The 57671-nt window shown below is 45.5% G+C and carries 57 protein-coding genes, 1 tRNA gene and 1 pseudogene (1 of these 59 running past the window's edge); 36 read left to right on the forward strand and 23 right to left on the reverse strand.

Annotated elements, in window-relative coordinates:
- The first annotated feature begins 454 nt into the window (after positions 1-454).
- On the forward strand, positions 455-820 hold the full coding sequence (locus tag QZ331_RS07425; protein ID WP_294629299.1) for a helix-turn-helix domain-containing protein: 366 nt from the start codon (positions 455-457) through the stop codon (positions 818-820).
- Between the two features lie 56 nt (positions 821-876).
- Here the strand turns inward: QZ331_RS07425 and QZ331_RS07430 are convergent.
- Positions 877-949: transfer RNA gene (locus QZ331_RS07430), tRNA-Thr, on the reverse strand.
- 146 nt (positions 950-1095) lie between these two features.
- On the opposite strand from QZ331_RS07430, the gene QZ331_RS07435 reads away from it, so the two are divergent.
- From QZ331_RS07435 to QZ331_RS07460, 6 genes are all read left to right on the forward strand, one after another.
- The gene (locus tag QZ331_RS07435) at positions 1096-1710 is read left to right on the forward strand and encodes an epoxyqueuosine reductase QueH (RefSeq protein ID WP_294629300.1); all 615 of its coding nucleotides are present in this window, start codon (positions 1096-1098) and stop codon (positions 1708-1710) included.
- Positions 1707-2573 carry a DNA/RNA non-specific endonuclease gene (locus QZ331_RS07440; protein ID WP_294629301.1) on the forward strand — a complete coding sequence of 289 codons (867 nt, stop codon included), beginning with the start codon at positions 1707-1709 and terminating at the stop codon, positions 2571-2573. The genes QZ331_RS07435 and QZ331_RS07440 overlap by 4 nt, the downstream gene beginning before the upstream one ends.
- Before the next feature lie 114 nt (positions 2574-2687).
- A complete protein-coding gene (gene mltG, locus QZ331_RS07445; protein ID WP_294629302.1) occupies positions 2688-3725 on the forward strand; it encodes an endolytic transglycosylase MltG in 1038 nt (345 codons plus the stop codon).
- Positions 3726-3809: 84 nt separating this feature from the next.
- Entirely contained in the window at positions 3810-5399 is a 1590-nt protein-coding gene (locus QZ331_RS07450; protein ID WP_294629303.1) for a thiamine pyrophosphate-dependent enzyme, read from the forward strand.
- A 7-nt stretch (positions 5400-5406) separates the two neighbouring features.
- Positions 5407-5991, forward strand: coding sequence for an indolepyruvate oxidoreductase subunit beta (locus QZ331_RS07455; protein WP_294629304.1), 585 nt, complete (start codon positions 5407-5409; stop codon positions 5989-5991).
- Positions 5992-6004: 13 nt separating this feature from the next.
- Positions 6005-7312, forward strand: coding sequence for a phenylacetate--CoA ligase (locus QZ331_RS07460; protein ID WP_294629305.1), 1308 nt, complete (start codon positions 6005-6007; stop codon positions 7310-7312).
- 82 nt (positions 7313-7394) lie between these two features.
- Here QZ331_RS07460 and QZ331_RS07465 read toward each other — a convergent pair.
- The 18 genes and pseudogenes from QZ331_RS07465 to QZ331_RS07550 form a co-directional block, all read right to left on the reverse strand.
- Positions 7395-8174, reverse strand: a pseudogene (locus tag QZ331_RS07465) (EFR1 family ferrodoxin).
- A 357-nt stretch (positions 8175-8531) separates the two neighbouring features.
- Positions 8532-8882: a 50S ribosomal protein L20 gene (rplT, locus tag QZ331_RS07470; protein WP_294533600.1), complete on the reverse strand. Its 351-nt coding sequence runs from the start codon at positions 8880-8882 to the stop codon at positions 8532-8534.
- Between the two features lie 97 nt (positions 8883-8979).
- The gene (gene rpmI / locus QZ331_RS07475) at positions 8980-9177 is read right to left on the reverse strand and encodes a 50S ribosomal protein L35 (RefSeq protein ID WP_005786574.1); all 198 of its coding nucleotides are present in this window, start codon (positions 9175-9177) and stop codon (positions 8980-8982) included.
- 67 nt (positions 9178-9244) lie between these two features.
- Complete coding sequence (infC, locus tag QZ331_RS07480) at positions 9245-9844, reverse strand: translation initiation factor IF-3 (protein WP_294629306.1); 600 nt, start codon at positions 9842-9844, stop codon at positions 9245-9247.
- 71 nt (positions 9845-9915) lie between these two features.
- Complete coding sequence (gene thrS / locus QZ331_RS07485) at positions 9916-11856, reverse strand: threonine--tRNA ligase (protein ID WP_294629307.1); 1941 nt, start codon at positions 11854-11856, stop codon at positions 9916-9918.
- Positions 11857-11937: 81 nt separating this feature from the next.
- Positions 11938-13962, reverse strand: a complete 2025-nt coding sequence (locus tag QZ331_RS07490) for a tetratricopeptide repeat protein (RefSeq protein WP_294629308.1) — start codon at positions 13960-13962, stop codon at positions 11938-11940.
- Between the two features lie 76 nt (positions 13963-14038).
- The gene (def, locus tag QZ331_RS07495) at positions 14039-14593 is read right to left on the reverse strand and encodes a peptide deformylase (protein ID WP_294629309.1); all 555 of its coding nucleotides are present in this window, start codon (positions 14591-14593) and stop codon (positions 14039-14041) included.
- A 40-nt stretch (positions 14594-14633) separates the two neighbouring features.
- Entirely contained in the window at positions 14634-15050 is a 417-nt protein-coding gene (gene ruvX, locus QZ331_RS07500; protein ID WP_294629310.1) for a Holliday junction resolvase RuvX, read from the reverse strand.
- 74 nt (positions 15051-15124) lie between these two features.
- Entirely contained in the window at positions 15125-16267 is a 1143-nt protein-coding gene (locus QZ331_RS07505) for an OmpA family protein (protein ID WP_294629311.1), read from the reverse strand.
- A 224-nt stretch (positions 16268-16491) separates the two neighbouring features.
- Complete coding sequence (locus QZ331_RS07510; RefSeq protein WP_294629312.1) at positions 16492-17460, reverse strand: PCMD domain-containing protein; 969 nt, start codon at positions 17458-17460, stop codon at positions 16492-16494.
- Positions 17461-17475: 15 nt separating this feature from the next.
- On the reverse strand, positions 17476-18582 hold the full coding sequence (locus QZ331_RS07515; RefSeq protein WP_294629313.1) for a sulfotransferase: 1107 nt from the start codon (positions 18580-18582) through the stop codon (positions 17476-17478).
- A 6-nt stretch (positions 18583-18588) separates the two neighbouring features.
- Positions 18589-20049 (reverse strand): sulfate adenylyltransferase subunit CysN, encoded by a 1461-nt coding sequence (gene cysN / locus QZ331_RS07520; RefSeq protein WP_294629314.1) that lies wholly within the window; start codon positions 20047-20049, stop codon positions 18589-18591.
- Between the two features lie 12 nt (positions 20050-20061).
- Positions 20062-20970, reverse strand: a complete 909-nt coding sequence (gene cysD / locus QZ331_RS07525) for a sulfate adenylyltransferase subunit CysD (RefSeq protein WP_294629315.1) — start codon at positions 20968-20970, stop codon at positions 20062-20064.
- A gap of 24 nt (positions 20971-20994) precedes the next feature.
- Positions 20995-21606 carry an adenylyl-sulfate kinase gene (gene cysC / locus QZ331_RS07530; RefSeq protein ID WP_294629316.1) on the reverse strand — a complete coding sequence of 204 codons (612 nt, stop codon included), beginning with the start codon at positions 21604-21606 and terminating at the stop codon, positions 20995-20997.
- Positions 21607-21622: 16 nt separating this feature from the next.
- Positions 21623-23176: an SLC13 family permease gene (locus tag QZ331_RS07535; protein ID WP_294629317.1), complete on the reverse strand. Its 1554-nt coding sequence runs from the start codon at positions 23174-23176 to the stop codon at positions 21623-21625.
- A gap of 11 nt (positions 23177-23187) precedes the next feature.
- Positions 23188-24015, reverse strand: coding sequence for a 3'(2'),5'-bisphosphate nucleotidase CysQ (gene cysQ / locus QZ331_RS07540; protein ID WP_294629318.1), 828 nt, complete (start codon positions 24013-24015; stop codon positions 23188-23190).
- Between the two features lie 262 nt (positions 24016-24277).
- Positions 24278-24772, reverse strand: a complete 495-nt coding sequence (locus QZ331_RS07545; protein WP_294629319.1) for an SPOR domain-containing protein — start codon at positions 24770-24772, stop codon at positions 24278-24280.
- Between the two features lie 121 nt (positions 24773-24893).
- Positions 24894-25664: an SDR family oxidoreductase gene (locus QZ331_RS07550; protein WP_294629320.1), complete on the reverse strand. Its 771-nt coding sequence runs from the start codon at positions 25662-25664 to the stop codon at positions 24894-24896.
- Positions 25665-25864: 200 nt separating this feature from the next.
- Between QZ331_RS07550 and QZ331_RS07555 the strand changes: the two genes are divergently transcribed.
- The 3 genes from QZ331_RS07555 to QZ331_RS07565 are packed head-to-tail and all read left to right on the forward strand — an operon-like array spanning position 25865 to position 26729.
- Positions 25865-26074, forward strand: a complete 210-nt coding sequence (locus QZ331_RS07555) for a YtxH domain-containing protein (RefSeq protein ID WP_294629321.1) — start codon at positions 25865-25867, stop codon at positions 26072-26074.
- Positions 26075-26105: 31 nt separating this feature from the next.
- Positions 26106-26468 carry a phage holin family protein gene (locus QZ331_RS07560; RefSeq protein WP_294629322.1) on the forward strand — a complete coding sequence of 121 codons (363 nt, stop codon included), beginning with the start codon at positions 26106-26108 and terminating at the stop codon, positions 26466-26468.
- 3 nt (positions 26469-26471) lie between these two features.
- A complete protein-coding gene (locus QZ331_RS07565; RefSeq protein ID WP_294629323.1) occupies positions 26472-26729 on the forward strand; it encodes a hypothetical protein in 258 nt (85 codons plus the stop codon).
- A 246-nt stretch (positions 26730-26975) separates the two neighbouring features.
- On the opposite strand, the gene QZ331_RS07570 is transcribed toward QZ331_RS07565, so the two are convergent.
- A complete protein-coding gene (locus QZ331_RS07570) occupies positions 26976-27947 on the reverse strand; it encodes a type I phosphomannose isomerase catalytic subunit (RefSeq protein WP_294629324.1) in 972 nt (323 codons plus the stop codon).
- Between the two features lie 173 nt (positions 27948-28120).
- Here QZ331_RS07570 and QZ331_RS07575 point away from each other — a divergent pair, with 173 nt between their 5' ends.
- From QZ331_RS07575 to galK, 3 genes are read left to right on the forward strand one after another with little or no spacing between them, the layout of a single operon-like run.
- Positions 28121-29218 (forward strand): aldose epimerase family protein, encoded by a 1098-nt coding sequence (locus tag QZ331_RS07575; protein WP_294629325.1) that lies wholly within the window; start codon positions 28121-28123, stop codon positions 29216-29218.
- A gap of 51 nt (positions 29219-29269) precedes the next feature.
- Positions 29270-30547: an MFS transporter gene (locus QZ331_RS07580; RefSeq protein WP_294629326.1), complete on the forward strand. Its 1278-nt coding sequence runs from the start codon at positions 29270-29272 to the stop codon at positions 30545-30547.
- A 47-nt stretch (positions 30548-30594) separates the two neighbouring features.
- Positions 30595-31749: a galactokinase gene (gene galK / locus QZ331_RS07585; protein WP_294629327.1), complete on the forward strand. Its 1155-nt coding sequence runs from the start codon at positions 30595-30597 to the stop codon at positions 31747-31749.
- Positions 31750-31827: 78 nt separating this feature from the next.
- On the opposite strand, the gene QZ331_RS07590 is transcribed toward galK, so the two are convergent.
- Positions 31828-33822 (reverse strand): alpha-L-arabinofuranosidase C-terminal domain-containing protein, encoded by a 1995-nt coding sequence (locus QZ331_RS07590; RefSeq protein WP_294629328.1) that lies wholly within the window; start codon positions 33820-33822, stop codon positions 31828-31830.
- 344 nt (positions 33823-34166) lie between these two features.
- Between QZ331_RS07590 and QZ331_RS07595 the strand changes: the two genes are divergently transcribed.
- The 9 genes from QZ331_RS07595 to rpiB all read left to right on the forward strand — a co-directional run bounded on the left by QZ331_RS07595 (position 34167) and on the right by rpiB (position 46090).
- Positions 34167-35306, forward strand: coding sequence for an aldose epimerase family protein (locus QZ331_RS07595; protein ID WP_294629329.1), 1140 nt, complete (start codon positions 34167-34169; stop codon positions 35304-35306).
- Between the two features lie 25 nt (positions 35307-35331).
- Positions 35332-37026, forward strand: a complete 1695-nt coding sequence (locus QZ331_RS07600; protein WP_294629330.1) for a sodium:solute symporter — start codon at positions 35332-35334, stop codon at positions 37024-37026.
- A gap of 23 nt (positions 37027-37049) precedes the next feature.
- The gene (locus tag QZ331_RS07605) at positions 37050-37727 is read left to right on the forward strand and encodes an NUDIX domain-containing protein (RefSeq protein ID WP_294629331.1); all 678 of its coding nucleotides are present in this window, start codon (positions 37050-37052) and stop codon (positions 37725-37727) included.
- A gap of 5 nt (positions 37728-37732) precedes the next feature.
- Positions 37733-38416: an L-ribulose-5-phosphate 4-epimerase gene (locus QZ331_RS07610; protein ID WP_294629332.1), complete on the forward strand. Its 684-nt coding sequence runs from the start codon at positions 37733-37735 to the stop codon at positions 38414-38416.
- A gap of 248 nt (positions 38417-38664) precedes the next feature.
- A complete protein-coding gene (araA, locus tag QZ331_RS07615) occupies positions 38665-40191 on the forward strand; it encodes an L-arabinose isomerase (protein WP_294629333.1) in 1527 nt (508 codons plus the stop codon).
- 20 nt (positions 40192-40211) lie between these two features.
- Positions 40212-41810, forward strand: coding sequence for an FGGY-family carbohydrate kinase (locus QZ331_RS07620; RefSeq protein ID WP_294629334.1), 1599 nt, complete (start codon positions 40212-40214; stop codon positions 41808-41810).
- A gap of 147 nt (positions 41811-41957) precedes the next feature.
- Positions 41958-43502, forward strand: a complete 1545-nt coding sequence (locus QZ331_RS07625; RefSeq protein ID WP_294629335.1) for an alpha-L-arabinofuranosidase C-terminal domain-containing protein — start codon at positions 41958-41960, stop codon at positions 43500-43502.
- Positions 43503-43646: 144 nt separating this feature from the next.
- Positions 43647-45656 carry a transketolase gene (locus QZ331_RS07630; RefSeq protein ID WP_294629336.1) on the forward strand — a complete coding sequence of 670 codons (2010 nt, stop codon included), beginning with the start codon at positions 43647-43649 and terminating at the stop codon, positions 45654-45656.
- Complete coding sequence (gene rpiB, locus QZ331_RS07635; RefSeq protein ID WP_294629337.1) at positions 45656-46090, forward strand: ribose 5-phosphate isomerase B; 435 nt, start codon at positions 45656-45658, stop codon at positions 46088-46090. Before QZ331_RS07630 ends, rpiB begins: the two co-directional genes overlap by 1 nt.
- 62 nt (positions 46091-46152) lie before the next feature.
- On the opposite strand, the gene QZ331_RS07640 is transcribed toward rpiB, so the two are convergent.
- Positions 46153-46638 (reverse strand): DUF456 domain-containing protein, encoded by a 486-nt coding sequence (locus QZ331_RS07640; protein WP_294629338.1) that lies wholly within the window; start codon positions 46636-46638, stop codon positions 46153-46155.
- Positions 46639-47267: 629 nt separating this feature from the next.
- On the opposite strand from QZ331_RS07640, the gene QZ331_RS07645 reads away from it, so the two are divergent.
- The 14 genes from QZ331_RS07645 to QZ331_RS07710 all read left to right on the forward strand — a co-directional run bounded on the left by QZ331_RS07645 (position 47268) and on the right by QZ331_RS07710 (position 57537).
- A complete protein-coding gene (locus tag QZ331_RS07645; protein ID WP_294629339.1) occupies positions 47268-47549 on the forward strand; it encodes a tetratricopeptide repeat protein in 282 nt (93 codons plus the stop codon).
- Positions 47550-47584: 35 nt separating this feature from the next.
- The gene (locus tag QZ331_RS07650) at positions 47585-47812 is read left to right on the forward strand and encodes a ferredoxin family protein (RefSeq protein ID WP_004297419.1); all 228 of its coding nucleotides are present in this window, start codon (positions 47585-47587) and stop codon (positions 47810-47812) included.
- Between the two features lie 14 nt (positions 47813-47826).
- On the forward strand, positions 47827-48909 hold the full coding sequence (locus QZ331_RS07655; protein ID WP_294629340.1) for a 3-methyl-2-oxobutanoate dehydrogenase subunit VorB: 1083 nt from the start codon (positions 47827-47829) through the stop codon (positions 48907-48909).
- A gap of 8 nt (positions 48910-48917) precedes the next feature.
- Positions 48918-49094, forward strand: coding sequence for a hypothetical protein (locus QZ331_RS07660; protein WP_294629341.1), 177 nt, complete (start codon positions 48918-48920; stop codon positions 49092-49094).
- Between the two features lie 12 nt (positions 49095-49106).
- Complete coding sequence (locus tag QZ331_RS07665) at positions 49107-49871, forward strand: thiamine pyrophosphate-dependent enzyme (RefSeq protein WP_294629342.1); 765 nt, start codon at positions 49107-49109, stop codon at positions 49869-49871.
- A gap of 20 nt (positions 49872-49891) precedes the next feature.
- Entirely contained in the window at positions 49892-50434 is a 543-nt protein-coding gene (locus QZ331_RS07670) for a 2-oxoacid:acceptor oxidoreductase family protein (protein ID WP_294629343.1), read from the forward strand.
- Between the two features lie 120 nt (positions 50435-50554).
- Entirely contained in the window at positions 50555-52606 is a 2052-nt protein-coding gene (locus tag QZ331_RS07675; RefSeq protein WP_294629344.1) for a putative porin, read from the forward strand.
- 17 nt (positions 52607-52623) lie between these two features.
- The gene (locus QZ331_RS07680) at positions 52624-53460 is read left to right on the forward strand and encodes a transporter substrate-binding domain-containing protein (RefSeq protein ID WP_294629345.1); all 837 of its coding nucleotides are present in this window, start codon (positions 52624-52626) and stop codon (positions 53458-53460) included.
- A 72-nt stretch (positions 53461-53532) separates the two neighbouring features.
- The gene (locus QZ331_RS07685) at positions 53533-54519 is read left to right on the forward strand and encodes a Gfo/Idh/MocA family oxidoreductase (protein ID WP_294629346.1); all 987 of its coding nucleotides are present in this window, start codon (positions 53533-53535) and stop codon (positions 54517-54519) included.
- Between the two features lie 152 nt (positions 54520-54671).
- The gene (locus QZ331_RS07690) at positions 54672-55193 is read left to right on the forward strand and encodes a sigma-70 family RNA polymerase sigma factor (protein ID WP_294629347.1); all 522 of its coding nucleotides are present in this window, start codon (positions 54672-54674) and stop codon (positions 55191-55193) included.
- Complete coding sequence (locus QZ331_RS07695) at positions 55190-55576, forward strand: hypothetical protein (RefSeq protein WP_294629348.1); 387 nt, start codon at positions 55190-55192, stop codon at positions 55574-55576. Before QZ331_RS07690 ends, QZ331_RS07695 begins: the two co-directional genes overlap by 4 nt.
- Before the next feature lie 24 nt (positions 55577-55600).
- On the forward strand, positions 55601-56050 hold the full coding sequence (locus tag QZ331_RS07700) for a DUF6108 family protein (RefSeq protein ID WP_294629355.1): 450 nt from the start codon (positions 55601-55603) through the stop codon (positions 56048-56050).
- 21 nt (positions 56051-56071) lie between these two features.
- A complete protein-coding gene (locus QZ331_RS07705) occupies positions 56072-56974 on the forward strand; it encodes a hypothetical protein (protein WP_294629349.1) in 903 nt (300 codons plus the stop codon).
- A gap of 92 nt (positions 56975-57066) precedes the next feature.
- Positions 57067-57537 carry a nucleoside deaminase gene (locus QZ331_RS07710; RefSeq protein WP_294629350.1) on the forward strand — a complete coding sequence of 157 codons (471 nt, stop codon included), beginning with the start codon at positions 57067-57069 and terminating at the stop codon, positions 57535-57537.
- 127 nt (positions 57538-57664) lie between these two features.
- Here QZ331_RS07710 and QZ331_RS07715 read toward each other — a convergent pair whose 3' ends face one another.
- Positions 57665-57671 carry the final stretch of a TonB-dependent receptor gene (locus QZ331_RS07715; RefSeq protein WP_294629351.1) on the reverse strand. 1643 nt of this gene lie beyond the right edge of the window, so only the last 7 of its 1650 coding nucleotides appear in the window; the start codon falls outside the window, past its right edge; the stop codon is at positions 57665-57667.

The raw sequence follows: 57671 nt of genomic DNA on the forward strand, positions 1-57671 counted from the left end.
GGCGGTCTTGCACGGCTTTCCGCTTCCGGCTCAAATGGACAGCGAAAAAGAAAAATCGTCAGAAATCCGTAAAAGCACCTCTCTGGCATAAGCGCAAAAGAAATGGGCCTTGCATCATCAGTCTAAACTTCTGTTTAGGCGTGAGGCAAAGCCCTTTTCTCCGCTTATGCGGTAGTCGGCATACGTTCGTCCAAAATCTCTTTGGGCGATGGTGTGCCGACGGACAAAACCGCTTTTACGGAAGATATGAATACGAGTATATCAAAAAATCCACCGAAAAAAAGTAAATCATTGGGGAGTTTGGATAAAAAAGTGTACCTTTGCAATAGAGTTGTTAGATGTAGCAAAGCACAGCATACCAGTGAATTTGCATTGTCGCTAAATCGTTACCATAAAATTGAAACTCTCTTATTCTATTCTGACACACAATTAGATACAGTTTTTTTGACTATCCATGGCAAAGATAAAAACAGAAAAACAGTACAAGGCAGCTTGCTCAAGAATTGAAGAACTGCTTAAAGTGGTTAGCAATGATACCCCGACCGATGATAAAAACTTCCTCGAACTGGACTTGATTTCCGATTTGGTTGCAGACTACGAAGAGGAACATTTCCCTATAGAAACTCCTTCTTTGGTGGATGTTATCAAACTTCGTATGTATGAAATGGGGCTAACTCAGACCAAACTGTCAGAGTTGCTCAATGTAAGTCCCTCCCGCGTCAGTGAATATCTCTCCGGAAAGTGTGAACCTACGTTGAAGGTCGCCCGTGAAATAAGCAGGAAGCTGAATATTGATGCCAATATCGTGCTGGGAGTTTAAGTAAAAGAATAAAAAAACGCTGATTATCATCCGGATAATCAGCGTTTTATTCTGAGAGCCGCTAGCCAGACTTGAACTGGCGACCTACGCGTTACGAATGCGTTGCTCTACCAACTGAGCTATAGCGGCGTTTGTCTCTCGTTTACGGCGTGCAAAATTACAGCTTTATTTGAGAAAACAAAAAGAATCTGATGTTTTTTTTGAAATTAATTTTCCCACAGCGGTTTATTGCCCAAATCAAATCCTGAATGACAAATATATACTAACTTTACAGCATGAAAAAGAAATTCCGACTTGAAGTTCCCAATGGAGCCGGTAAGATTTTACTTCATACCTGTTGCGCTCCCTGTTCGTCAGCCATCATCGAATGCCTGATGCAGCATCACATAACGCCTGTCATCTATTATTGTAATCCCAACATCTATCCATTGGAGGAATATAACATAAGAAAGGACGAATGCACGCGATATGCACAATCTTTAGGGCTGGAAATCATCGATGCCGATTACAACCATGAAGCCTGGCGAGGCCAAATCGCCGGTATGGAACAGGAGCCCGAAAGAGGCGGACGCTGCCTGCGTTGCTTCAAGATACGCCTGCTGGAGACTGCCCGTTACGCACACGAGCATGGAATTTCCGTCATCACGACTACGCTTGCTTCCAGCCGGTGGAAAAGCCTTGAGCAGATAAATGAAGCCGGAAGATATGCCACGGAAAACTATCCGGATGTCACATACTGGGAACAGAATTGGCGGAAAGGCGGACTGAGCGAACGTCGTATCGCCATCATCAAAACCTATAATTTCTACAACCAACGATATTGCGGTTGTGAATTCAGCATGAGAAAAGACGAAGAAACCAGTACACCATTATCATCCGCAGAACAATGAACCGAAGAAAGAAAGGCAAAACCCGAAAAAAAACAGGCTCTAATTATAAGTTAGGGTACATCCTCCTCATCATCGCACTTATACCCATCATGTATGGCCTCCATCTGTATTGCCGGCAAATGGAGCGTCCTCAAAACAGCAGCCCGCAAACGGGTGTGCCAACTCAAGCGTTGTCGGTCAAGGAGTTGCAAATCCCGACATTGCTAACTCCCCGGCAGGAGCAGATAATCCGCCACACCGGATACACCGTTTCCTACAACAAAGAACTGAAACTCCCCAACTGGGTCTCTTACGAACTGACGCGGGAGGAAACAAAAGGCAAAGAAAAAAGAGACAACCGCTTTATCGCCGACCCGCAAGTAAAAGGCCCGATTGCAACGAACGCCGACTATGCACGTTCGGGATACGACAAGGGACATATGGCACCGGCTGCGGATATGAAATGGAGTGCGCAAGCCATGAAAGAATCCTTCTACTTCAGCAATATGTGCCCGCAACACCCGCAACTGAACAGAAGAAGTTGGAAGAACCTGGAAGAGAAAGTACGAGACTGGGCCATAGCAGACAGCGCCATCATCATTATCTGCGGCCCTATCCTGCCCAAACAGCCCAAGACCATCGGGAAAAACAAGGTCGCAGTGCCCCAACGGTATTTCAAAGTGATTCTCTCTCCTTTCGTTACCCCCATACGCGCCATCGGATTCTTGTTCAACAACGAACAAGCCGTCGAACCCCTATCTACCTACACAGTAACCGTAGACAGCATCGAACGGCTCACCGGCATGGATTTCTTCGCAGCGCTGCCCGACGAGACAGAGCATAAAATCGAAGCGGAAGAGAACTACTTCCAATGGCCTCATTAGCCCCTGTCCGATTCGGCTGAAATTTGTTTGCCAGATACGAATGTTTCTTTGAAAGAACACGTCGCTATTCAAATTCTTCCTATCTTTGAGGCACTTTACAAAAAAGCCGAAAAGATGAACAAAAAAAAGAGAAACATTTTATTATCCATTCTAATTGGTGCCTTCCTTCTTTGTGCCATTACCGGAGGAGTCGTTTATTATTTCTTGTTTGCTCCTCAGTTCCGTCCATCCAAAACCGTCTATATCTATGTAGACCGAGACGACACAGCCGATTCGATATATGACAAAATAAAGAGGTCGGGCCGTGTAAAACATTTCGCCGGATTTCACTGGATGGCCAAATATAAAAAATTCAGCCAGAACATTCATACCGGACGCTACGCCATCCGTCCGAACGACAATGTCTACCATGTGTACAGCCGCTTGTCGAGAGGATACCAGGAACCTGTCAACCTCACTATCGGAAGCGTCCGGACGTTGGACCGGCTGGCACGGAATGTCGGCAAGCAACTCATGATAGACTCCGCCGAAATCGCCCGCCGGCTGTTCGACCCCTCTTTTCAAAATGAAATGGAATATACGGAAGCAACCCTGCCCAGCCTTTTCATACCGGAAACTTACCAAGTGTATTGGGATATAAGTGTAGAAGATTTCTTCAGACGTATGCAGAAGGAACACGAACGTTTCTGGAACAAGGAGCGTCTTGCACAAGCCACTGCCATCGGGATGACGCCGGCAGAGGTGAGCACCCTCGCTTCCATCGTCGAAGAGGAGACCAACAACAACGAAGAAAAACCGATGGTAGCCGGACTGTATATCAACCGTCTGCACAAGGATATGCCTTTGCAGGCAGACCCTACCGTCAAATTCGCCTTGCAGGATTTCGGTCTGCGCCGCATCACCAATGAGCATCTCAAAGTCAATTCGCCCTACAATACTTACACAAATACCGGACTACCGCCCGGCCCCATCCGCATCCCCTCCAAAAAGGGGATAAACAGCGTACTGAATCATGCCAAGCACAACTATATCTATATGTGTGCCAAAGAGGATTTCTCAGGTACGCACAACTTCGCTTCCAATTACGCCGACCATATGGCAAATGCAAGAAAATACTGGAATGCACTGAATGAAAGAAAGATTTTTAGGTAAATTCGTGATAAAACGAGCTAAAAACTTCTATCTTTGCCCGACAGATTAACAAACTGTGATTAACACTAAATATAAGAAATAGATATGAGCAAGCAACTCTTACTTGGCGACGAAGCCATTGCACAAGCTGCGCTGGATGCCGGACTTTCAGGCGTTTATGCCTACCCCGGTACTCCTTCAACCGAGATTACGGAATATATCCAGATGGCCCCTATAACCTCCGAACAGCATATACACAGCCGCTGGTGTGCCAATGAGAAAACAGCAATGGAAGCTGCATTAGGTATGTCTTTCGTAGGCAAACGCGCCCTGGTTTGCATGAAGCACGTAGGTATGAACGTAGCTGCCGACTGTTTTGTCAATTCTGCCATCACCGGCGTGAAAGGCGGATTGATTGTGATAGCGGCAGATGACCCCAGTATGCACTCGTCGCAAAATGAACAGGACAGCCGCTTCTACGGAGATTTCTCACTGATACCGATGTACGAACCCAGCAACCAGCAAGAAGCGTACGACATGGTATACAACGGTTTTGAATTCTCTGAAAAGATGGAGGAGCCTGTTTTAATGCGTATGGTAACCCGCCTTGCACACTCCCGTTCCGGAGTGGAACGCAAAGAGCAGAAACCGCAAAACGGCCTGTCTTTCAGTGAAGACCCACGCCAATTCATTCTGCTGCCGGGCAACGCGCGCAAACGCTACAAAGCACTGCTTGCCCGACAAGATGAGTTTGTCAAAGCCTCTGAGGAGTCGCCTTACAATAAATATACGGATGGGCCTAACAAAAAATTAGGAATCATCGCCTGCGGCATCGGTTACAATTACCTGATGGAGAACTATCCCGAAGGTTGTGAATATCCGGTACTCAAAATCGGCCAGTATCCGTTGCCTAAGAAACAACTGAACCAACTGATTGAATCTTGCGACGAGATTCTCGTTCTGGAAGACGGACAGCCATTTGTGGAGAAACAACTGAAAGGTTATTTGGGTATCGGGATAAAGGTAAAAGGACGTTTGGACGGTACGCTCTCGCAAGACGGAGAGTTAAACCCCGACTCTGTAGCCCGTGCGGTAGGCAAAGAGAACAAATCGGAATTCGGCATTCCGCTGGTAGTGGAGATGCGTCCTCCCGCACTTTGCGAAGGTTGCGGACACCGCGATATGTACACCACGCTGACCGAAGTGCTTAAAGAAGAATATCCTTCCCACAAGGTATTCAGCGATATCGGCTGCTATACGCTTGGCGCAAACGCCCCTTTCAACGCCATCAACTCTTGTGTGGACATGGGTGCCTCCATCACTATGGCAAAAGGAGCAGCCGACGGCGGCCTCTATCCGGCTGTAGCCGTAATCGGCGACTCTACCTTCACCCATTCGGGAATGACCGGATTGCTCGACTGTGTAAATGAAAACGCCAACGTAACCGTCGTCATCTCCGACAACGAGACCACTGCCATGACAGGCGGACAGGATTCTGCCGGAACCGGACGCATCGAAGCCATCTGCGCAGGTCTTGGAGTGGAGCCCTCCCATATCCGCGTGGTCGTACCGTTGAAGAAGAACTACGAAGAGATGAAACAAATCATACGCGAAGAAATCGAATACTGTGGGGTATCCGTCATCATTCCCCGCAGAGAGTGTATCCAAACATTAGCACGCAAAAAAAAGAAATAAGTAAGCCATGAAAAAAGATATCATATTATCAGGAGTAGGCGGACAGGGAATTCTGTCTATCGCTACCGTAATAGGCAAAGCTGCCTTGAAAGAAGGACTTTACATGAAACAGGCAGAAGTGCACGGAATGAGCCAGCGTGGCGGCGACGTTCAATCCAATCTCCGTATCAGCGACCGGCCGATTGCTTCGGATCTGATTCCTTCCGGCAAGTGTGACCTGATTATCTCTCTTGAACCTATGGAGGGACTGCGCTATCTCCCCTACCTCAGCCCCGACGGCTGGCTGGTGACCAACGAAACACCGTTTGTCAATATTCCCAACTATCCGGAATCCGACAAAATAATGGCGGAAATCAATAAATTGCCGCACAAGATTGTATTAAACGTGGATAAAGTAGCAAAGGAAGCCGGTTCGGCACGCGTTGCCAATATCGTCTTATTAGGAGCTACCGTCCCGTTTCTCGGCCTCGATTACGAAAAAGTGCAGGACAGCATTCGTGAAATTTTCCAGCGCAAGGGAGAAACTATCGTAGAAATGAATCTTAAAGCATTGGCTGCCGGTAAAGAAATCGCGGAGAAACTGATGCAATAAAACAGGCCTTACCATGAATACACAATACTGGGAAGAAGAAATAGAAACCATGAGCCGTGAGAAGTTGCAGCAACTGCAACTTCAACGGCTTAAAAAAACAATCGCCACAGCAGCAAACGCTCCTTTTTACAAAGAGGTCTTCGGCAAATATGGGCTTACCGCAGATAGCATACAGTCACTGGATGACATACGCAAAATACCTTTCACGACCAAATCCGATATGCGCGCCCACTACCCGTTCGGATTAGTGGCAGGCGATATGAGTAACGATGGCGTGCGCATCCACTCTTCCAGTGGCACTACCGGCAATCCGACTGTAATTGTCCATTCACAACATGACCTTGATTCTTGGGCTAACCTGGTAGCTCGCTGCTTGTATGCCGTAGGTATCCGCAAAACAGATGTTTTCCAAAACAGTTCGGGATACGGTATGTTCACAGGCGGACTAGGTTTCCAATATGGAGCCGAACGGCTCGGCTGCCTGACTGTTCCTGCTGCTGCCGGAAACAGCAAGCGACAGATTAAATTTATCAACGACTTCCAAACAACTGCCCTGCACGCCATTCCCAGCTACGCCATCCGCCTTGCCGAAGTTTTCCAGGAGGAAGGAATCGACCCCGCCCAAACAACCCTAAAGACACTGGTAATCGGTGCCGAACCTCATACGGACGAACAACGCCGTAAAATAGAACGGATGTTAGGCGTAAAAGCGTACAACAGTTTCGGTATGACAGAGATGAATGGCCCCGGTGTTGCTTTCGAATGTCAGGAACAGAACGGAATGCATTTTTGGGAGGATTGTTACCTGGTGGAAATCATTGATCCTGAAACCGGCGAACCGATGCCCGAAGGAGAAATCGGGGAACTAGTACTCACCACTCTCGACCGTGAGATGATGCCCTTAATCCGTTATCGCACGCGCGATTTAACCCGCATCTTACCCGGAAAATGTCCGTGCGGACGCACGCATCTACGCATCGACCGTATCAAAGGACGTAGTGATGATATGTTTATCATCAAAGGAGTCAATATTTTCCCGATGCAGGTCGAGAAAATCCTCGTACAATTTCCGGCATTAGGCAGCAACTATCTGATTACTTTGGAAACGATTAACAATCAGGATGAAATGATTGTCGAAGTGGAACTGAGCGACCTCTCTACCGACAATTACATTGAACTGGAAAAAATCCGCAGAGATATCACCCACCGACTGAAAGATGAAATCCTGGTCACTCCGAAAGTGAAGCTGGTCAAGAAAGGTTCTCTCCCGCAAAGCGAAGGAAAAGCCGTCCGCGTAAAAGACTTACGAGACAACAGATAAGTTTTTTTCAGATTGTCTACATTATATGTGCCGATAGACCATCCGTATCTTTCTCCACACGAGATGGTCTACCAGCACATTATCAATCAGAGAAGGATTTGGAGTATGGATTGAAATATTGCCCCTTTCCTTTTGTTCTTTTTCCATATTGTACGGCTTGCCGGGGACAGACATGATAACATGACAGACAGGAAGTGCAATCCTTTCCCCACACCGGCCTTCCTTTCACAACGACGATATTCTGCATCGGGCAACTCTTCTCACAACGTTTGCACCCGACACAAGCGTCCGAAGCAAAGAAATTCTCAGGAGACATCTGAAAACGGTTAAACAACGGATTGATTATCCGTGTTTTAATGAAGGGCATACTTCCTTCATAACAAGAGAAAATCTCTTCCCTCCTATTTATCAAAGTATTTATTCTTTTGAGACTCGGCACACTCTCCGCTAACTTTTTCCTTTCCAGCTCTTTATTATCTACATCAAAACCCGGAAGCAATACGTAATTGTTAGGCATAACCACAGAAAAACCGGCATGACACTTCCACCCCTTCTGTTCTAATGCTTTTGTCAAGACCTACCTGGCAAGCCCCGTGTCATCCCCGCATGAACAGACAAAAAACAAGTACTGCCCTTGATAACCTCTGAAAGAAATCTTCTGAATAAATTGTAAAACAATAGCAGGTGGTGCCCACGAATAAATTGGAAATACAAATCCCACCTTTTCATCTTCCCGCAGACAAAACTCTAATACTCCATTCCTTAACACATCGGGAATAAACACCAAGTCTTCCTTCTGTTCCTTAGACAACTGATTAGCTATCCACTTAGAATTGCCTGTACCTGAAAAATAAAATATCATAGAAAAGTATATAAGAAAGCCGTACCGACGATGTGATGAAACTCTGATAGAACAAGATTTGAGCGCTCGTCCTCTTTGTAATCCACCGGCATTACGCTGTCCCGAAGGATGTGGCCCGCCATTGAAGAACGAAGCTTTCTCGGTGCATCAGATTAATTTGAAGAGTTTCCCGATCAAGTCGATACGGCTAATATTTTTGTACTACAAATGTAGAAAGATTCTCTGAGATTAACAAGAAAAAAAAGATTTTTGTTTGCCTACTGCTCTTTTTTTCATTCCCTTTCAGCAGCCGGATAAAAGAAAAGTGTCAATTGCTAAGTAGCAACTGACACTTTGTAATTCGTAAACTATTGAAACTTAAGCAGCTTTTGCTTTTGCAACGATAGCTTTGAAAGCCTCCGGATGATTCATTGCTAAATCAGCCAAAACCTTGCGGTTTATTTCGATACCGGCTTTGTGCAAACCGCCCATCAATTTAGAATAAGACATTCCTTCAAGACGTGCAGCAGCATTGATACGTTGTATCCAAAGAGCGCGGAAGTTTCTTTTCTTATTTCTACGGTCACGGAACGCGTAAGTCAAACCCTTTTCCCAAGTGTTTTTAGCTACGGTCCATACATTTTTTCTTGCACCAAAGTAACCTCTGGTCAATTTCAAAATTTTCTTTCTTCTTGCTTTTGAAGCAACATGATTTACTGATCTTGGCATAGTTTTACTTTTTTTGAATGTTAGCGCCGCTACTTCACGCAGCGAACTTCAAGCTAATGCATTCGGTTAATACTTTAAAATACTTTTACGCTTTTGATTACTTCATTGCTAAGAGTTCCTTAACCTGGCTTACATTTGTTGTATCAACAGTTGTAGAGTAGCACAGGTTTCTTTTTCTCTTTTTGGATTTCTTAGTCAAAATGTGACTGTGAAAAGCGTGCTTTCTTTTGATTTTACCTGTTCCGGTAAGGGCAAACCTTTTTTTAGAACCGGAGTTAGTCTTCATCTTTGGCATCTTACTTGTTTTTAAATTATTAATATATAATGGCAACGCACTATACCTGCGCGTTACGCATCTCTTTTCATTCTTTATTCGCTTCTGGCTTTTCTGCTTTCGGTGCAGGAGCAGGTTTCGGAACTGCCGGTTTCTTAGAAGCCTCTTTCTTTTTCGGAGAAAGTTGGATAGTCATACGCTTTCCTTCAAGCACTGGCATCTGGTCTACCTTCGCGTAGTCTTCAAGGTCGTTTGCAAAACGAAGCAACAGTACCTCACCTTGTTCCTTGAAAAGAATGGAACGACCTTTGAAGAATACATAAGCCTTCACTTTATCACCGTCTTCGAGGAATCCCTTCGCGTGTTTCAACTTGAAGTTGTAATCATGGTCGTCGGTCTGAGGTCCGAAGCGAATCTCTTTCACATTCACCTTCACCTGCTTCGCTTTTTGTTCCTTCTGACGTTTCTTTAACTGATAAAGAAATTTAGAATAATCAATAATACGACAAACAGGAGGTTGAGCGTTAGGAGAAATTTCCACTAAATCCAATTCTCTTTCTTCAGCCATTTTCAAAGCCTGAAAGATCGGATATACTTTCGGCTCAATATCGTCGCTTACGATGCGAACTTCCTTGGCACGAATCTGTTCATTGATTCTATATTGCCCTTTTAAAGTGTCATTCTTCATTAAAAACGTTTACTTCCTGGTTTGTTCTTTTATTCTTAGACTAAATATTTTATTCTTAAACGGCTGCAAAGTTACCATTTATTTATCATATTCTGAACTTCTTCGTTCAAAATTTTAGCAAATTCTTCAAATTTCATGGTTCCTTTATCACCTTCACCCTGTTTACGAACAGAAACTTCTCCGTTTTCCGCTTCTTTTTCACCGACAATCAGCATATAAGGAATACGCTTCATTTCGTTATCGCGAATCTTACGACCGATTTTTTCGTTACGGTCATCCACAATCGCACGAATTTCGTGAACCTTGAGATACATCTTCACCTGTTCTGCGTATTCGTTGAATTTCTCGCTGATAGGCAAAATAACCACCTGTTCAGGTGTCAGCCACAACGGGAATTTACCGGCAGTGTGCTCAATCAATACGGCGACGAAACGTTCCATTGAACCGAACGGTGCACGGTGAATCATTACCGGACGATGCTTCTGATTGTCAGAACCCATATATTCGAGGTCGAAACGCTCCGGCAGGTTATAGTCAACCTGGATGGTACCCAACTGCCAACGGCGACCGATAGCATCTTTCACCATAAAGTCGAGTTTAGGACCATAAAAAGCCGCTTCTCCATATTCAATCTTGGCAGGCAAGCCTTTTTCCGCACAAGCCTCGATAATAGCCTGTTCTGCTTTTTCCCAGTTATCATCGCTACCGATATATTTCTCGCGGTTTACTTTATCACGCAAGGATATCTGAGCTTCAAAATTCTGGAAATTCATCGAACGGAACACGATAGATATAATATCCATTACACGAAGGAACTCATCCTTCACCTGTTCCGGACGGCAGAAGATATGTGCATCGTCTTGTGTAAAACTGCGCACACGGGTCAAGCCGTGCAACTCACCACTTTGTTCATAACGACAAACCGTTCCAAATTCAGCAATACGCAACGGCAGGTCTTTATAGGAACGCGGGAAATTCTTGTAAATCTCACAATGGTGAGGACAGTTCATAGGTTTCAAGAAGTACTCCTCACCTTCTTCCGGCGTATGGATAGGCTGGAATGCATCCTTACCATATTTTGCATAGTGACCGGAAGTCACATACAGCAACTTATTACCAATCGGCGGAGTAATCACTTCCTGATAATCGTAACGGGTTTGGATACGACGTAAGAATTCCTGTAGGCGCAAACGCAGCGCAGTACCTTTCGGTAACCACATCGGAAGTCCCTTACCTACAGTTTCAGAGAACATGAACAATTGCATTTCCTTACCAATCTTGCGGTGGTCGCGTTTCTTCGCTTCTTCCATCAAAGTAAGGTATTCATCCAGCATTTTCTTTTTCGGGAATGTAATACCATAGATACGGGTCAGCATCTTACGGTCTTCTTGACCACGCCAATAAGCACCGGCAACGCTTGTCAGTTTAATAGCCTTTATCGGAGCAGTCGTCATCAAGTGAGGACCACGGCAAAGGTCGGTAAATGCACCTTGTGTATAAGTAGTAATGTGTCCGTCTTCCAATTCGGAAATCAGTTCACACTTATAAGTTTCTCCACGCTCACCAAACATCTTCAAAGCATCCGCTTTGGCAATGCTTTCTCTGACTACCGCTTCTTTCTTGCCGGCCAGCTCCAACATCTTAGCTTCAATGGCAGGCAGGTCACTTTCTTTAATCACAACTTCTCCCGGATCTACGTCATAGTAGAATCCGTTTTCAATAGCCGGACCGATACCAAACTGAATACCCGGATAAAGTTCCTGCAGGGCTTCAGCCAACAAGTGAGCACTTGTATGCCAAAAAGCGTGTTTTCCTTCTTCGTCATCCCATTTATAAAGCACGAAATCCGCATCTTCATTGATAAGACGTCCCAAATCATAAGTCTCACCATTCACGCCGCAAGCCAATACATCCTGCGCCAAGCGCGAACTAATACTTTCTGCAATCTGTAAACCGTTCACCCCTTCGTTATACTCACGAACAGAGCCATCGGGAAATGTTATCTTTATCATAATGATTATGTTATATTTTTCACAATTTGAACGCAAAAATAACTAAATCTTTTGAGTTTTCCATTTTTTATCAAAAAAATGTTATTCCTTTTGATCTGTAAAACGCTTAATTACATTATAGGCGGAAACAATACCCAATTCGCCTGCTTTACTTAAATCGGAAATTCCCAACTTATTATTACCTAAGAAAATATGAGTAAGCCCTCTGTTAAAATAAGCATCCGCAAAATCCGGGTTCAATTCAATAGCCTTGTCATAGTCTGCCAAAGCAGCACGATAATCTTTCAACATAGCAGAAACATTCGCACGATTATAATACGAATATACAAAATCGGGCGCCAAATTGATTACTTTATCCAAATCTTTTCTTACTACTTCATAATCTACCACAGTAATCTCTTTGCGTTTATCACTCAAAGTTTCTGCTTCGGCAGCCTGCTCCGCCTTCTGATATTCCAATTGCTTGCAACGGATAAGAGCACGCATAAAGTAAGCAGGGAAAAAATCGCCATCCAACAGAATTGTCTGTGTCAAGTCGGCAACCGCACTTGAGAAATCTTGCACCAGATAAAAATCAATCGCACGTGCAAAACGTTTTGAAGCACTTTTTTCGTCTGCTACAATAGCCGACGTATGTGTATCAATCAATGCAAAATGGAATGTCACCTGTTCTTCCGTCAACGGAGCTTCCATATTCGTAATACGAATACGTTTCGGAAGTATAGCCGAACGGTTCAAATCTTCAATAAATTTATGGAAATTCACAGAACGCTTCACATCACTCATCTTCTCATAGTAAGTCAGTGCAAACATGGGTTCCAAAGTAATATTCACATTCTTATCCTGCACACGTCCACGATAATCACTCGTATAACGTTGTTCGGCTTCCGAGTCGTCCGCAATAACAATCTTACGATAGTTATTCATATTCTTATCCGACTTCTTACGGGTTTTCTCACCCTCTTCACCTTCTTTTTCTTTATTCTGATTTTGAGCTACATTCTTATTTGTTACGCCATTCTGCTTGTCAATCTGAGCCTTCATGACTTTAAACTCATCCTGCTCCGCCCCTTTCTTGTCGCCGATCTTCCGACGGGCTTCCGAACGCTGATAATATCCAGCCAAAAAATTAGGGTACTGGTCAATAACAGTTGTATAATCCTTTATCGCTCCCCGGTAATCTCCCGTTTGCGCACGAAGCAAACCACGGTTAAACACAGCCATCATATTGTCCGGCTCCATTTGGATTACAAAATCAAAATCTTCAATTGCACGATTGTCATCTCCTACCTGGGCACGAAGCAAACCACGGTTATAATGCCCGATAAAATTATTAGGGTCAATATCCAATGCCAAATCATAATCACTCATAGCCCCCCTCAGATTATTCTGATGGAATCGCGCCAATGCACGATTAATATAATTACCAGCATTCTTGGCACTCAAATGAATGGCACGATCGAAATCGGACTCAGCTTCCACATATTTGGATTGCTGCAATTTCACAATCGCTCTTGCTGCCCATGCATCCGGATCATACTTATCCAACTCAAGTGCTTTATTAAAGTCATTCAAAGCAGCAACCGTATCTTTCTGCTGTAATGATACATCTCCTCTCATAAGATAGGCACGGGTATAACGCGGAGAAACTTTAAGCAGGCTTTTCAAATCCTCTTTGGCAGAATCATAATCCTTTTTCTGAATATGAGACAATGTCAGATTATGCCACAAAGTTATATTCTCTGGATCATAATGCAAAGCCTTCTGATAGTCTCCGATAGCTCCGTCAAACTTATTCTGCCGGATTCTTGCCAAACCACGAACCTGATAAGCACCTACCACAAACGGATTCCGGTGGATAGCTGCGTCACAATCCGCTTCTGCACCTTGAAAGTCTTCCAGATTCAACTTGGCAAGCGCCCTGAAAAAATAAGGTTCATACAGATAAGGTTTCGCATTAATAACTTGATTAAAATACTGAATAGAAAGCACGTAATCCTCAAAATAAAGAGCGTTTCGGGCGATAGTCATCACCCGATCCGTATTTATCTGAGCACATAGCAGCGTAGGGAACAGTAATAATACTGTTAATATTCTTTTTATCATTGATATTTTATACTTGTAAACGAAGCAAAAATAATGCTTTTCGTTTACTTAACAGGGATATAAACGTTTTTTATCTTTATTTCACCTGTTTCATTTTATAAGAGCTACGCGCTTTTCCTTTCAGCATCGTATTCAGCTTACCTCTAATCATCTGCTTACGAAGTGGAGAAAGATGATCTATAAACATTTTACCGTCCAAATGATCGAATTCATGCTGCATGACACGCGCCAAATAACCTTCTACCACTTCTTCATGCTCTACAAAATTCTCATCCATATATTTCACACGGATTCTATCTCCTCTCTTCACTGTTTCATGAATACCGGGCAAACTCAAACAGCCTTCTTCCATACCGACTTCCTCACCTCCTACTTCCAGAATATGAGGATTTATATAAGCCTTATTGAAATCCTTAAATTCCGGAAAATCTTCCGAAAGCGGGTCCAGCGTAATTGTAACGACACGAATAGGCAATCCAATCTGCGGAGCAGCCAAACCTACACCGTCAGCGTGCACCATTGTTTCAAACATATTCGCAATCAACTCTTTCAAATTCGGATAATCCGGGGTTATGTCCTCTGCCACCTTTCTCAAAACAGGCTGTCCATATACATAAATAGGTAAAATCATATCTTTATATTCTACTGATAAATAAGTTATTTCATTTCTGCTAAAAGCGTTTACTTTCCAAATATGTCTGCAGAATAATCGTAGCGCTTATCTCATCGACCAACGCCTTATTTTGACGGTCTTTCTTTTTCAGTCCCGCTTCCAACATCGTACGATGCGCCAAAACCGAAGTAAACCGTTCGTCCACATATTCCACTGGAATCTCGGGCAAGCACTTCTTCAACGAACGAACAAAAGGTTCTATATTTTTCATATTCTCCGAAACCTCATTATTCATCTGCTTAGGCAATCCGATAATAATCTTCTCTACCGGTTCCCTTGCCACATAATCACTGATAAAGTTCAGAAGTTCATGCGTAGGTACGGTTGTCAATCCGTTTGCAATCAACTGCATCGTGTCGCTGACAGCTATTCCGGTACGCTTCCTTCCATAATCTATTGCTATAATTCTGCTCATGGGGCACAAAAATACAAAAAAGACGTTTCCCATGAAAGGAAACGTCTTTTTTATTGTAATATTTAAATTATATATTATTCTTCAACAATAGCTACGCGGCTCAATTTAGCGCTATCGTAGAACATATTGCTTACACCACCTTTGTAATCAACCTTCAATTGAGAAGCAGGCACACCAAATTCGTTAACCATCAAGTCACGAACAGCTTCAGCTCTTTTCTTGCTCAACTTCAAGTTGTAGTCAGCAGAACCTGTACCCTTGTCAGCATATCCAGTTACAGTATATACTTTACCTGAATTTTCTTTGATAGCTTTAGCTACAGTCTCAATATTCATGTATTCTTTCTTAGCGATGCTACTTTTACCGATATTGAATACGACAACATAACGCGGAACAGCATTTACAATTTCTTTCTTAACAACAACTTCCGGTTTCTTATTGCGAGCTTCAACCAAGTCACGTTTCAGAGCTTCGTTTTCACCCTTCAAAGAGTTAACTCTGTCTCTCATATCGTTCAACTGGCTTTCCGGAACCATAGGAACTGTAGGAACAGCATTCCAATCGCGTTTCTTAAACTTGTAAGTTACGCCTACTGTTACGCCACCCAAACCTTCTTTTCTAGTACCGCCGAAAGCATTTTTCATCAGAAGACCACGCAATTCCAAGTTAATATCCAATGCAGAAGAAACACGGAAACGGTTGATCAAACCAGCATTTACGCCTAAGTTTTTCTGATGAGGTTCTGTCAATGAAACAGCTATACCAGCTCCTACGTAAGGAATAAATGAATAAACACGTTTTTCGTTATATCCACAGAACATATTTGAAAGATCAAACAAAACATCACCGTGGAAGTTTGCAAGATTCCATTTCTGTTTGTAGAATCCGTTTGAATAAACTCCGTCTACATAAAGGTCGTTAGCTCTCGGAGAAGCCCCTTTAGCCTGAAGACCGTTATAAGCAAGACGCAACCCTAATCCCGGAGTAAACCATTTACCTACAGCGATATCAAGCGCCGGACTAAGACGTTTTCCGAAAGCGGCTTCACCGTCATTATCACCGAAATACATTTGCGCACCAACGCCACCGCTGATGAACCAATTAGAGCCAAAGCGATTTGTTTCTACTCTATAGCTCTTTGCTGCTTTTTCTTTCTCTTGTGCAGACACACACACTGATGCTGCTGCCAATAAAATAAATAATAAACCCTTTTTCATCTCAATTTATTTTAGTAAATAATAAGTTTTAAATATCATACAGGACAGGAAGAAAATTCATACATCCACACCTGATAAAGAGTCAACATTTTATCCTCTTTTTAAAATTTAGTGCAAATATAGATATTTAATACAATACAAACAAAAAATCACGTAATTTTTCATTCATACGTACATTTTTTAATGCCATCGGCTGTTTCTCATACATTATTCTGTTCCTATTTTCAATATATCAACTTTACATTATCAACCCATAGTGTATTTCCCGGCGAACCAATGTAAGCACCACCATGACTGGATGTAAACTGAAGGTACATATGAGTCGGCACATCGTCCTGATTTCCCCAGGCCACTTCATGAATAGGCACACTTTCACCCTTACTGTTCACCGTATAATTTTCGGTAACCTGCAGACGCATCATATGCGCTTTGTATTCAGAACGCCCCGTAATATCACCATACATTATCTCATAAGAGACATTATTTTTCCAGTCTGTCGAGTGATAATAGTAAGTCACCATTGTACCTATACGTTTAGCATATACATTTCCCTCCGCATCTTCCCAACGTTTCTGCAAAAACAGAATAGCTGCCGGATAGTCTTTACCGGAAACATCGGTTATCTTACTGAACCCTGTAGCACGGATGCGGTTCTTCCGATCGGACATCTTCACCTTATAATCAAACTGAAGAGCTACCGGCTTTTTAGTAAACGGAATACCGGTCTGTAACATTTTCTGCGGATTCTTAGTTCCTTTAATCGGTTCATGCACCGAACCGGTAAAAATAGAACCGGCCGCCAACACCGTAATATTGACAAGCCCAAGCACCTTTACACTTTCCATACGCGTATCGAGCCGTGCACAGTATCCATCTCCTCTCTTTTCCGGGAAAACCGAGGTATTCGTCTTCGTAATACCAGCTACCTTTGCCATTACATTTGAAGTTGCCCACGGCGAACCACCCATATTCTTATAAGCCTGATCTCCCTTGATAACAGATGTCGGTCCTATCTCATATACATTTTTAGTGTTTCCGCCGATAATGGAGGACTCTTTTATCTGACGGTCTATCCATTGGTTCATGTCTCCAAAAGGAACCATTTCCACTCTATGTTGCGCCATCAAAGACAAGGAAGAAAAAAAAGCTACGAAACCTGCCACCAGCAGGCGACAAACAATTTTCTGAATCATTGCTATCCTCTCCTTTTACAATTTATAATCCCATTGTTTCAAAGCAAAATCCCAGTTATCTTCTACCAATCGGATTGTACGTTCATCATATTTATATTTATTCTTCTTATATCCCTTCTTGCCACCTACATATTTCTCTATATTTTCGCGTGCCTCCGTAAATCCAGGAATAGAGAGTGAATTATAAATATTTTCCGTCATCCCCATCGCATCCGCTTCGAAATCTTCAAATTTCACTTCCACCAAATTACCTTCGGGGATGAACTGCTTATCCGATTCATACTTATGATAAAGTTTTGCATAGATGGAAAGAATGTTTTCCTCCAATTGTTCATTGCTTATATCCTGCAACTTCAAGGGCTGAATCGTATTCGTAAAGAAACTCCGTGTCGATTCGAATACAGTATAAGGATTACGCATCAAGTAGATGAACTTGGCATTTGGGAACATCTTCACCAATTCCTTCACCCTGCCCGTATGCGGTGGATTCTTACTAAGGAACTGGGTTCCATGCGTGTTCCACAAAGAAATCTTAATCAGTTTCGTAAACACTTCTTCAAATACTTTCAGTTCCACATCCGTTATATCATCAAACAACAGATATTTATCGGCATACCCCTGCTGATGTTTCGGCAAGAACCAAAAGTTATAATAAGTATAAGGCATCATGTTAGACAGTGCGAATTCCTCTTCCTGAGGAAGATCCACTGCCAGTTCCATATTATCGGTCGGACGCTTGTCCGGCATCAGCCAACTCATATTCTTCTTGAAAAAAGGTTGCCCCCACATCATCAGATGCGGAAATACGGTCTGATATGTCGTATTATATCCAAAATGCTTATCGCAGGAAAACACATTATGTACAAAAGTCGTTCCGCTTCGCCAATGTCCCAAGATAAATACAGGGTCATGCTCTAACGGCTGGTTTGCCAACATCTTCTCATAGCGGCTGTCCTGCAAAGCAGCCAATGGAGAAAGCAAACGGCACACTGCCTTCGTCAACCGATATTTACCTTTATAAGATGCGTCAATCTCACGACCGGCAGTAATCGCTTTAAATGTTTTCCAGTCGGCACCTACCAGTGTATTAATAGGAAGTTTATTAAATTCGAGTAATCCCATATTTTCTTACTTTATAATTTTCACAGCAAATCCCTGGCGTTCCAACTCTTTCACAGCCTTCTCTACAGCCTCATAATGTTCCGGGGCAATTCCCAATTTAGACAAATCCAACACAGGAACATCATCCGTATGGTTCATATCCTTCATCTCTACCCGGTCAATAATCATACCTACTGCTGAAGTATTATTTGTAATCGGGTCAATTAAGATGAACGAACCGCAGGATTTATTCTTTTTATAAGAATCGAAGAACAATTCCTTAGCAGTGGTCAACACGACACGGGCAATCTGATTCAACTGCAAAGGTAAAGTCTCTTGCGTCAACTGTCCGTTATCCAAAGACAAGTGTTCCATTGTGTTCACATCTACCTTATATTTAATAGCATCGATGCGTGTACGGCTCACATTGGTAGTCTGTTTGATAAAGAACGATTTGTTCACATCCATCGGTTCCTCATCCATCCACACCATCATCGCTTCAAAATTACGGTCGACAATCGGTCTGTTATCGGGATGCACAAGCATTTCACCACGGGATACATCAATCTCGTCTTCCAATGTCAGCGTTACCGACTGTGGCGGAAAAGCATAATCCAATTCGCCGTCATAAGTCACAATACTCTTCACTTTCGATGTTTTACCCGAAGGAAGTGCCATTACCGTATCTCCTTTACGAACGATACCTGACGCAATTTTCCCACAGAAACCTCTAAAGTCCAAATTTGGGCGAAGCACATATTGAACCGGGAAACGGAAATCTGTCAGATTATGGTCATTATTAATATGGACAGTCTCAAGGAAATCCAACAAAGAAATCCCTTGATACCACGGAGTACGCTCCGATTTTTCCACAACATTGTCTCCATCTAATGCAGAAAGAGGGATACAGTTCACATCGGGAATACCTAACGGAGTAACGAATTTCTTATATTCCGAAACGATTTCGTTAAAACGTTCTTCCGAAAAATCCACCAAGTCCATCTTGTTGACAGCCAACACAACGTGCTTGATACCCAGCAAAGACACCAAGAAAGTATGGCGGCGTGTCTGAGTAATCACTCCCGTACGGGCATCCACCAAGATAATCGCCAGATTGGCAGTAGAGCCGCCGGTAATCATATTACGTGTATATTGCTCGTGCCCCGGAGTATCTGCAATGATAAACTTCCGACCGTTGGTAGAAAAATAACGGTAAGCTACGTCAATCGTAATTCCCTGTTCGCGTTCGGCTTTCAAGCCGTCGAGCAAGAGTGCATAGTCAATATGCTCACCAGCATTACCCACACGTTTGCTATCACGCTCCAATGCATCCAACTGGTCTTCATACAATTTCTTACTGTCAAACAACAAGCGTCCGATTAGTGTCGATTTTCCGTCATCCACCGAACCGGCCGTCAACAGCCTCAGCAAGTCTTTCTGTTCATCCTTGTCCAGAAAAGCCTTTATATCTAATTTATTATCTGCCATTTATAGTTACAATTAAAAGTATCCTTCACGTTTCTTCTGTTCCATACTACCTTCTTGGTCAAAGTCAATCACGCGCGTAGTACGTTCACTTTTAGTAGTAGTCATCATCTCTTCGACAATTTCCTCAATGGTGGCAGCTCCACTTTCCACTGCACCGGTAAGCGGCCAACAACCTAATGTACGGAAACGAACCATCTTCATTTCAATCTGGTCGCGATATTTTTCGGGCAAACGCTCGTCGTCCGCCATGATGATATTTCCATCAAGATTGATCACCGGACGTTCTTTTGCATAATAAAGCGGAACAATCGGAATATTCTCCAGGCGGATATACTGCCAGATATCCAGTTCCGTCCAATTACTAATCGGGAACACACGGATGCTTTCTCCCTTATGTACACGGGCATTGTAAATATCCCACAACTCAGGACGCTGATTTTTGGGTTCCCATTGATGGAACTTATCCCGAAACGAAAAAATGCGTTCCTTCGCACGCGACTTTTCTTCATCACGACGCGCACCTCCGAAAGCTGCGTCAAATTTATATTTATCCAATGCATGAAGCAACGCCTGTGTCTTCATCAAGTCCGTATGCACCTTACTGCCATGCGTAAAAGGTCCTACTCCTGCTTCAAAAGCTTCCGTGTTGCTTTCCACAATCAGATTCCATCCGTATTTCTTTGCATATTCGTCACGAAACTGCACCATCTCCTTAAATTTCCATTTTGAATCGATATGCATCAGTGGAAATGGCACTTTACCCGGATAAAAGGCTTTTTCAGCCAAGCGCACCATCACCGAAGAATCCTTTCCAATGCTGTAAAGCATCACCGGATTCTCAAACTCCGCCGCCACCTCGCGGATAATATGGATAGACTCTGCTTCGAGTTCCTTCAAGTGGCTTAATTTATATTCTTCCATTACTTAAATAATGATTTTATTCTTCTACAAAACATTTTTCTTCACTTTAGGCAGAATGAGTTCCAACAAACGGTTCACCGATTCTTCCAGACTCAACTTAGAGGTATCCAGTGACAAAGCCGGATGTGCCGGTACTTCAAAAGGTGCGGAAATTCCCGTAAAATTCCGGATTTCGCCTCTCCTTGCTTTCGCATACAAGCCTTTCACATCACGTTTTTCACACTCCTCCAGCGGTGTGCTCACGAAAATCTCCATAAAATCATCCTTTCCGATAATATTCGCGGCCATTTCGCGAATATCATTATTAGGACTGATAAATGCTGCAATCGTGATAATCCCACTATCCAAAAACAATTTTGACACCTCGGCTATACGACGTATATTTTCTATCCGGTCGGCTTCCGAAAAGCCCAAATTGTTATTGATTCCGCTACGGATGTTATCACCATCCAAAATGCGGCAAAGCAATCCACGCTTATGAAGTTCACGTTCCAGCGCAATAGCAATTGTACTTTTCCCCGACCCGCTCAGTCCGGTAAACCAAATCATCACACTACGTTGTTCCAAAAGTTCTTCTTTATCCCGCCGTGTCATCATGCGGTCAAAAATAGGATATATATGATTCTTTTCTTCCATTTATAAATGAGTTTTATTAAAAGTTCCAAATCATCGGAATCAAGATAACAGAAATCAAGAAAGTCATGATATTAAGCGGCAAACCGATACGGACGAAATCCATAAACTTATAATTGCCGATACCCTGTACAATCAGATTAGTCTGATAACCGATAGGCGTAGAGAAACTGGCAGATGCAGCCATGCAAATCACTACAAAGAAAGGTGTCGGACTTACCCCCAACTGGGCAGCAATCGACAACGCCAACGGAAAGGCCAAAGCCGCAGCCGCATTGTTCGTAACCAGTTCCGTAAAGAGATTCGTGATAACAAACAACATTGCAAGCAACACGTGCGGCCCGTAGTCGTCACTTAGCCCAATGATGAATTTCGCCACACAGTCAGCCACACCCGAGTTGACCATCGCCTTACTGATAGCAAACGCACAGGCAATGGTAATCAAGATATCCCATGAGATATATTTCGTATATTTACGCGCAGGGAAGAGATTCGTCCACGCCATGATAATGGTAGTAATAGAGACAAAGAAAAACATATCCAGTTTAATATCCGGAAACATCTCTTTCATTATCGGAAGTTCGCCTACAGTGGCCCCGACAATCATCAGTACCAACAACAGCAAAGCAAACCAGCGTTTTTTCTTTCCCGTAGTGTCCGGTTCATTTCCATTGGTCAGCAAAACGAATACCGAAGACTCACCCCACGTCGGGATAAACGTATCATCCGCCATCACTACCAATGTATCTCCTTCGTGAAGCACCACTTCATCCAGATTCTCTACAAACCTCTGTCCGCTACGAGTCTTGATTTCCTTTACCTCCGCACCGTAATGACGCTGGAAATTGAAATCCTTCATCTTTTTATTAATACCGGGAAAACGAGCACCCAAAACCGCTTCTACCCGATGCTGTTTCTCTCCTTCTTCCACATCTTCATCGAGCACAGTCGCATCCGGACGCGCATCAGGCAACAGACGTTTCGAAAAAACGAAAAGATAAATGATTCCCGCTATTGCAATAAAGATACCAACCTTACCAAGTTCAAACATCGAAAAGCCCTCAAATCCAGCTTCCAGTATCATGCCATGTACTACCAAATTGGTAGAAGTACCAATCAGCGTACAAATACCTCCCAAGATAGTCACATACGAAAGCGGAATCAAAAACTTGGTGGCAGGAAGTTTCACCGCCCTCGCCCAATGCTTGATAATCGGTGCAAAAATAACTACGACAGGAGTATTGTTCAGGAAAGCGGAGATAAACGCGACCGAAGGCAGAATGCGCAACTGCGCCTTGAACACTGTAGTCTTGCCCTGAGGTAGCAACTTCTTAATCACCTGTCCCAATGTGCCCGACTGACGAATTCCTTCACTTACCAGAAACAGCAAAGCAACAGTAATCATACCTTTGTTGCTAAACCCTTCAAGCATCTCTTTAGGAGTCAGAATGCCGACACACAAAAACAATACCACTACCGAAAACAGTATCATACCCGGCCGCATCTTATCCGCAACCAAAGCAGCTACCATTCCTAATAAGGACAATAGTACAAATGCAATTTCAAATGTCATACAAGCATTAATTAGTGTTCTCTTTTGGGTTCAACGATAAACCACGGATTCAGTAAATCTTCTTTGTTATATCGCAAAGGTTCCTCTTTTCCTGCCTGATACACTTCCATTCCGGCAGCACGGGCTATCGCATGACCGGCAGCCGTGTCCCACTCCATTGTCGGGGCAAAACGCGGATATACATCAGCCTTTCCTTCCGCAACCAGACAGATTTTGATGGAACTTCCACTGGATATCAGTTCGACGCTGCCGTGTTTCTTTTTCAAATCCGCAATATACTCTTCCGTTTCCGGCGAGAGATGCGAACGGGAAGCCACTACTATGAAACGCTCGTGTCCTCCCTCCGACGGCATACGTTCCAAGGCTTTCATCATCTGTTCCAACGACAGCACTCCGCTCTCCTCCAGACTGAAAATGTCTGAACATTTGTAAGCTCCCGCACCTTCAACAGCAAAATAAAGTTCTTTTCTTACCGGCACATAAATAACGCCCATCACAGGCACGGAATTCTGCACCAAAGCGATATTAACGGTAAATTCACCGTTCCGTTTGATAAACTCTTTTGTCCCGTCCAACGGGTCTACAATCCATAAAGTCTCCCACGAACGACGCACTTCATAATCCAAATGTTTCCCCTCTTCACTCAGAATAGGGTAAGGAGTCTCCTTCAAGACAGCGACAATCGTCTCATGCGCCTTTCTGTCTGCTATTGTCAACGGAGAGTTATCGGCCTTTCGTTCTATCCCAAAATCCGATGTCGGGTCTTCATAAATAGAAAGTATATCTCTACCGGCTTTCAATGCTGCGTCGATAGCAGCCATTATGTATTTCTGTTCCATTCAATTCCTTCATTAAACACCTTGCCTGCATCAAGGCTGTAAATTCTCCAACTTAAACAGTCTCTAAGAATTGACAAAAGTAAAAACTTTCTTTGCTATAAAAGTTTCCTTGCTGTTATTTATAACTTCTTTTAGTAGAAAGATAAAAATATCTAAACGTATTTTCTTCCTTCCCAATAAAAAAGCAGTAACTTCCCAGTTACCGCCTTCTTATTCGGAAAAGAACTTCTATCCTTCCCAATTATGTATTACCAAAAAGAAATCAATATACACGGTACAGCAACCAAGCTCCCTGGAAATCCGAACGGTTCGGATATTTAGCTTTGAATGCGTCGCGAGCCTCGGCAGCAGCAGCTTTATCGGCAAATGAGCTTACAATGACACGATACATAGCCTTTTCTGCATTAAACGCGATAGTAGACCGATAGCCTTGCGCGTCCAACCAATCCTTCAATCCTTCGGCATTTGCTTTTACACCGAAGCTACCTGCCACGATGCTGTAATCCTTCAATCCTTCATTGCCCGAAACCACTGTCACCTTTTCCTGGCGAACGCCAGATGTATCTGCCACTTTAGGCGTTGTCACAGGAGCTGCAACCACGGGAGTCACCTCTACTGGAACTTCCACTTGCGGTTCTGCCAATTCCTGCTGTTTTGCTTTCTCATAGGCTTTCTTATAGGCACTTTCGCTGGATTTACAAGATGTAAAGGCCAGTATCAAGCATACTCCCATTCCTAATACAATCAATTTTTTCATAATCCTATTACTTTGTTTAATTAATAATTCAACGTTCCGGTTCATCTGTCTTTAATTTCGGGCAACAAAATAATAGAATTTTTATCACCCGACAAAGAAATCCCAACGAAAAAACCGTCTATCACACCTTTTTCTTATACGAAATCGTCCCCGTTGCCTGATTGGTAGGCATCAAAAGCACTTCTGCAATCTGAATATGCTCCGGGACCGACGCTGCAAAATAAACCGTTTCGGCAACATCCTCTCCCGTCAACGGGCGTATTCCTTTGTAGAAGTTATCAGCTGCCTCCTTATCGCCCCGATAACGCACCACCAAGAAATTGGTCTCCACCATACCCGGCTTGATATTGGTAACCCTCAAGGGAGTATCTACCAAGTCAATACGCAAACCGTCCGACAGAGCCTTCACGGCTGCTTTTGTAGCGCAATACACGCTTCCGCCCGGATAAGCGGCATCACCGGCAATAGAACCGATGTTGACAATATGTCCCCGGCCGCGTTCTATCATACCAGGAACTACGAGACGTGTCATAGCCAACAGGCCTTTTATATTCGTATCAATCATGATATCCCATTCGTCCAAACTGCCTTCGAATTCCTTATCCACTCCGATTACCAGTCCGGCGTTGTTTATCAACAAATCGATTTCAGTCCATTCCGACGGCAAGCCTTCCAGTGCGGCTTTTATCTGTTCACGGTTGCGCACGTCGCAAAGAAACGGACAGATTTTCAGTGTGGGATATTCCATCTCCAGCTCTTCTATCAACTTCTCCAATTTTGAAGCATTGCGAGCGTTCAAAATCAAGTTCCATCCTTCTTTTGCAAATTTACGGGCACAAGCCTCACCAATTCCACTGGTGGCTCCCGTAATTAAAACAACTTTATTATCCATTATGTTTCGGTTTATAGAATTTTGGTAGCAAAAGTAGCCTTAAGTCCTGTTGGTTACCCTGCGAAGCCCGTTAAATAAGATTAAGAGCCACAAAAGAAAAAAAGAATTAAAAAGCAAGGTGTTTTTTCCGGCTTGCATGAACAACCTTTTGAGAAAAATGTTATATTTGTTGTATCGTAATCAATAAAAAAATTACAATTATGAAAGGATTAAATGTATTAGCAGCTTTTTTAGGTGGTGCAGCCGTAGGCGCAGCCCTGGGTATTTTATTTGCTCCCGATAAAGGAGAAGACACTCGTCACAAAATCGCAGAGATTCTTCGCAAGAAAGGAATCAAGCTCAACCGCAACGAAATGGAAAGTCTCGTAGAGGAGATTGCAGCCGAGATGAAAGGAGAAATAGCAGAATAAAGTAGAATTAAGGATTTAAAACAGAGCAGCTATGTTTGGAGACGATAAAAGTATTGAGAATTTTCAGCAGTTATTTTTCGAGTTCAAGAAATACCTGGAACTGCAAAAGGAGTATGCCAAATTGGAGTTAACGGAAAAGCTAACCATACTTTTCTCTACGTTAATCATGGTTTTGATACTTATTATTCTTGGCATGGTAGCTCTGTTTTATCTGCTTTTCACACTGGCTTATATCTTGGAGCCATTTGTCGGAGGGCTTATGGCAAGTTTTGCTATCATAGCCGGTATTAATCTTGCTATCATAGCCCTTATTGTGATTTTCCGGAAGCGGCTTATCATCTCACCCCTGGTCAACTTCCTCGCTAATTTATTTCTAACCGATTCAAATAAATAAGTTATGAGTTCGCAGACAATACATAAATATACTTTAGAAGAAATCACCGAGCGCAAGAAACAACTACAAAGTGAGATTCAAGACCGGAAAAAGGCAATGACAGACACCGCCCGCGAAATATTCGCTCCGGTAGCGCCGGCAGCCAATAAGGCGGACTCCATCATGCGTTCGTTCAATACAGGTATGGCGATTTTTGACGGAGCAATGATGGGAATAAAAATAATGCGGAAAGTACGGAGGTATTTCAGAAGTTTTAAATAAAGACGTTATCTTACTTTTAAATCGTAGGACATATTGGTCAAATCATGCGGTAAATGTGACTAATTCATACGGTAGATATGCCCAACTCATGCGGTAGATTTGTCCAACTTATACGGTAGATATAACCAAGTCATACAGTAGACTTATCCAAGTCATGCGGTTAATCATCATAAAAAAAGCCATCCGACTTTGCCACTACAATAACGGGACAAAGTCGGATGACTTCAACTGTATGCAAGTAAAAACTTACACGTATGTTTCAAGCAACTTCACATTTCCTCCTTCGGGAGTAATAGTGACATCCTGCGTAGTAGCGGGAAGCAGAATAGATTCGCCCGCACTGACCGTCAGTTCGTTGCCCTCATTGTCCTTCACCTTACACGCACCTTCCATACAGATAAAAATCACAAATGAGTCCAGTTCCGAATAGTCGCAACTGATTTCTTCCGTCATATCATACAAAGAAGTCGTGAAATAAGGACAGGCAACCAATTCCACCGGTTCGTCCTTCACTGCATCGTATTTGGTACGGTAGTCGTCCAGCACTTCGTAGTTGATGGCTTCGCGTGCCAAATCAGTATGCAGTTCGCGCGTTTTTCCATTTGCATCCTTACGGTTAAAGTCGTAGATGCGATATGTTATATTGGAAGTCTGCTGAATCTCGGCAATGAATGAACCGGCTCCGATGCTGTGCACACGTCCGGCAGGAAGAAAGAACACATCCCCCGGATGAACCTCATACTCTTGCAGTGCATCGGTGATTGTGTTGTTCAACACACGCTCCTTATATTCTTTTGAAGTAATCTGTTCGGAAAATCCCGAACGCAATTTAGCTCCTTTATCCGCATCTACCACATACCACATTTCGGTTTTTCCCATCGAGTTATGACGTTTTTTTGCCAAATCGTCTGCCGGATGCACCTGGATTGACAAATCTTCGCGCGCGTCAATGAACTTTATGAGCAACGGAAATTTATTGCCGAAGCGTGCATAATTCGCTTCGCCCACCAGTTCCTCGCGATACCTTCTTACCATATCGGTCAAGGTTAAACCTTTATCCGGGCCATTAGCCACTACGGATTCATTATCTTCAACGCCGGAAATCTCCCAGCTTTCGCCTACCCCTTTCAAGTCAGCGTTCAAACGCTTGAACGGAATAATCTTGTCGCCCCCCCAAAGCGTCTGCTTCAGAATAGGTTCGAATTTTAATGGATACATTTTTGTTTTTCTTGTTATAAACTTAGATTAAATTCGCACGGATTGTAACAATCCCCGATGCAAACATACGAAAAATAGTTTAGTTTTTGAAGTACTTCTTATATTTAATCGGAATAATTTGTGAGTAAGAAAGAATTTCCTTTTATTTGCAGTAAATTTTAATCATATCAGACATGAATAACACATTCCCAACAGAAGGGAATCTTTCAGGGCTCAGCCGCGAAGATTTCCAAAAGGAGATAAACAATAAGAAAACAGACTTATTTATCCTCAAAAACGCAAAGGGAATGGAAGTAGCTGTAACCAATTACGGATGCGCCATTCTCTCCATTATGGTTCCGGATAAAAACGGCAAGTATGCCAATGTGATTCTTGGTCACGACAGCATCGACCACGTAGTCAACAGCCCGGAACCTTTCTTAAACACTACTATCGGACGCTACGGCAACCGCATCGCCAAAGGAAAATTCACCTTGTTCGGCGAAGAACACGAACTTACAATCAACAACGGTCCTAATTCCCTTCATGGTGGACCTACCGGTTTCCACGCCCGTGTTTGGGATGCTGTCCAGATTGACGAAAGCACCGTACAGTTCACTTATGTTTCTGCCGACGGCGAAGAGGGTTTCCCCGGCAATCTCGAAGTAGAAATGACCTATCGGCTGGACAACGAAGTAAACGCACTGAATATCGAATACCGTGCCACTACCGACAAGGCCACAGTGGTAAACCTGACCAACCACGGTTTCTTTAATCTTGCCGGCATCGCCAACCCCACTCCTACTGTCAACAACCACATTGTCACCATCAACGCAGATTTCTATACCCCCATCGACGAAGTTTCCATCCCGACAGGAGAAATTGCCACAGTAGAGGGAACTCCGATGGACTTCCGTACTCCGCATACCGTAGGCGAGCGTATTGACGACAAATTCCAACAATTAATATTCGGTGCAGGATATGATCACTGCTATGTACTGAACAAAATAGAAAGCGGCTCGCTCGATTTGGCTGCCACCTGCAAAGACCCCGAAAGCGGTCGTATTATGGAAGTGTACACCACCGAAGCCGGCGTACAACTTTATACCGGCAACTGGCTCAACGGCTTTGAAGGAGCACACGGTGCGACATTCCCTGCAAGAAGTGCCATCTGCTTTGAAGCACAATGCTTCCCGGATACTCCGAACAAACCCCATTTCCCGTCGGCAACCTTACTCCCGGGTGATGAGTACCAGCAAATCACGATTTACAAATTCTCCGTAGAAGAATAACAACAGAAAAACAACTAACCTAATTTTATAAACTAACATTTTTTTTAAATCATGACACAAGAAAAAAAGAGTGGTAATCTCATCGCTATTATCACCATGTGCTTTATTTTTGCGATGATTTCGTTTGTTACCAATATGGCGGCTCCGTTCGGCAACATCTGGGGATTCCAATATAGCTGGGCAGCCATGATGGGAAATATGATGAACTTTGCAGCTTACCTGTTCATGGGTATCCCCGCAGGTAAAATGCTCGTTAAATACGGTTACAAGAAAACAGCCTTGAGTGCATTGGCAGTAGGTGCTATCGGATTGATAGTACAATATCTCTCCAGCATTTTCGGAGCAGATATCGAAACTTTCACTTACGACGGTCAGATTGTTGCCCTCAACCTTATCATCTATCTGTTAGGCGCATTCATCTGCGGTTTCTGTGTATGTATGCTGAATACTGTAGTAAACCCGATGCTGAACCTCTTAGGCGGCGGCGGTAACAAAGGAAACCAGTTGATTCAAATCGGTGGTACATTGAACTCACTGACCGGAACACTGACCCCGCTGTTGGTAGGTGTATTAATCGGACAAGTAACTGCCGAAACAAGCATGAGCAATGTAGCTCCTCTCTTATTCATCGGTATCGGTATTTTCATTTTGTCATTCTTCATCATTTCATTCGTTGCCATTCCCGAACCGCAAGCCAATACAGGCAATACTAAGTTCGAACACAGCCCGTTGGCTTTCCGCCACTGTCTGTTGGGCGTTATCGCCATCTTCTTCTATGTAGGTGTAGAAATCGGTATACCGGCACAGTTGAACTTCTACATCACTAACTTGGGATTCGAGGGCTCTGCCGCTATCGGTGGTACATTGGCTGCCAGCTATTGGTTCCTGATGCTTATCGGCCGTGCTTCCAGCAGTATCATCAGCGGTAAAATCTCTACTACAGCGCAGATGACTGCCGTTTCTCTGTTCGCCATTATCATGTTGCTGATTGCTATTCTGATGCCCGAAACAATCACAGTAGAATTCAAAGGAAATGAAATCCCGATGAAATGTTTCCTCATTGCTATATGCGGACTTTCCACTTCTGTAATGTGGGGCGGTATCTTCAACCTCGCTGTAGAAGGATTGGGCAAATACACGGCTGCTGCATCCGGTTTGTTCATGATGATGGTAGTCGGTGGCGGTATCATGCCGTTGATTCAGGACTTCATCGCCAAAGCAACCAATCCGATTACAAGCTACTGGCTGATTATCGCTATGTTAGTGTACATCCTGTACTATAGCAAGATTGGCTGCAAAAACGTAAATAAAGATATTCCGGTAGAATAAAATCTACCACTGAACATAATTTATTCACCTTATAAACTTAAATTATCATGGATATAGAACACGTAAGAAGTCGCTTCATTAAACATTTTGATGGCACTACAGGATTTATATATGCTTCGCCGGGACGTATCAACCTGATTGGCGAACACACCGACTACAACGGCGGATTCGTATTTCCGGGCGCAGTAGACAAAGGTATGATTGCCGAAATCAAGCCGAACGGCACCGACAAAGTAAGAGCGTACTCCATTGACTTGAAAGACTACGTAGAATTTGGCTTGAACGAAGAAGACGCTCCGCGTGCAAGTTGGGCAAGATACATTTTCGGTGTTTGCCGTGAAATGATCAAACGTGGCGTTGACGTAAAAGGATTCAATACTGCTTTTGCAGGCGATGTACCTCTGGGTGCAGGTATGTCTTCTTCCGCAGCTTTGGAAAGTACTTATGCTTTCGCATTGAATGAACTGTTCGGTGAAAACAAAATAGACAAATTTGAATTGGCAAAGGTAGGTCAGGCTACAGAGCACAATTATTGTGGCGTGAACTGCGGTATCATGGACCAGTTCGCTTCCGTATTCGGTAAAGCAGGTAGTCTGATTCGTTTGGATTGCCGTTCATTGGAATATCAGTATTTCCCGTTCCATCCGGAAGGTTACCGTTTGGTTTTGATGGATTCAGTGGTGAAACACGAATTGGCTTCCTCCGCTTACAACAAGCGTCGTCAAAGTTGCGAAGCTGCCGTTGCCGCTATCCAAAAGAAACACCCGCACGTAGAATTCCTGCGCGACTGTACAATGGAAATGTTACAAGAAGCGAAAGCCGATATCAGCGATGAAGACTATATGCGTGCAGAATATGTAATCGAAGAAATCCAACGTGTGCTCGACGTTTGCGATGCTTTGGAGAGAGACGATTACGAAACTGTAGGTCAGAAGATGTACGAAACGCATCACGGTATGAGCAAGTTGTACGAAGTAAGCTGCGAAGAACTCGACTTCTTGAATGATTGTGCCAAAGAATGCGGTGTAACCGGTTCACGCGTGATGGGCGGCGGCTTCGGCGGTTGTACTATCAATCTCGTCAAGAACGAGTTGTATGACAACTTTGTTGAAAAGACAAAAGAAGCTTTCAAAGCTAAATTCGGCAGAAGCCCGAAAGTGTATGACGTGGTAATCGGCGACGGTTCCCGTAGACTGGAATAAGAAATTATTCAAAATAAATAATTAAGAAGGGCGGCTTCCATCACGATAGCCGCCCTTCTTTTCTATCAGTAAAACCTGCTATCTATGGGATTGTTTCTTGGTGAATTTATAAACAGCAAAGGTATTCGATTTCAACTCAGTCGTAAAGATATGTCCCTCAATGGATATCGGACTCTCTTGCGGAATGATGGCAAAGGGGTGTTCAAGCGTATTGTCCTTATCCGAATCAGATGAATGAAACTTAATACAACGTCCGTTCGAGAGTACGTCTTGTTTCTTCAATCCTGCGAAGTTCAACGAAATAGATTGAACCATGCCGGAAGTATTGGCAACCTTTACAATCACTTCATTCTTATTCCTATCATATACGGCACTGGCAAAAAGCCCGTTCTGCCCTTCGGCTCCCGTTACATTTTTCTTGTTCATGGTAAGCGGAAGAACATTGGTTCCTTTATTGTGTGCAAACAGTTGTTGCACATAATAGCTTGCCGTACGCACGGTATTCAAGTTATCGAACCAAATCATATCCGGACGCCATTGCCAGCCCTCCACATGGGCGAAAAGCGGAGCATAGGTAGCCATATGAACAATATCAGCATTACGCTCCAAACCCGTCATGAAAGCAGCTTCGAGCAAAGCAGCATTGAAATGATTCCATTTCTTCCCTTTCCCGTGGCAAGCATACTCACCGGCAAACACTTTCGGACCTTTACGGTCATAATTATCATAACGTGCACCTTGAGCCAAAAACCAACTTTCGGGACGGTAGAAATGCTCGTCCACCAAATCAGCTTTCAGACGTTTCATTTCAGGCCATAAATAATCAAACTCTTTCCCTTCGGAATTCGGGCCGGAACTTCCCACAATCTTCATATCAGGATACGCTTTGCGGATAGCCTTGATAAACGGTTCAAGGCGTTCGGGATATTCTCTTCCCCATTGTTCGTTACCGATACCGACAAATTTCAGATTGAAAGGAGCCGGATGCCCCATCTCGGCACGCACTTTTCCCCAAGTTGTGTTCACATCGCCATTGGCAAACTCAATCAAGTCGAGCGCATCTTGAATGTAGCGGTCTAAATCGCAAACTGCAACGTGTGCTTTCGGGTCGTTGTTCTGATATTGACATGACAGCCCGCAGTTCAGAATCGGCAGCGGTTCTGCTCCCATTTCCTCAGACAACAGGAAGTATTCATAGAATCCCAACCCGTAACTTTGGTAATAATCGGGGAAGAAACGGTTGGTAAAAGTGTACTGCCAGCGATTCTCGTTCAAAGGACGATTTTCTACAGGACCTACCGATTTCTTCCAGTCGTAACGGGTTTCCAAGTCCGTACCTTCTACAATGCAACCACCGGGAAAGCGGAAAACTCCCGGATGAATATCCGCCAAAGCCTGCGCCAAGTCTTTGCGAAGTCCGTTTTCGTGTCCCTTCCAGGTATCTACGGGAAAAAGGGAAATATGTTCCAAGTCTACTGTTCCTTTGGAAGTAAGAAAAATGCGGAGGGTAGCTTTAGGATGGGTTATTCCCGGTTTCAGGACAACCTGGTATTTTTTCCATTCTTTTGAATCAACAGTAAGATTCTGTGTGGCAAAAGCCTGGTGTTCGCCCATTGACTTAGTATCTACAAGTTCGATTCGCAAAGTTTCTTTTGCACTTCCCTGCGGCAGACGCGCCCAAACGGAAAAACGATACTCCTCCCCTTTCCTAACGCCGATACCGAAAAAGCCTTCATTGTCAAGTCCGGTATGCTTATGTGCGTGTCCCGGGTTGGAAAGACGTACATAATGAGGATTGCGTTCAAAAGGGCCGTCGTCCATTAACGACACCATTCCATAGGTATTCCACCCCATCAGATGTTGGGGAAACTCAAATGAGCGGTTCTTGACCAGTTCGGCATAGAGTCCGCCATCGGCAGCATAGTTGATATCCTCAAAAAAGAGTCCGTACATGGTAGGTTGAATTTCCGCTCCCAGCTTTTTGGTTTGTATCACCATTTCATTGGTTTGCGCATGAAGTGCCATTCCGGCAGATAAGGCTAATGCAGCCACGATTTCTGTGTATCTTCTCATGGTTTCAATAAAATTATATATGGTTTCGTTTTATTCCATTCGTGTCCTGCAAAGGTAATCAGATTCTTAATTCTCTTTTTATCCAATCTCACCATTCATAGGTGTTTTTCAGTCAAAAAGGACCAATTTCCATTCATTTGCACAATTTTCCATTCACCGACTGTAATTAGGGTACGAACCAAGACCTAAAATGACCTACCGACAGATTCGTATATTAATAAGGTAATACTGAAAAAGCCTTTTATGCTGCATAACATATAAGAGTGTACTTGCTACACCAAATCAAAGTGTTACTTTTACACCCAAATTAAGATAAGCATCTCATTTACATTAAAAACAGAACCATGAAGAAACATTTTCTATTTGCGGGAATTGCCGCTCTGATGTTATCGGCGTGCTATGACAAGCCGGCTTCCGAACTGACTCTATCCGGGCTCAATCCAGCAAATTTTCAAACAGAAGTGAATAAGGCCAAAACCAATCTTTATACATTAAAGAATAAGGCAGGCATGGAAGTGTGCATCACTAACTTCGGAGGACGTATCGTATCTATTATGGTACCGGACAAAAACGGAAAGATGCAGGACGTGGTATTAGGTTTCGACAGCATTGCCGATTATATCAATGTGCCAAGCGACTTCGGCGCTTCCATCGGACGATATGCCAATCGCATCAATCAGGGACGTTTTGTCTTGGACGGCGACACCGTCCAACTGGCACAGAACAACTTCGGACATTGTCTGCACGGTGGTCCGAAAGGCTGGCAATACCAAGTCTACGAAGCAAGCCTCATCGACCCGACGACTCTGGAGCTGACTCTTATCTCGCCCGATGGCGATGAAAATTTCCCGGGCAACGTGACAGCCAAAGTAACTTACCAACTGACCGAGGACAACGCTATCGACATCAGATACAGCGCCACTACTGATAAAAAGACGATTATCAACATGACCAACCACTCTTATTTCAACTTAGCAGGTAATCCGTCGAAAACTTCTACTGACAATATCATGTATGTAAACGCCGACTACTATACTCCGGTAGACAGTACCTTCATGACAACAGGCGAAATAGCTCCGGTAAAAAATACGCCGATGGACTTCACTACTCCGAAAACAGTAGAGCAGGATATCAACAACTACGATTTCATTCAATTAAAAAACGGAAACGGATATGACCATAACTGGGTACTGAATACAAAAGGGGATATCTCTCAAGTAGCTGCCCGACTGACTTCTCCCGAAAGCGGAATTACCCTGGAAGTATATACCAACGAACCGGGTATCCAAGTTTATACCGGCAACTTCCTCGACGGAACCGTGACAGGCAAAAAGGGAATCGTTTACAACCAACGGGCTTCCGTTTGCCTGGAGACACAACACTATCCCGACAGCCCCAACAAGGCAGACTGGCCTTCAGTGGTTTTGGAACCGGGACAGACATACAACAGCGAATGTATTTTCAAATTCTCTGTAGAGAAATAATATTAACTTATAAATCAGACTTATTGTGGAAGCATTAGATTGGTTAGTAATTGGAGTTTTCTTCTTGGCTCTAATCGGTATTATCGTCTGGGTAGTCAGACAAAAACAAAACGACTCGGCGGATTATTTCTTAGGCGGGCGCGACGCAACATGGCTTGCAATCGGAGCCTCTATCTTCGCCTCAAACATCGGTTCCGAACACTTGATAGGCCTGGCGGGCGCAGGAGCATCCAGCGGTATGGCAATGGCACACTGGGAGATACAGGGATGGATGATTCTGATTTTAGGATGGGTATTCGTGCCATTCTATACACGAAGCATGGTATATACCATGCCCGAATTCTTGGAACGCCGTTACAATCCCCAGTCGCGTACCATTCTGTCAGTCATCTCTCTGGTCAGTTATGTGTTGACAAAAGTAGCTGTAACCGTATATGCCGGCGGACTGGTATTCCAACAGGTATTCGGAATCAAAGAGCTATGGGGAATCGATTTCTTCTGGATTGCAGCCATCGGACTGGTAGTGCTGACTGCACTCTACACCATCTTCGGCGGTATGAAATCTGTATTATACACTTCCGTACTTCAGACTCCTATCCTTCTGTTAGGCTCATTAATCATCCTTGTGCTCGGTTTCAAGGAGCTTGGCGGATGGGACGAGATGATGAGAGTCTGTGGTGCCGTAACCGTCAATGAGTACGGCGATACAATGACCAACCTCATTCGCAGCAATGACGACGCAAACTTCCCCTGGCTGGGTGCTCTGATTGGTTCAGCCATTATCGGTTTCTGGTACTGGTGTACCGACCAGTTTATCGTACAGCGCGTACTTTCCGGAAAGAATGAAACGGAAGCACGCCGTGGTACTATCTTCGGCGCATATCTGAAGTTGCTGCCTGTATTCCTGTTCCTGATTCCGGGTATGATTGCATTTGCGCTGCATCAGAAATATATCGGTGCCGGCGGCGAAGGCTTCCTTCCGATGCTTGCCAATGGTAATGCAAATGCCGATGCTGCTTTCCCGACATTGGTAGCCAAATTGCTCCCTGCCGGCGTGAAAGGTTTGGTGGTATGTGGAATTCTCGCTGCCCTGATGAGTTCTTTGGCCTCTCTGTTTAATTCATCTGCCATGCTGTTCACCATCGACTTTTACAAACGTTTCAAACCGGAGACACCGGAAAAGAAACTGGTAGGTATCGGTCAGGCGGCCACCGTGGTTATCGTTGTCTTGGGTATTCTTTGGATTCCCATCATGCGCAGCGTAGGTGATGTGCTTTATACCTATTTGCAGGATGTCCAGTCCGTACTGGCTCCGGGCATTGCCGCCGCTTTCTTATTAGGTATCTGCTGGAAGCGTACTTCCGCCCAGGGGGGTATGTGGGGATTGATATCGGGTATGGTGATTGGTTTGACCCGTTTAGGCGCCAAAGTATATTACAGCAATGTAGATGGAGCCGCAGAGTCAGCATTCAAATATTTGTTCTATGACATGAACTGGCTGTTCTTCTGCGGATGGATGTTCCTGTTCTGCATCATTGTGGTAATTGCAGTGAGCTTGGCTACAGAAGCTCCGGCAGCCGAAAAAATCCAGGGACTGGTATTCGGCACGGCTACCAAAGAACAAAAAGACGCTACACGTACAAGCTGGAACCTTTGGGACGTTATACACACCGTAGTCATCTTAGGCATCACAGCAGCATTCTATTGGTATTTCTGGTAATATAAATTTATATCGACCTAATAATGAACAACTACTACGGCGCAAACCCGACCTTTTATGTCGGTATCGACTGCATCATCTTCGGCTTTAATGAAGGCGAACTGAACCTGTTATTGTTGAAAAGGAACTTTGAACCGGCAAAGGGTGAGTGGTCGCTGATGGGCGGATTTGTGCAAAACAATGAAAGTGTGGACGAAGCCGCCAAGCGCGTACTGGCACAACTTACAGGACTGGAAGATGTGTATATGGAACAGGTGGGTGCTTTCGGAGCCATAGACCGCGACCCGGGAGAACGGGTAATCTCCGTTGCCTATTACGCACTAATCAACATCAACGACTACGACCGTGAACTGGTGAAGAAGCACAACGCCTACTGGGTGAACATCAACGAGCTTCCCCAACTGATTTTCGACCACCCCGAAATGGTGGCAAGAGCACGGCAACTGATGAAGCAGAAAGCCTCGTCCGAGCCTATCGGTTTCAACCTGCTGCCGAAACTCTTTACATTGTCGCAACTTCAAAGTCTCTACGAAGCCATCTACGGCGAGGACATAGACAAACGGAACTTCCGCAAGCGTGTCGCCGGAATGGACTATATAGAAAAGACGGACAAAATAGATAAACTGGGGTCAAAACGCGGCGCAGCTTTGTACAAGTTCAACAGCAAAGTGTACCGCAAAGACCCGAAATTCAAATTATAATCAATATGCTGGAAGAACTGAAAGAAAAAGTATTTCATGCCAATCTCGAATTGGTAAAGCATGGATTGGTCATCTTTACCTGGGGAAATGTTTCGGCCATCGACCGCGCAAGCGGATTGATTGTCATCAAACCCAGTGGCGTAAGCTATGACGATATGAAAGCAGAAGATATGGTGGTAGTGGATTTGGAAGGTAAAGTCGTCGAAGGACGGCTGAAACCCTCCTCGGATACTCCTACCCACGTAGTGCTTTACAAAGCATTTGCGGAAATCGGCGGAGTGGTGCACACCCACTCCACTTATGCGACGGCCTGGGCACAGGCGGGATGCGACATTCCGAATATCGGAACCACTCATGCCGACTATTTCCATGAGGCCATCCCTTGCACCGCAGACATGACGGAAGCGGAAGTGAAGGGAGCCTACGAACTGGAAACGGGCAATGTGATTGTGAAACGCTTCGAAGGATTGAATCCCGTACATACACCGGGAGTCTTAGTAAAGAACCACGGGCCCTTCTCTTGGGGAAAGGATGCCAACGACGCTGTGCACAATGCCGTAGTGATGGAGCAGGTGGCCAAGATGGCAAGCATCGCTTATGCCGTGAACCCCAATCTGACGATGAATCCGTTGCTGGTGGAAAAGCATTTCAGCCGTAAGCATGGCCCGAACGCTTATTACGGGCAGTAAATGATTATCCGCAACCTTCCCGCCAAATGAAGGATTTTCAACCTCATATTCAAGTGGTTACAGTACATATAGATGCTGCGCGCAGGAGATATAGAAGCAGGAGATTGGATATATAGATGCTGGAAGTAGGACATATATACCGTAGAAATGGGATATATATGTCCTGCAATTCACTCCTATCGCAAGGAGAAAAAAGCAATTAATTAAAGAATTGAAAAGTATAAATTTAACATTAAAACAATAAGATTATGAACGCATTTAATCAATATGAAGTATGGTTTGTAACAGGAGCACAACTCCTGTACGGTGGCGACGCGGTAATCGCAGTAGACGCACACTCCAATGAAATGGTAAACGGACTGAATGAATCGGGCAAACTTCCCGTCAAAGTGATATATAAAGGAACAGCCAACTCTTCAAAAGAGGTGGAAACGGTGTTCAAGGCTGCCAACAACGACGACAAATGCATCGGCGTCATCACCTGGATGCATACGTTCTCTCCTGCCAAAATGTGGATTCACGGTCTGCAACAGTTGAAGAAACCGTTGCTGCACCTGCACACTCAGTTCAACAAAGAGATTCCCTGGGATACTATGGACATGGACTTCATGAACCTGAACCAGTCGGCCCACGGCGACCGCGAATTCGGACATATCTGTACCCGTATGCGCATCCGCCGCAAAGTAGTGGTAGGCTATTGGAAAGAGGAGGAGACGCTGCATAAGATTGCCGTTTGGATGCGCGTCTGTGCCGGCTGGGCAGATTCGCAGGATATGCTGATTATCCGTTTCGGCGACCAGATGAACAACGTAGCCGTGACCGATGGCGACAAAGTGGAAGCCGAACAGCGTATGGGCTATCACGTAGACTACTGTCCGGTAAGCGAACTGATGGAATACCACAAAGCAATCAAAAACGAAGAGGTAGATGCATTGGTTGCCACCTACTTCAACGAATACGAGCACGATGTTTCTTTGGAGGACAAATCGACCGAGGCTTATCAGAAAGTATGGAACGCAGCGAAAGCCGAACTTGCCATCCGTGCCATTCTGAAAGCGAAGGGCGCGAAAGGATTCACCACCAACTTCGACGATTTGGGAGACATCGAACACAATGGTTTCGACCAGATACCGGGACTGGCTTCCCAACGCCTGATGGCAGAAGGATACGGATTCGGAGCCGAAGGCGACTGGAAATCGGCCGCTCTTTACCGCACCGTATGGGTGATGAACCAGGGACTCCCGAAGGGTTGCTCATTCTTAGAAGACTATACCCTGAACTTCGACGGCGCCAACAGCTCCATCCTCCAATCGCATATGCTGGAAATCTGCCCGCTTATCGCAGCCAACAAACCCCGCCTGGAAGTACACTTCCTCGGTATAGGTATCCGCAAGAGTCAGACGGCGCGCCTTGTATTCACTTCCAAAGTAGGCACAGGCTGCACTGCTACCATCGTAGATATGGGCAACCGCTTCCGCCTGATTGTGAACGATGTGGAATGTATCGAGCCGAAACCGCTACCCAAACTGCCGGTTGCTTCCGCTCTCTGGATTCCGATGCCTAACCTCGAAGTAGGCGCAGGTGCCTGGATTTTGGCAGGCGGTACACACCACTCTTGCTTCTCTTACGACCTCACCGCCGAATACTGGGAAGATTACGCCGAAATCGCAGGTATTGAAATGGTGCACATCAACAAAGATACGACCATCAGCGATTTCAAGAAGGAACTGCGCATGAACGAGGTTTATTATATGCTGAACAAAGCGCTTTGTTAACGATTAACCAGTTTAGTGAAATGAAATCAGAAGCCAAATCAACCATCGAGGCAGGCAAAGCCATTTTGGGTATAGAGCTCGGCTCGACGCGAATCAAAGCTGTCTTGATTGACCAAAAGAACAAGCCTATCGCTCAAGGCAGCCACACTTGGGAGAACCAATTAGTGGACGGGCTTTGGACGTACAGCATCGAAGCCATCTGGACGGGATTGCAAGATTGTTATGCCGACCTGCGTTCCAACGTTAAGAAACAGTATGGCGACATCGAAATCGAAAGTCTCGCAGCCATCGGCGTAAGCGCCATGATGCACGGGTATATGCCTTTCAACGAAAAAGAGGAGATTCTCGTGCCTTTCCGTACATGGAGAAATACGAATACGGGACAGGCGGCGGCAGCCTTGTCCGAACTTTTTGTCTACAACATACCTCTGAGATGGAGCATTTCGCACTTGTATCAGGCTATCCTGGACAACGAAACGCACGTCAAGGACATCAAGTTCCTGACCACTCTCGCCGGATATGTACATTGGCAGCTAACGGGTGAAAAGGTGTTGGGTATCGGGGATGCATCGGGGATGCTTCCCATCGACCCGGCTACCGGCAACTACGCTGCCGAAATGGTGGCAAAGTTCGACAATCTCATTGCGCCAAAGGAATACGGCTGGACACTGAAGGATATTCTGCCCGACGTATTGCCGGCAGGCGAAAACGCCGGTACACTCACACAGGAAGGAAACCGGCGGCTCGATGTGTCGGGCCATTTGAAAGCAGGAATACCGGTATGCCCGCCGGAAGGAGATGCCGGAACCGGTATGGTGGCCACCAACGCCGTCAAGCAACGCACCGGAAATGTGTCGGCAGGAACTTCTTCTTTCTCCATGATTGTATTGGAGAAAGAGCTGTCGAAACCCTATGAAATGATTGACATGGTGACTACCCCCGACGGCAGCCTTGTCGCTATGGTACACTGCAACAACTGTACGTCCGACCTCAACGCATGGGTCAACCTATTCAAAGAATACCAAGAGTTGTTGGGTATTCCCGTAAACATGGATGAAATCTATGGCAAGCTCTACAACATCGCACTCACAGGCGATGCCGACTGCGGCGGACTGCTTTCCTACAACTACATCTCGGGCGAGCCCGTGACGGGTATTGCCGACGGCAGACCCTTATTTGTACGCTCGGCAAACGACAAGTTCAGTCTGGCAAACTTCATGCGTACACACCTGTATGCATCTGTCGGCGTACTGAAAATAGGCAACGACATCCTGTTCAACGAAGAGAAAGTGAAAGTAGACAGGATAACCGGACACGGCGGATTGTTCAGAACCAAAGGCGTAGGGCAACGGGTACTTGCCGCCGCCATCAACTCCCCCATCTCCGTGATGGAGACCGCCGGCGAAGGCGGTGCATGGGGTATCGCGCTGTTAGGTTCCTACCTCGTAAACAATGAAAAGAAGCAATCGCTTGCCGATTTTTTGGACGAGTATGTATTTGCCGGTGAAGCCGGTGTCGAAGTATCGCCCACGCCCGAAGACGTGGCAGGATTCAATGCATACATCGAACACTACAAGGCAGGATTGCCCATCGAGGAAGCCGCCGCCCGGTTCAAATAACGAATACCTGACCTAAACCGCAACAACTATACTTCGAAGGTGTGTCAAGGCTATACAGAGTTATCACTCTGGGCACACCTTCTTAGTTTATTACCTTGAGAAACATCTTATTTGCAAAAACAATCATCCAAACAAATACCATTTTTTATGAAAACAAAACTATTAATCAGTACCGCTTTTTTAGCAGCATCCGTATCACTCTCCGCACAACAGAGCGCTACCGTCACCGTACACACCGAGCAAGGTAAGAAAATCATTCCCAAAGAAATCTACGGCCAGTTTGCCGAACATTTAGGTTCGTGCATCTACGGAGGACTCTGGGTAGGCGAACATTCGGATATCCCCAATATCAAAGGATATCGCACGGATGTATTCAACGCCTTGAAAGACTTGTCGGTTCCCGTACTCCGTTGGCCCGGCGGCTGCTTCGCCGACGAGTATCACTGGATGGACGGCATCGGCCCGAAAGAGAACCGTCCGAAAATGGTGAACAACAACTGGGGAGGAACCATCGAAGACAACAGCTTCGGCACACACGAATTCCTGAACCTCTGCGAAATGTTGGGTTGCGAGCCTTACATCAGCGGCAACATAGGTAGCGGAACCGTGGAGGAACTTGCCAAATGGGTGGAATACATGACTTCGGAAGGTGACTCTCCTATGGCAAACCTGCGCCGCAAGAACGGACGCGACAAAGCATGGAAGGTGAAATACCTCGGCGTAGGAAACGAAAGCTGGGGATGTGGCGGTAATATGCGTCCGGAATATTACTCCGACCTCTACCGCCGATACTCCACCTATTGCCGAAACTACGACGGCAACCGCCTGTTCAAAATCGCCAGTGGCGCCAGCGACTACGACTACAAATGGACCGATGTATTGATGAATCGCGTAGGACACCGTATGGAAGGGCTTTCGCTCCACTACTACACCGTGACAGGATGGAGCGGCAGCAAAGGAGCCGCCACCAAGTTCGACAAGGACGACTACTACTGGACAATAGGCAAATGTCTGGAAGTGGAAGAGGTAATCAAAAAGCACTGCGCCATCATGGACAAATATGACAAAGAGAAGAAAATCGCCCTTCTGCTCGACGAATGGGGAACCTGGTGGGACGAAGAACCGGGAACCGTGCGCGGCCACCTCTACCAACAAAACACGCTGCGCGATGCTTTCGTCGCCTCACTGAGCCTTGATGTATTCCACAAATACACCGACCGCCTGAAAATGGCAAACATCGCACAAATCGTCAACGTGCTGCAATCCATGATTCTCACTAAAGGAAAAGAGATGGTGCTCACTCCCACTTACTATGTATTCAAGATGTACAAGGTGCACCAGAACGCCACCTATCTCCCCATCGAGCTTAATTGCGAAACGATGAACGTACGCGGCAACCGCACCATACCTATGGTAAGCGCCACTGCCTCGAAAGCCGCCGACGGAACCATCCACATTTCCCTCTCGAACGTAAACGCCGATGAAGCACAGGAAATAACCGTCAACTTAGGAGACACCAAAGCTAAAAAAGCCGTCGGCGAAATCCTGACTTCCGACAGACTGACCGATTACAATTCTTTTGAGAATCCGGACAGGATAAAACCGGCACCTTTCAAAGAAGTCAAAATCAGCAAAGGAACAATGAAGGTAAAACTTCCTGCCAAATCGATTGTAACTTTGGAGTTACAGTAGTTCGAACAACGTTCACTTTGTCGCATCTTAAACACAAAGAGCGCCCGTACGGCAAGAAAAAAGATAGTACTTTTGGATTGTTAAATCCGCATAAAGAGTTATCTTTGCCCACAATCTGACAGAAGTCTACTAAATTTTAATGATATGAACGATAACAAACTTATGAATCGTGCAGCGGATAATATCCGTATTCTTGCTGCTTCAATGGTTGAAAAAGCCAATTCCGGTCATCCGGGGGGCGCCATGGGGGGTGCTGACTTTGTAAATGTACTCTTTTCTGAGTTTTTAGTATACGACCCCGAGAATCCTCGCTGGGAAGGACGCGACCGTTTCTTCCTCGACCCGGGTCATATGTCACCAATGCTTTATTCCACACTCGCCTTAGCAGGTAAATTCACATTGGACGAACTGAAAGAGTTCCGTCAATGGGGAAGCCCTACACCGGGACATCCCGAGGTGGACATCATGCGCGGCATCGAGAACACATCCGGTCCGTTGGGACAAGGACATACGTTTGCCGTAGGTGCCGCCATTGCTGCCAAATTCCTGAAAGCACGCTTCAACGAGGTGATGAACCAAACGATTTATGCTTATATCTCCGACGGTGGCATACAGGAAGAAATCTCCCAGGGTGCAGGACGTATCGCCGGAACATTGGGACTGGACAACCTGATTATGTTCTACGACTCCAACGACATCCAGCTTTCTACCGAAACGAAAGAGGTAACCGTTGAAGACACAGCCATGAAGTACGAGGCCTGGGGATGGAAAGTAATCAGCATCGACGGCAACAACCCCGACGAAATCCGTGCCGCCATCAAGGAAGCACAGGAGGAGAAAGAACGTCCAACACTGATTATCGGTAAGACCGTAATGGGTAAAGGCGCACGCAAAGCGGATGGCAGCAGCTACGAAGCAAACTGTGCTACCCACGGTGCTCCGCTCGGTGGCGACGCTTACGTAAATACCATCAACAACTTAAACGGAGACCCGGCAAACCCGTTTGTCATCTTCCCCGAAGTGACCGAATTGTATGCCAAACGCAACGAAGAACTGAAGAAAATCGTAGCCGAAAGATATGCAGTAAAAGCCGCATGGGCAAAAGCAAACCCCGAACTGGCTGCCAAACTGGAAGCCTTCTTCGCTGGCAAAGCTCCGAAAGTGGACTGGGCAGCCATCGAACAGAAAGCAGGAGGCGCCACACGTGCCGCATCTGCCAATGTATTGAGCGCACTCGCCACACAGGTAGAAAACATGATTGTCTCTTCTGCCGACCTTTCAAACTCGGACAAGACCGACGGATTCCTGAAGAAAACCCACGCTTTCACCAAAGGCGACTTCAGCGGAGCTTTCCTACAGGCCGGTGTATCCGAGCTGACAATGGCTTGCATCTGCATCGGTATGTCGCTGCACGGCGGTATTATCGCTGCCTGCGGCACATTCTTCGTATTCTCCGACTATATGAAACCTGCCATACGTATGGCTGCCTTGATGGAACAACCCGTGAAGTTCATTTGGACACACGATGCATTCCGCGTAGGCGAAGACGGTCCTACCCATGAACCGGTAGAGCAGGAAGTACAAATCCGACTGATGGAAAAGTTGAAAAACCATAAGGGACACAACTCCATGCTGGTACTCCGCCCGGCAGATGTAGAAGAAACAACCATCGCTTGGCAACTGGCTATGGAGAATATGTCTACCCCGACAGGATTGATTCTTTCCCGCCAGAATATCGCCAACCTTCCGGAAGGCACCGATTACGGCCAAGCAGTCAAAGGAGCCTACACCGTAGCCGGTTCCGACGAAAATCCGGATGTTATCTTAGTGGCTTCGGGTTCCGAAGTTTCCACGTTGGTGGCAGGTACGGAACTGCTTCGCAAAGACGGCGTCAAGGTACGTATCGTATCAGTCCCGTCGGAAGGTCTGTTCCGCAGCCAGTCCAAAGAATATCAGGAAGCTATCCTTCCGTCGGACGCCAAAATCTTCGGTCTGACTGCCGGTCTGCCTGTCACTCTGCAAGGTCTGGTAGGTTGCCACGGCAAAGTTTGGGGATTGGAATCTTTCGGCTTCTCCGCTCCTTACAAGGTTTTGGACGAAAAACTTGGGTTTACCGCCGAAAATGTATATAACCAAGTAAAAGCAATGCTCTAATGAAAACAATCGGATTAGCGTGCGACCATGCCGGTTTTGAACTGAAAGAATACGTTCGCGGCTGGCTGGAAGCCAAAGGCTGGGCTTACAAAGACTTTGGAACAAACGCCAACACAAGCGTAGACTATCCGGATTACGCCCACCCGTTAGCATCGGCTGTAGAATCGGGCGAATGCTATCCCGGTATCGCCATCTGCGGTAGTGGAAACGGAATCAATATGACGCTGAACAAGCACCAGGGAATTCGCGCGGCACTCTGCTGGAATGCGGAAATCGCACGTCTGGCACGCCTGCACAACGATGCCAATATCTTAGTGATGCCGGGTCGTTTCATCAGTACCGAAGAAGCGGACATGATTCTGACAGAGTTCTTCTCGACGGAGTTTGAAGGCGGCCGCCATCAGAACCGTATCGACAAGATTCCGGTAAGATAAGGTTTGAAACAAATCAGGACAGATATAAAGCTGCTCTTCTTCATTGAAGGGCAGCTTTATTTTTAGGCTCCCCAAATAAGTCCGGCAATAAACTGATAACAGAAGTACCCGCAAAGCAGCAATTTCATCAATGTGCCCAACATGAAGCCCACCAACGAGCCGAATCCGGACTTCAACGCCTGCGAGAACTCCTTATTCCCCAACAACTCCCCTATCAACGCTCCAAGAAAAGGGCCTACAAGGATGCCCCACGGCAAGAAAAGAAGTCCCGCCAACGTACCGACAATGCATCCCCGGTTTCCCCATTTACTGCCACCGCTATACTTGCTTCCCAACATCGGCGTAAAATAATCCAATACCTGCAACACGACCACAAGCAGTAACCACACCGTCAACTGAGACACAGTGTACTCTACCTTATCCGTAAAGTGAAGGATAAGCAGACCTATATAAGCCACAGGCGGACCGGGCAACATCGGAACAATGCAACCTACCAGCCCGACCAGCAAACAAAGGGCACTTATCACCATCAAAAGAATATCCAACATAAGCTATAGATTTCAATACCTGCACAAAAATACAGTATCTCATGGTGAAAGGCAAACTGAAAGGTAAACTTTTGCAGGCTTTAAAAGATATTGAGTAAACCGATTCGGGTATAACAAACGAAGTTGTCAACTCAATACGGCACACACCGGCTCATACGGGTTTCCAATCAGTTTCTTCCGCATGAAACTAAAGTTTCAAGGCGTGGAAACAAGAGTTTCATGCAGAGGAAACAAGAGTTTCAAGCAATGGAAACTAAAGTTTCTTCCCTTGACACTATCGTTTCAAGGGAGGAAACAACTTACAAATACGGAGAATATACAAGAAACGTGGGCACAATATTGTCTGTCAGCTCCGGGTGTTTGGCCTAACCACGCAACACAAGACAAATTATGCCCACGCAATAAGATAAGAATAACAGCAAATGCTGATTAATATTTCACAATAATGACAGTACAGAACGACTTCTGTAAATCGCTACAAAGTTAATCAATAGAAGTTAAAGCCACAAATAAGATTTACCCAACCAATAGGCAATAAACTCAAAACGTTGCAAATTTCCGCCTGTATTTGTCCCATTTACACAAATAAAAACTATCTTTGCGAATCAGAATCCCGAAAGACGAAAGAAATGAAGCAAATAGACAACCTGAAAGAGCTTATCAACCGAGGGGACGTGGAAGCAGCTATCGAGCAATTAAACCTACTTCTCCGGTATAGTTCCGTCGAAAAAGAAAAAGAGACTCTTTACTATCTGCGGGGAAACGCCTATCGGAAACAGGGAAATTGGAAACAGGCTTTGGACAATTACCAATATGCCATCGACATCAATCCCGACAGTCCTGCCCTCCAGGCAAGGAAAATGGTCATAGATATCCTCAATTTCTACCACAAGGATATGTTCAATCAATAACCGGACTCAAAAGACAACGTAATAAAAGAAAGATTATGGCAAAAATCAAAGGAGCAATCGTAGTCGACACAGAACGCTGCAAAGGATGCAACCTGTGTGTAGTGGCGTGTCCGCTCGATGTAATCGCCCTCAACAAAGAGGTGAATATGAAAGGCTACAACTATGCCTGGCAAGTGAAAGAAGATACCTGCAACGGATGCAGCTCGTGTGCAACAGTGTGTCCCGACGGATGTATCTCAGTGTATAAAGTAAAAGTAGAATAATAAAGAAAAAGAATATGGCAGAAGAAGTTGTATTAATGAAAGGAAACGAAGCCATCGCCCACGCAGCCATCCGTTGCGGTGCCGACGGATACTTCGGTTATCCTATTACTCCCCAGTCGGAGGTGTTGGAAACGCTTGCCGAACTGAAACCGTGGGAGACAACCGGAATGGTTGTGCTCCAGGCGGAAAGCGAAGTGGCAGCTATCAATATGGTATATGGCGGTGCAGGCAGCGGAAAGATGGTAATGACCTCCTCTTCAAGCCCCGGTGTAAGTCTGAAACAGGAAGGTATCTCCTACATTGCAGGAGCCGAGCTTCCCTGTCTGATTGTAAACGTGATGCGCGGCGGCCCCGGATTGGGAACCATCCAGCCGAGCCAGGCAGACTACTTCCAGACAGTGAAAGGCGGCGGACACGGCGACTACCGGCTGATTGCTCTCGCTCCGGCCTCCGTACAGGAAATGGCGGATTTCGTCGCCTTAGGATTTGAACTTGCCTTCAAATACCGCAACCCAGCCATCATCCTTGCCGACGGCGTAATCGGACAGATGATGGAGAAAGTGGTTCTTCCCGCACAGAAACCGCGCCGCACGGACGAAGAGGTTATCGCACAATGCCCGTGGGCCGCTACCGGAAAGGGCAAAGACCGCAAAACGAATGTCATTACTTCACTCGAACTGAAACCGGAAGCGATGGAAATAAACAACCTGCGCTTCCAAGCGAAATACTGCGAAATCGAAGAGAACGAAGTACGCTTCGAGGAGATAAACTGCGAAGACGCCGAATACCTGATTGTCGCCTTCGGCTCTATGGCACGCATCGGGCAGAAAGCAATGGAACTGGCACGCGAGAAAGGTATCAAGGTAGGTATCCTCCGCCCCATCACCTTGTGGCCGTTCCCGACAAAGGCAATCGCCGCCTATGCTGACAAAGTGAAAGGAATGCTCGTCACGGAGCTGAACGCCGGACAGATGATTGAGGATGTACGCCTTGCCGTGAACGGGAAAGTGAAGGTAGAACATTTCGGACGCCTCGGCGGTATTGTTCCCGATCCGGACGAGATTGTAACTGCTTTGGAAGAGAAAATAATCAAATAACGAAAACGATGAATCCCGATAAAATAAGAAACGTACTGAACATCCTTTTCATGATATTGGCGCTTGCAGCCATTATCACTTACTTCATCGTAGGAAAGGAAGACTTTAAAATGTTTATCTACGTCTGCGGCGCGGCAATCTTTGTCAAGCTGATGGAGTTTTTTATACGGTTCACCAACAGATAAGGAGAAGAAATCATGACTAAGGAAGAAATAATCAAACCCGAGAATCTGGTTTACAAGAAACCGACTCTGATGAACGACAATGCCATGCACTACTGCCCGGGTTGCAGTCATGGAGTGGTACACAAACTCATTGCCGAAGTGATAGAGGAAATGGGAATGGAAGATAAAACGGTAGGTGTCTCTCCGGTAGGATGCGCTGTTTTTGCCTACAACTATCTGGACATCGACTGGGAGGAAGCCGCACACGGACGTGCCCCTGCCGTAGCCACTGCCGTGAAACGCCTGTGGCCGAGCCGACTTGTGTTCACGTATCAGGGCGACGGCGACTTGGCTTGCATCGGTACTGCCGAAACAATCCATGCCTTGAACCGTGGCGAGAATATCACGATTATCTTTATCAACAATGCTATCTACGGTATGACCGGAGGTCAGATGGCACCGACCACACTGGTAGGTATGAAAAGTTCCACTTGCCCTTACGGACGCGACGTCGAACTGCACGGTTATCCGTTGAAGATTACCGAAATCGCCGCCCAACTGGAAGGAACCGCCTACGTAACCCGCCAGTCCGTACAATCCGTGCCGGCTATCCGCAAGGCGAAGAAAGCCATCCGCAAGGCCTTCGAGAACTCCATGAACGGCAAAGGCTCCAATTTAGTGGAAATTGTGTCCACTTGCAGTTCCGGCTGGAAGATGACTCCCGAAAAGGCAAACAAATGGATGGAAGAACATATGTTCCCGTTCTATCCGTTGGGTGATTTGAAAGATAAAGAATAACGCTAAAAGTCAACAGAACAATGAAAGAAGAAATAATTATAGCAGGCTTCGGTGGACAGGGCGTATTGTCTATGGGTAAGATTCTGGCTTACTCGGGCCTGATGGAAGGCAAGGAAGTGAGCTGGATGCCGGCCTACGGCCCCGAACAGCGCGGAGGAACAGCCAACGTCACAGTAATTGTAAGCGACGACAAAGTATCTTCGCCCATCTTAAGCAAATATGACAGTGCCATCATTCTGAACCAACCTTCGCTCGAGAAATTTGAAAGCAAGGTGAAACCCGGCGGTATCCTTATTTATGACGGTTATGGAATTATCAACCCGCCTACCCGTAAGGATATCAAAGTATATCGCATCGATGCAATGGACGCAGCCAACGAGATGAACAATGCCAAAGCATTCAACATGATTGTGCTCGGCGGCCTGTTGAAGCTCCGCCCGATTGTAACGCTGGAAAATGTAATCAAAGGACTGAAGAAAACCTTGCCCGAACGTCACCATCACCTGATTCCTATGAATGAGGAAGCTATCAAGAAAGGTATGGAGCTTATCCGTGAGGTTTAATAAATGAAAAATTGAGAATTGAGAATTAAAAAATAATTGCCTGGCAAGCAGAGGATGCAACATATTTTTCAATTCTCAATTCTCAATTCTCAATTAAAGTAAGTATCTTTGTCCCCGATTATGAGACGAATCTTACTATTATATATACTACTTTCCGTCATAGGATTGACAACAGCCCACGCACAGTTCGATAATGGTCGGCAGCGAGTGGACGAAAACGGATACGACCAATACGGCAATCAGATAGACCCTTCCATGATTCCGGACAGACTGGATAGTGCAAACGTCGAAGTCAAAGGATTGCCCCCTACACTCTATATGTGGCGTATCAAGAATCAATTGGGCGACCGGACAATCATTCCGGCAGACACCGCCTACCATCATTTTCAGAATACGAATCTCACGGAAGGAGTGACCGGACATTACAATTACCTTGCCAATTTGGGCTCTCCCCGTATGTCGCGCATCTTCTTCGACCGCCGCGACGCGGAACCGACCATCTTCATGGAGCCTTTCTCCAGTTTCTTTGTCCGCCCCACGGAGTTTAACTTTACAAACAGCAACGTGCCTTACACCAATCTGACCTACCACAAGGCGGGCAGCAAGATAAATGGGGAGGAACGTTTCAAATCTTACTTTTCCGTCAACGCCAACAAAAAACTGGCTTTCGGCTTCAACATCGACTATCTGTACGGAAGAGGATACTACAACAACCAGAACACCGCCTATTTCAACGCCGCCATCTTCGGCAGTTATATCGGCGACAAGTATCAGATGCAGACCATCTACAGCAACAACTATCTGAAAACAAACGAGAACGGTGGTATCGAGGACGACCGGTACATCACCGCCCCCGAAGAGATGGCACAGGGACAAAGGGAATACGAATCGACCAATATCCCGACCAGGCTGAGCGCCACGACCAACCGCAACCATGGCTTCTACGTATTCCTTACCCACCGCTACAACTTAGGATTCCAGCGCGACCTGCCCAAAGCGGAGAACGACACGATGCCTGCCAAGCAGGAGTTCGTTCCGGTCACCAGTTTTATACATACCCTACAGGTAGAGCGGGCGCGGCACACTTTCAACTCCAGCGACGATATGCGGAGTAAGAACTACTATCAGAATACTTATCTTGCCCCCGATAGTCCGATTGTTCACGACAGCACCACATACGTAGGTATCAAAAACACGGTCGGTATCGCCCTGCTCGAAGGTTTCAACAAATATGCCAAAGCCGGACTGACTGCTTATGCTTCCTACAAAATAAGCAAGTACACCCTGATGAATATGAATGGCAACCCGTTGCCCGACAAGTATAATGAGAACGAAATATTCGTGGGTGGCGAACTTTCCAAACGTGAAGGAAATGTGCTTCATTATCATGCTATCGGCGAAGTGGGGCTGGCGGGAGAAGCTATCGGACAATTCAACGTAAAGGGAGACATCGACCTCAACTTCCCTTTGTGGAAAGATACGGTAAGCCTCATAGCCCGCGGGGAGGTAAGCAATAAATTAGCACCGTTCTATATGCGCCATTATCACTCCAAACATTTCCTGTGGGACAACAACATGGACAAAGAATTCCGTACCCGCATCGAAGGTGAGCTGAGCATTGCCCGTTGGAAGACACGATTGAGAGCAGGAGTGGAAAATATCAAGAACTACACATATTTCAACCAGCAGGCAACACCCGAACAGAAAAACGGAAGCCTGCAAGTTTTGTCGGCAAGTCTTAACCAGGACTTCAAACTCGGAATATTCCACTTGGACAATGAGGTAGTCTGGCAGAAATGCAGCGACCAGACGGTACTTCCCTTGCCCGATATTTCTTTGTATCACAACTTTTATATGCAGTTCAAGTTGGCAAAAAAAGTACTTAGCGTGCAGTTGGGCGCCGATGTGCGATACTTCACCAAATACAATGCGCCTGCATATACACCCGCCATCCAGAATTTCCATCTGCAAGCGGCAGACGACCAGGTAGAAATCGGCGGTTATCCGATTGTGAACGTCTACGCAAACCTGCACTTGAAGCGCACACGTTTCTATGTAATGATGTATCACGTGAACCAGGGTATGAGCAGATCGAATTATTTCCTGTCGCCCCACTACCCTATCAACCCACGCATACTAAAATTCGGTCTTTCGTGGAATTTCTATGATTAATAAAACGCTTACGGCTTATGGAGAGACGCCCCAAACTGAGACTGTTCAGATATTTAGTACCTGTCGTTATTATATCGGCAGTCCTCTTTTTCGTACGCCGATGCGACAGAAAAGAGAATCCGCCGGGACAACCGCGCGACTACGCAGCCATTGCCCAAGAAGGAATCCTGCGTGTAGCCACCGAATACAATTCGACCAGTTTCTACGTAGACGGCGACACCATCTCTGGTTTCCACTATGACCTGATAGAAGCCTTTGCCCGCAACAAAGGGCTGAAAGCCGAGATAACCCCTCTCATGAGTTTTGAAGAACGGCTGGAAGGATTGGCGGAAGGACGTTTCGATGTTATCGCTTTCAGTATATTAGCTACCAGCGAACTCAAAGATTCCTTGCTTCTCACTACGCCCGTCGCACTCAACAAACAAGTATTGGTGCAACGAAAGGCAACCGAAGAAAACGATTCGCTCTATATCCGCAGCCAACTGGATTTGGCTCAACGCACGCTTCATGTCGTAAAAGGTTCTCCTTCTATCCTGCGTATCCGCAATTTGGGAAATGAAATCGGCGACACTATTTATATAAAGGAGATAGAAAAATATGGTTCCGAACAACTGATATCACTGGTAGCTCACGGAGATATCGACTATGCCGTCTGTGACGAAAGCATCGCACGGGTAGTTGCAGATTCTTTGCCACAGATAGACATTCATACAGCCGTCAGCTTTACGCAGTTCTATTCGTGGGCGGTCAGCAAGCAGTCGCCCGCCCTGCTCGACAGTTTGAATACGTGGCTGGACAAATTCCAGAAAGAAAAGGAGTACCAAAAGATTTACAGGAAATACTACCCCCGATAAAGTTGCTCTTGACAAAAAATAACTTTATCTTTGGGACTTGTAAAAAAACAGGTACAACAGGTAATCATAATTATGAGTGAAAAGATAATCAAATGGGGCTTTATCGGATGCGGAGAGGTGACCAAGACAAAAAGCGGTCCTGCTTTCCAAAAAGTAGCACATTCGGAGGTCGTAGCGGTAATGAGCCGCGACGGCGCGAAAGCCAAAGCATATGCCAAAGAAAGAGGTATCAAAAAATGGTATGATGATGCACAGGAATTGATAGACGATGAGGAGGTAAATGCCATATACATCGCCACTCCCCCTTCTTCGCACGCCACGTACGCCATTATGGCGATGAAAGCAGGCAAGCCCGCCTATATCGAAAAGCCGATGGCGGTCACCTACGAAGAGTGCTGCCGCATCAACCGCATCTCCAATGAAACGGGCGTTCCCTGTTTCGTTGCTTACTACCGCCGATACCTTCCTTACTTTCAGAAAGTAAAGGAGTTGGTAGAGAACGGAACTATCGGCAATGTCATCAATGTACAGATTCGTTTCGCCCAACCGCCGCGCGATTTGGACTACAACCGTGAGAATCTTCCCTGGCGCGTACAGGCGGATATTGCCGGAGGAGGCTACTTCTACGACCTCGCCCCGCATCAGATTGATTTGTTGCAGGATATGTTCGGTTGTATCCTCGAAGCGAGCGGATACAAAAGCAATCGCGGCGGACTCTATCCCGCCGAAGATACTCTGAGTGCCTGTTTCCAGTTCGACAACGGATTGGTAGGTAGCGGTTCCTGGTGTTTCGTCGCCCACGATTCCGCCCGCGAAGACCGCATAGAAATTATCGGTGACAAGGGGATGATTTGTTTCTCCGTCTTTACTTACGAACCTATCGGGCTGCACACCGAAAAAGGACGCGAGGAAATCCGCATCGACAACCCCGAACACGTGCAGCAACCTCTTATCCAAGCCGTGGTAGACCATCTGTTGGGCAAGTCCGTTTGTTCTTGCGACGGCGAAAGTGCCACGCTGACCAATTGGGTAATGGACAAGATTCTCGGAAAACTCTGAAAAAAGTCTCCTTCCAATCTTTATCAAGATACGGAAAGTGTCGGCCAGTTTGCATGATACAGCAATTTGCCGGCACTTTTTTTCGTACAGATAGAAAAAAAGTATCTTTCCGATGTCACGCTTTTCTTCTTTCCACCGTCTTATCTGTGTAAATGGAACTCAAGCAATTTAAAATAACCGTCCTGCCTCTTCGCGACAAGCTATTGAACTATGCCCGAAGATTGACCGAGGATTCTTCGGATGCCGAAGATGTCGTGCAAGAGGTCATGCTGAAGTTATGGAACCAGCGCCACAAACTCGATAAATACCGAAACGTGGAAGCCGTAGCCATGACGATGACGCATCATCTTTGCATGGATATGTGGCGCTCAAGGCGTCCGGATGCGATACCGCTCGAACAGATACAGGCGACGGCAACGACAGGGACACCCGAACGGCTGCTCGAAGAAAAGGATACCTGCAAACTGATGCAAGAGATTATCGACTCCTTGCCCACCCTGCAACGGATGATTATCCGCATGAAGGACATCGAAGAGTACGAAACGGAAGAAATTGCGGAGATAACCGGATGCAATGCGGAAGCTATCCGCAGCAATCTTTCGAGAGCACGCAAGAAAGTGAGAGATATCTATTTGCACACCATACAAGAACGAAAAAGGAGGAATGATGTATGAAGAACAATATAGAAGAATTGCTGAACAAATATTTTGAGGGTGAAACCACTTGCGAGGAGGAACGCCAACTGCGCCGTTTCTTTGCCAAAGGGTTTGTGCCGGAACACCTTGAGGTATACCGTCCAATGTTTGCCTTCTTTGGTAAAAAGCGAAAGCCGCTCAGGTATTATCTGACTTACAGCTTAGGCACAGTAGCAGCCACTTTCTTATTGGCAATCGGTGTATCGGGCGTTTACCGTCATCTGTCTCCTGCGGTGTCAAGCTATGTCATCATCGACGGCCAACAATATACTGATGCCGTTTTAGTCCGTGAACAGGCGAAAGCCGCTTTCCACGACGTCAGTTTCAGTGAAGAGGATGTGTTCGTCACTTTATTTGAGTAATAATATAAAAAACATAAGAATATGATGAATAGACCCATTCGTACCACCGTCCTGTTTGTCCTCCTGCTTACCTTCACCGCCCGTGCGGCCGCCCAGCAAGGACTACAGATTGCTACCGTCTTTCAGAAATACGGAAAGCAGAAAGGAGTGACTATGGTAGAGTTGTCCAAAGAAGTGCTGGACGCCTACCGGATGAATCTCTACAAAAGTCTTGTGTTCAAGGATGCGGAAGAGGCAATGCCCACTATCCTACGCTCTCTTGAAACCGACAAGAAGAAGGCCAAGAAGGTGAAAGAGGTTGTCTCCGGCGGGCAAATCCAGTCGGGCTATTACCAACTGCCGCAACTCAAGGAGGACGTCAACCGATTCATTCTCTTCAAAACAGGAAAGAAAGGTGCTGCCACCCTTATTTATATCGAAGGAGAGTTGGATGCCGATGACTTAGTTACCATGCTATTTATGAAAAAAGAATAAGAACACATTAAAAAAATATCCATGAAACAGTTATTATTACTACTGTGCATAATCGCCCCAATGGGCCTTATGGCGCAAAATGAGAATCTCGCCCAAGACACGACTCTCTATCTCAACGGGAGAAAAATAGTTATCAAAGAGCAGAACGACCAAATAAAGGTGAAACTCTACGAAAGCATTTCAGAAGGCGATACCATCGCCAACACAAAAATCTTTGAAGGTGTCTATCTAAACGGACGGAGTATGGAAAGCCGCACAGTACTCGATGCACTTCCTTTCGCTAAACACAACAAAAAGAAATACCGTTTCGAACCTCACGCCGGAGGACTTTATATGGGCTATACGCAACTGTCGAACGGCTTTGCTTCTTTCAGTCCTTCCAACCGCATCAACCTGAACACTGCCCACTCCTGGGAAATAGGCGGCAATCTGTTCACCGGCTATCATGCCTTTGCCCCGACTTACAACTGGGGAGTTACCATCGGATTGGGATGGGGTTACCGCAGCATCCGCCTGGACGATAACCATGCTTTCCGCAAGATAGACGGTATCACTCAAATCTATCCCGGCGAAGCGGCCGAAGAACCGGTCACATATAGCAAAAGCCGTTTGCGCCATTTCTATTTCCGCATCCCTCTTTCCATCGAATGGCAGACGAAAATCAATAATGGAGGACCATTGTTCTTTGCAGTCGGCCCCGAGGCGGAGATTCGTCACGGAGTAAAATCGAAAGGAAAGGAAAACGGCATCAAAAAGACTTTCGACAAGGGACTGAACGTACGGCCATTGGGAATCAATGTATTGGCACAAGTCGGTTACGCCGATTTAGGAGTTTATATGCGTTACTCCACTTACGGACTTTTTGAGAAGGACAAAGGTCCCGAACTTTACCCGTTCTCTTTCGGTATCTGCTGGTACTGGTAATTGTCAGAAGCACGCTATTGTATATTGTTAGTTTTTTTCTACTTTTGTAAAAAGAGAGCGTAGAATAAAACTAACAATATATTTTTTGTGCCATGACCAAAGAAGAACTGATGCGGAAAGCCATCGAGCTTTCGAAGGAAAACATCGAAAATGGCGGAGGCCCTTTTGGTGCCGTCATCGCCACCAAAGAGGGAGAGATAGTTGCAACGGGCGTAAACCGTGTCACTGCTTCGTGCGACCCCACCGCACACGCCGAAGTGAGTGCCATCCGTGCCGCCGCTGCGAAACTGGGAACATTCAATCTTAGCGGATACGAAATCTATACTTCGTGCGAACCATGCCCGATGTGTTTGGGAGCTATCTACTGGGCGCGATTGGATAGGATGTATTACGGCAACAATAAAACCGATGCCAAGAATATCGGCTTCGATGACTCTTTCATTTATGACGAACTGGAACTAAAACCGGAAGAGAGGAAACTTCCCTCGGAAATCCTGTTGCACCAAGAAGCCCTCACGGCCTTCAAAACCTGGGCAGACAAGGATGATAAGATAGTTTATTAAAGAGCTAAAAGAAAGATAGTGATAAAATTATCCCCGGAAACGCTGTAGACACTCAGCATTCCGGGGATTCATTTACACACAAAAGTTATTATATAGATATTGAAAACTGTTTCTTCGGGAGAAGGGGTTAGAAG

The sequence above is a fragment of the uncultured Bacteroides sp. genome (assembly GCF_910586915.1).
In the GTDB taxonomy this organism is placed as follows: Bacteria; Bacteroidota; Bacteroidia; order Bacteroidales; family Bacteroidaceae; genus Bacteroides.

Excerpts from the sequence above, each read along its gene's own strand:
- QZ331_RS07425 (WP_294629299.1), top strand. The coding sequence starts at position 455 with ATGGCAAAGATAAAAACAGAAAAACAGTACAAGGCAGCTTGCTCAAGA.
- QZ331_RS07435 (WP_294629300.1), top strand. The coding sequence starts at position 1,096 with ATGAAAAAGAAATTCCGACTTGAAGTTCCCAATGGAGCCGGTAAGATT.
- QZ331_RS07440 (WP_294629301.1), top strand. The coding sequence starts at position 1,707 with ATGAACCGAAGAAAGAAAGGCAAAACCCGAAAAAAAACAGGCTCTAAT.
- mltG (WP_294629302.1), top strand. The coding sequence starts at position 2,688 with ATGAACAAAAAAAAGAGAAACATTTTATTATCCATTCTAATTGGTGCC.
- QZ331_RS07450 (WP_294629303.1), top strand. The coding sequence starts at position 3,810 with ATGAGCAAGCAACTCTTACTTGGCGACGAAGCCATTGCACAAGCTGCG.
- QZ331_RS07455 (WP_294629304.1), top strand. The coding sequence starts at position 5,407 with ATGAAAAAAGATATCATATTATCAGGAGTAGGCGGACAGGGAATTCTG.
- QZ331_RS07460 (WP_294629305.1), top strand. The coding sequence starts at position 6,005 with ATGAATACACAATACTGGGAAGAAGAAATAGAAACCATGAGCCGTGAG.
- rplT (WP_294533600.1), bottom strand. The coding sequence starts at position 8,882 with ATGCCAAGATCAGTAAATCATGTTGCTTCAAAAGCAAGAAGAAAGAAA.
- rpmI (WP_005786574.1), bottom strand. The coding sequence starts at position 9,177 with ATGCCAAAGATGAAGACTAACTCCGGTTCTAAAAAAAGGTTTGCCCTT.
- infC (WP_294629306.1), bottom strand. The coding sequence starts at position 9,844 with ATGAAGAATGACACTTTAAAAGGGCAATATAGAATCAATGAACAGATT.
- thrS (WP_294629307.1), bottom strand. The coding sequence starts at position 11,856 with ATGATAAAGATAACATTTCCCGATGGCTCTGTTCGTGAGTATAACGAA.
- QZ331_RS07490 (WP_294629308.1), bottom strand. The coding sequence starts at position 13,962 with ATGATAAAAAGAATATTAACAGTATTATTACTGTTCCCTACGCTGCTA.
- def (WP_294629309.1), bottom strand. The coding sequence starts at position 14,593 with ATGATTTTACCTATTTATGTATATGGACAGCCTGTTTTGAGAAAGGTG.
- ruvX (WP_294629310.1), bottom strand. The coding sequence starts at position 15,050 with ATGAGCAGAATTATAGCAATAGATTATGGAAGGAAGCGTACCGGAATA.
- QZ331_RS07505 (WP_294629311.1), bottom strand. The coding sequence starts at position 16,267 with ATGAAAAAGGGTTTATTATTTATTTTATTGGCAGCAGCATCAGTGTGT.
- QZ331_RS07510 (WP_294629312.1), bottom strand. The coding sequence starts at position 17,460 with ATGATTCAGAAAATTGTTTGTCGCCTGCTGGTGGCAGGTTTCGTAGCT.
- QZ331_RS07515 (WP_294629313.1), bottom strand. The coding sequence starts at position 18,582 with ATGGGATTACTCGAATTTAATAAACTTCCTATTAATACACTGGTAGGT.
- cysN (WP_294629314.1), bottom strand. The coding sequence starts at position 20,049 with ATGGCAGATAATAAATTAGATATAAAGGCTTTTCTGGACAAGGATGAA.
- cysD (WP_294629315.1), bottom strand. The coding sequence starts at position 20,970 with ATGGAAGAATATAAATTAAGCCACTTGAAGGAACTCGAAGCAGAGTCT.
- cysC (WP_294629316.1), bottom strand. The coding sequence starts at position 21,606 with ATGGAAGAAAAGAATCATATATATCCTATTTTTGACCGCATGATGACA.
- QZ331_RS07535 (WP_294629317.1), bottom strand. The coding sequence starts at position 23,176 with ATGACATTTGAAATTGCATTTGTACTATTGTCCTTATTAGGAATGGTA.
- cysQ (WP_294629318.1), bottom strand. The coding sequence starts at position 24,015 with ATGGAACAGAAATACATAATGGCTGCTATCGACGCAGCATTGAAAGCC.
- QZ331_RS07545 (WP_294629319.1), bottom strand. The coding sequence starts at position 24,772 with ATGAAAAAATTGATTGTATTAGGAATGGGAGTATGCTTGATACTGGCC.
- QZ331_RS07550 (WP_294629320.1), bottom strand. The coding sequence starts at position 25,664 with ATGGATAATAAAGTTGTTTTAATTACGGGAGCCACCAGTGGAATTGGT.
- QZ331_RS07555 (WP_294629321.1), top strand. The coding sequence starts at position 25,865 with ATGAAAGGATTAAATGTATTAGCAGCTTTTTTAGGTGGTGCAGCCGTA.
- QZ331_RS07560 (WP_294629322.1), top strand. The coding sequence starts at position 26,106 with ATGTTTGGAGACGATAAAAGTATTGAGAATTTTCAGCAGTTATTTTTC.
- QZ331_RS07565 (WP_294629323.1), top strand. The coding sequence starts at position 26,472 with ATGAGTTCGCAGACAATACATAAATATACTTTAGAAGAAATCACCGAG.
- QZ331_RS07570 (WP_294629324.1), bottom strand. The coding sequence starts at position 27,947 with ATGTATCCATTAAAATTCGAACCTATTCTGAAGCAGACGCTTTGGGGG.
- QZ331_RS07575 (WP_294629325.1), top strand. The coding sequence starts at position 28,121 with ATGAATAACACATTCCCAACAGAAGGGAATCTTTCAGGGCTCAGCCGC.
- QZ331_RS07580 (WP_294629326.1), top strand. The coding sequence starts at position 29,270 with ATGACACAAGAAAAAAAGAGTGGTAATCTCATCGCTATTATCACCATG.
- galK (WP_294629327.1), top strand. The coding sequence starts at position 30,595 with ATGGATATAGAACACGTAAGAAGTCGCTTCATTAAACATTTTGATGGC.
- QZ331_RS07590 (WP_294629328.1), bottom strand. The coding sequence starts at position 33,822 with ATGAGAAGATACACAGAAATCGTGGCTGCATTAGCCTTATCTGCCGGA.
- QZ331_RS07595 (WP_294629329.1), top strand. The coding sequence starts at position 34,167 with ATGAAGAAACATTTTCTATTTGCGGGAATTGCCGCTCTGATGTTATCG.
- QZ331_RS07605 (WP_294629331.1), top strand. The coding sequence starts at position 37,050 with ATGAACAACTACTACGGCGCAAACCCGACCTTTTATGTCGGTATCGAC.
- QZ331_RS07610 (WP_294629332.1), top strand. The coding sequence starts at position 37,733 with ATGCTGGAAGAACTGAAAGAAAAAGTATTTCATGCCAATCTCGAATTG.
- araA (WP_294629333.1), top strand. The coding sequence starts at position 38,665 with ATGAACGCATTTAATCAATATGAAGTATGGTTTGTAACAGGAGCACAA.
- QZ331_RS07620 (WP_294629334.1), top strand. The coding sequence starts at position 40,212 with ATGAAATCAGAAGCCAAATCAACCATCGAGGCAGGCAAAGCCATTTTG.
- QZ331_RS07625 (WP_294629335.1), top strand. The coding sequence starts at position 41,958 with ATGAAAACAAAACTATTAATCAGTACCGCTTTTTTAGCAGCATCCGTA.
- QZ331_RS07630 (WP_294629336.1), top strand. The coding sequence starts at position 43,647 with ATGAACGATAACAAACTTATGAATCGTGCAGCGGATAATATCCGTATT.
- rpiB (WP_294629337.1), top strand. The coding sequence starts at position 45,656 with ATGAAAACAATCGGATTAGCGTGCGACCATGCCGGTTTTGAACTGAAA.
- QZ331_RS07640 (WP_294629338.1), bottom strand. The coding sequence starts at position 46,638 with ATGTTGGATATTCTTTTGATGGTGATAAGTGCCCTTTGTTTGCTGGTC.
- QZ331_RS07645 (WP_294629339.1), top strand. The coding sequence starts at position 47,268 with ATGAAGCAAATAGACAACCTGAAAGAGCTTATCAACCGAGGGGACGTG.
- QZ331_RS07650 (WP_004297419.1), top strand. The coding sequence starts at position 47,585 with ATGGCAAAAATCAAAGGAGCAATCGTAGTCGACACAGAACGCTGCAAA.
- QZ331_RS07655 (WP_294629340.1), top strand. The coding sequence starts at position 47,827 with ATGGCAGAAGAAGTTGTATTAATGAAAGGAAACGAAGCCATCGCCCAC.
- QZ331_RS07660 (WP_294629341.1), top strand. The coding sequence starts at position 48,918 with ATGAATCCCGATAAAATAAGAAACGTACTGAACATCCTTTTCATGATA.
- QZ331_RS07665 (WP_294629342.1), top strand. The coding sequence starts at position 49,107 with ATGACTAAGGAAGAAATAATCAAACCCGAGAATCTGGTTTACAAGAAA.
- QZ331_RS07670 (WP_294629343.1), top strand. The coding sequence starts at position 49,892 with ATGAAAGAAGAAATAATTATAGCAGGCTTCGGTGGACAGGGCGTATTG.
- QZ331_RS07675 (WP_294629344.1), top strand. The coding sequence starts at position 50,555 with ATGAGACGAATCTTACTATTATATATACTACTTTCCGTCATAGGATTG.
- QZ331_RS07680 (WP_294629345.1), top strand. The coding sequence starts at position 52,624 with ATGGAGAGACGCCCCAAACTGAGACTGTTCAGATATTTAGTACCTGTC.
- QZ331_RS07685 (WP_294629346.1), top strand. The coding sequence starts at position 53,533 with ATGAGTGAAAAGATAATCAAATGGGGCTTTATCGGATGCGGAGAGGTG.
- QZ331_RS07690 (WP_294629347.1), top strand. The coding sequence starts at position 54,672 with ATGGAACTCAAGCAATTTAAAATAACCGTCCTGCCTCTTCGCGACAAG.
- QZ331_RS07695 (WP_294629348.1), top strand. The coding sequence starts at position 55,190 with ATGAAGAACAATATAGAAGAATTGCTGAACAAATATTTTGAGGGTGAA.
- QZ331_RS07700 (WP_294629355.1), top strand. The coding sequence starts at position 55,601 with ATGAATAGACCCATTCGTACCACCGTCCTGTTTGTCCTCCTGCTTACC.
- QZ331_RS07705 (WP_294629349.1), top strand. The coding sequence starts at position 56,072 with ATGAAACAGTTATTATTACTACTGTGCATAATCGCCCCAATGGGCCTT.
- QZ331_RS07710 (WP_294629350.1), top strand. The coding sequence starts at position 57,067 with ATGACCAAAGAAGAACTGATGCGGAAAGCCATCGAGCTTTCGAAGGAA.